Below are 56,188 nucleotides of genomic sequence, written 5' to 3'. Positions count from 1 at the left end.
CACCGGCGCGGCCCGGACCGCGACGTTCCGCCTCCATGAAAACCTCACCGACCGCGCCACCCTGGACGGGCTCACCCATGCGATGGGGGGCGGGGTCGACGTCTACGGCGTCCTCGCCTCCGCCGACCGCACGCTGCGCGACCGGTCCGCGTGCGACGCCGCCGAGACCGCCGCGCTGCCGGTGAAGCCGACCGCCACGCGGGCGTACTGCTGGGACCACGAGGACGCGACGACCGCCCAGTGGCTGCCGCGGTCCGTCACCACCTCCGGAGACGCCGAAGCAGACGGCCGCTGGGGCCCCGACCGGGTCATCCTGGCGGGCTGGACGCACAACGACCGTGCGCCGGGCGAGCCGGCCGCCGACCGGGGCCTGGCCCGGATCGCCTTCGTCGACGCCGACGACCGCGCCCGCCTCGCCTACCGCTGGGTCCTGCTGGTGGCCCCGCGCGCCGGCGGCAAGGACTTCACCGCCGTACGCACCGCTCTGTCCGGCATGGTCTGGTACCGGGACAAGCTCTTCGTCACCTCCCGCGACTCCCTGCTGGTCTTCGACCTGCACCGCATCCTGCGGGCGGACGTCGACAGCCCCGCCATCGGCCGGGTCGGCCGCGGTTATGCCGCGCACGGCTACCAGTACGTGCTCCCCACGGTCGGCTCCTACCGTCTGACCGGCGGCCCCTGTTCCACCGCCGACGACCGCTCGGTCCCCTGCTTCTCCGCGCTCTCGCTCGACCGCACCTCGACCCCGCACAGCCTGGTGGCCGCCGAGCGGTTCCGTGCCGGCAGCAGCGCCACGTCGACCCGCCTGTGGCGCTACCCGTTCAGCACCGTGCCCCGCCACGCCGGTCTGCTCGCCACCGACACGCACGGCGACGTCACGGCGAGCGAGTCCTACGAGACGGAGGCGACCGGGGTGCGGGGCGTGCTCTCGCACCGGCGCAACGGGGCGGACCGGAGCGACTGGTACATCGACCCCGCGCCCACCGTCCGCGGCCGGCACGGCACGCTCTGGCGGCAGAACGCCTCCGGAGCCAAGGCGGCCACCTGCTCCGCCGACGCGACCCAGGCCTGCTGGGGCCGCCACACCGCCTCCCTGTCGTACTGGCAGGAGACCGGCGAGCTGTGGACGCTGACGGTGGGAGCCGTGAGCGAGGACGCGGACGAGGGACTCACGGCGGCCGGGGGCCGGGTGCTGTACGCGGTGCCACTGGACTCGGTGGACGACGCGCTGGACTAGGAGCCCGGCCCCCTGCCGCGACCCCTTTGTCGTACCGCGGGCCTCCGTGATTCCCTGACCGCATGAGCACCCTCACCGTGACCACGTGGTCCCTGGAGCAGACGTCCCCGGCCGATGTGCTGCCCGCGAAGGCCCCCGAGGGCGACGTCCGCGTCGTCCGCGCCCAGGTGCCCTCGCCGGAGTTCAGCCGCTTTCTGTACGCATCGGTCGGCGGGGACATCCGCTGGACCGACCGGCTCGGCTGGACGTACGCCCGGTGGGAGGAACATCTGAACCGGCGGGGTGTGGAGACCTGGGTCGCTCACGAAGGGGGGACGCCCGCCGGGTACGTGGAGCTGGAACCCCAGGACGAGGGCGTGGTGGAGATCCTCTACTTCGGGCTGCTCCCGGCGTTCCGGGGCCGGCGCATCGGCGGGCACCTGCTGTCGTACGGAGCCGCCCGCGCCTGGGACCTCGCGGACCGTTGGCCCGGGCTGGCCCCGACGAAGCGGGTGTGGGTGCATACGTGCAGCAAGGACGGCGAACACGCGATGGACAACTACCTGCGCCGTGGCTTCAGGCTCTTCGACACCAAGGTCGAGGAGGAGCCCGACGCGCCGACCCCGGGGCCCTGGCCTGGGGCTTACCCAGCCTGACCTGCGTTGACACAACGCTTCACGGTCCTGTGACCGATGACACCCTTGTTCCACATCCCGGGACAAGGGTGTCCGCATGATGGATAAAGCTGGACTGCGTCCAGAGCACCGTGCCACGCTTCCATCATGTCTGGAACTGGAGTTGCCTTGGTGAGTCGGCGGCACGTCGACCTCGGCCGCATGTCCAGCGCCATCTGTCCGGCGAGCTGACAGCCTCCAGCCAGCCCGGTTTTCCCTTTATTTGCCTCGTCGCGCACTGCCGCGCACGCCTCTCGCGTGCCCGCGCGCGCAGGTCAGAGCCGCTCCCCCTGCCTGTCCGAAGGACGTATCCACCATGGCTGCCACCCCGGAGAATCCCGCCACGCCCCGCCGCAAGGTGAGCCGACACCGTGGCGAGGGCCAGTGGGCCGTGGGTCACTTCACCCCGCTCAACGGCAACGAACAGTTCAAGAAGGACGACGACGGTCTCAATGTGCGGACACGCATTGAGACGATCTACTCCAAGCGGGGCTTCGACTCCATCGACCCCAACGACCTGCGGGGCCGGATGCGCTGGTGGGGCCTGTACACCCAGCGCAAGCCCGGGATCGACGGCGGCAAGACCGCGATCCTGGAGCCGGAGGAGCTGGACGACAAGTACTTCATGATGCGCGTCCGGATCGACGGCGGCCGGCTGACCACACCTCAGCTGCGCGTCATCGGCGAGATCTCGCAGGAGTTCGCGCGCGGCACCGCCGACATCACCGACCGGCAGAACGTCCAGTACCACTGGATCCGGATCGAGGACGTGCCCGAGATCTGGAACCGCCTGGAGGCCGTCGGTCTCTCCACCACCGAGGCCTGCGGTGACACCCCCCGCGTGATCCTCGGCTCGCCCGTCGCCGGCATCGCCGAGGACGAGATCATCGACGGCACGCCGGCCGTCGAGGAGATCCACCGCAGGGTCATCGGCAACCCGGCGTTCTCGAACCTGCCGCGCAAGTTCAAGACCGCCATCTCGGGATCGCCGCTGCTCGACGTGGCGCACGAGATCAATGACGTCGCCTTCGTCGGCGTCGTCCACCCCGAGCACGGCCCGGGTTTCGACCTGTGGGTCGGCGGCGGTCTGTCCACCAACCCGAAGATCGGGCAGCGGCTCGGCGCGTGGGTCCCGCTGAACGAGGTGCCCGACGTCTACGAGGGCGTCATCTCGATCTTCCGTGACTACGGCTACCGGCGGCTGCGCACCCGCGCCCGGCTGAAGTTCCTCGTCGCCGACTGGGGCGTGGAGAAGTTCCGTCAGGTGCTGGAGGACGAGTACCTGCAGCGGAAGCTGATCGACGGCCCGGCGCCCGAGCAGCCCGTGGAGCGCTGGCGCGACCACGTCGGTGTGCACCGGCAGCAGGACGGCCGTTTCTACGTCGGATTCGCCCCCCGGGTCGGCCGGGTCGACGGCGCCACGCTGACGAAGATCGCCGAGCTCGCCGAGGCGCACGGCTCGGGCCGGGTCCGTACGACGGTCGAGCAGAAGATGATCGTGCTGGATGTGGTGGAGTCGCAGGTCGACTCGCTCGTGTCGGGCCTGGAGGCGCTCGACCTCACGGTGCACCCCTCCCCGTTCCGGCGCGGCACCATGGCCTGCACCGGTATCGAGTACTGCAAGCTCGCCATCGTCGAGACCAAGGCGCGCGGTTCCTCGCTGATCGACGAACTGGAGCGCCGCATCCCCGACTTCGACGAACCGATCACCATCAACATCAACGGCTGCCCGAACGCCTGCGCCCGTATCCAGGTCGCGGACATCGGCCTCAAGGGCCAGCTCGTCCTCGACGACCAGGGCCGACAGGTCGAGGGCTTCCAGGTGCACTTGGGCGGCGCGCTCGGCCTGGAGGCCGGCTTCGGCCGCAAGGTCCGCGGCCTGAAGGTCACCTCGGAGGAGCTGCCGGACTACGTCGAGCGCGTCCTCAAGCGGTTCCAGGCGGAACGCGAAGAGGGCGAGCGGTTCGCGACCTGGGCGGCCCGGGCTTCCGAGGAGGCGCTGTCGTGAGCGAGCGGGCCGCTCCCTTCTACTGCCCCTACTGCGGCGACGAGGACCTGCGTCCGAGCGAGCAGGGCCACGGCGCATGGGAGTGCGGAGCGTGCAATCGAGCCTTCCAGCTGAAGTTCCTGGGGCTGTTGGCCCGGGGGCTCGTGCAGACCGATCGGGGAGGGGACGGGACATGACGACGACTCGGGACGAGCGGAGCACCGGCGAACTCAGGGCACTGGCCGAGCAAGCGGGGCGCGACCTGGAGGACGCCCCCGCGCTGGAGATCCTCCGATGGGCGGCCGACACCTTCGGCACGCGCTTCTGCGTGACGTCCTCCATGGAGGACGCGGTGGTCGCCCACCTCGCCTCGCGCGCGAGGCCCGGCGTCGACGTCGTCTTCCTCGACACCGGGTACCACTTCCCGGAGACCATCGGCACCCGTGACGCGGTCGAGGCGGTGATGGACGTCAACGTCATCACGCTCACACCGCGTCAGACGGTCGCCGAGCAGGACGCCGAGTACGGCCCGAAGCTGCACGAGCGCGACCCCGACCTGTGCTGCAAGCTGCGCAAGGTGCAGCCTCTCGAGGAGGGGCTGACGGGCTACGACGCCTGGGCGACCGGACTGCGCCGGGACGAGTCCCCCACTCGGGCGAACACCCCGGTCGTCGGCTGGGACGAGAAGCGGCAGAAGGTCAAGATCTCGCCGATCGCCCGCTGGACCCAGGACGACGTGGACGCGTACGTGGCCGAACACGGCGTCCTGACCAACCCGCTTCTGATGGACGGCTACGCCTCCGTGGGCTGCGCGCCCTGCACCCGCCGGGTCCTCGCGGGCGAGGACGCGCGCGCCGGGCGCTGGGCGGGCCGGGCCAAGACCGAGTGCGGGCTGCACGACTGACCATGACGGACATTCAGGAGACATACGTGACGACCGGGGCCACCGTCTGGCTCACGGGTCTGCCGAGCGCCGGCAAGACCACCATCGCGTACGAGCTGGCGGGCCGCCTGCGCGAGGAGGGGCACCGTGTCGAGGTGCTCGACGGCGACGAGATCCGCGAGTTCATCTCGGCGGGCCTCGGCTTCGGCCGCGCGGACCGGCACACGAACGTGCAGCGCATCGGCTTCCTCGCCGACCTGCTCGCCCGCAACGGCGTCAAGGCGCTCGTCCCGGTGATCGCGCCGTACGCGGACAGCCGTGAGGCGGTGCGCAAGCGCCACCAGGAGAGCGGGGCGCCGTACCTCGAGGTGCATGTGGCGACCCCTGTCGAGGTCTGCTCCGTACGCGATGTGAAGGGCCTGTACGCCAAGCAGGCAGCGGGCGAGCTGAAGGGCCTGACGGGCGTCGACGACCCGTACGAGGAGCCCCTCTCGCCCGATCTGCGGATCGAGTCCCAGAACCAGACCGTGCAGGAGTCCGCGGCGGCCGTGTACGCGCTGCTCAGCGAAAGGGGACTGGCATGACGATCGTCGCCGAGGTCAAGGGGGGCGGCGAGGGCACGGACAACCCGTACGCCCTGAGCCATCTGGACGCGCTGGAGTCCGAGGCGGTCCACATCTTCCGCGAGGTGGCGGGCGAGTTCGAACGGCCGGTGATCCTCTTCTCCGGCGGCAAGGACTCCATCGTCATGCTGCACCTCGCGCTGAAGGCCTTCGCCCCCGCGCCGGTGCCGTTCTCGCTGCTGCACGTGGACACCGGGCACAACTTCCCCGAGGTGCTGGAGTACCGGGACCGCGTGGTGGCCGCCCATGGGCTGCACCTCCATGTGGCCTCCGTCCAGGACTACATCGACCGCGGTGTGCTCAAGGAACGGCCCGACGGCACCCGCAACCCGCTCCAGACCCTGCCCCTCACGGAGAGGATCCAGGGCGAGCGGTTCGACGCCGTCTTCGGCGGCGGCCGCCGCGACGAGGAGAAGGCCCGCGCCAAGGAACGCGTCTTCTCCCTGCGCGACGAGTTCTCCCAGTGGGATCCCCGCCGCCAGCGCCCCGAGTTGTGGCAGCTGTACAACGGGCGCCACGCCGCCGGCGAGCACGTCCGCGTCTTCCCGCTGTCCAACTGGACCGAACTGGACGTGTGGCAGTACATCGCCCGCGAGCACATCGAACTGCCCGAGATCTACTTCGCGCACGAGCGCGAGGTCTTCCAGCGGGGCGGCATGTGGCTGACCGGTGGTGAGTGGGGCGGTCCGAAGGACAGCGAGACGGTCGAAAAGCGGCTCGTCCGCTACCGGACCGTGGGCGACATGTCCTGCACGGGCGCTGTCGACTCGGACGCGGTGACCCTGGAGCAGGTCATCGCCGAGATCGCCGCCTCCCGGCTCACCGAGCGCGGCGCGACGCGCGCCGACGACAAGCTCTCCGAGGCCGCCATGGAGGACCGCAAGCGCGAGGGGTACTTCTAGCCATGACCACGACCACGGAACTCTCCGCCACCACCCTCCTGCGGTTCGCGACCGCGGGTTCGGTCGACGATGGCAAGTCCACCCTCGTCGGGCGGCTGCTGCACGACTCCAAGTCGGTCCTCGCCGACCAGCTGGAGGCCGTCGAGCGCGCCTCGGCGCGCCGCGGCCAGGACGGACCGGACCTCGCACTGCTCACCGACGGTCTGCGCGCCGAGCGCGAGCAGGGCATCACCATCGACGTCGCCTACCGCTACTTCGCCACCCCGCGCCGCCGGTTCATCCTCGCCGACACCCCGGGGCATGTGCAGTACACCCGCAACATGGTCACCGGCGCCTCGACGGCCGAGCTCACGGTGATCCTCGTCGACGCCCGCAACGGCGTCGTCGAGCAGACCCGCCGCCACGCCGCGATCGCCGCCCTGCTGCGGGTCCCGCACGTCGTGCTCGCCGTCAACAAGATGGACCTGGTCGACTACCAGGAGCCCGTCTTCGCGGCGATCTCCAAGGAGTTCACCGCCTACGCCACCGAGCTGGGCGTCCCCGAGGTCACCGCGATACCCATCTCCGCACTGGCCGGCGACAACGTCGTGGAGCCGTCCGCGCACATGGACTGGTACGGCGGCCCAACCGTGCTGGAGCACCTGGAGACCGTCCCGGTCAGCCACGACCTGGCGCACTGCCACGCGCGGCTCCCCGTGCAGTACGTGATCCGTCCGCAGACCGCCGAGCTCCCGGACTACCGCGGGTACGCGGGGCAGATCGCGGCCGGCACGTTCCGCGTCGGTGACCGGGTCACCGTCCTGCCCTCCGGCCGCACCTCGAAGGTGTCCGGTATCGATCTGCTGGGCAAGCCGGTCGATGTGGCGTGGACCCCACAGTCGGTGACCCTGCTGCTGGAGGACGACGTCGACATCTCGCGCGGCGACCTGCTCGTGCCGAGCAAGGACGCACCGGCGACCACCCAGGACATCGAGGCGACGGTCTGCCACGTCGCCGACCAGCCGCTGACCGTCGGTCACCGCGTGCTGCTCAAGCACGGCACCCGCACGGTCAAGGCGATCGTCAAGGACATCCCGTCCCGGCTCACGCTCGACGACCTGTCCCTGCACCCGCACCCGGGGCAGCTCGTCGCCAACGACATCGGCCGCGTGAAGATCCGTACCGCCGAGCCGCTGCCGGTGGACGCGTACGCAGACTCCCGGCGCACGGGCTCGTTCATCCTGATCGACCCGGCCGACGGCACCACCCTGACCGCGGGCATGGTCGGCGAGTCGTTCGCCGCGCCCGAGCCGGTGAAGGACAACGCCGACGACGACGGGTGGGACTTCTGATCATGACCACCACCTGCTTCTACTCCATGTTCGCGAAGGAGGGCGGCCGTGTCGGCAGCGGCGCCCTCGGCAGCGGGCAGGGCGGAGTCGCGCGATGTGCACGGTGACGTACGCGCACTGCCCGCGCGCCCTGCCGACCCCCCACCCTCCCGCGAGCTCTCGGCTTCTCCCCCGCACCCGGCTTCGGCCGAGCGGCGGGACCGCCGTGAGCAGGGAGGTACCCCCGTATCGGAAGAGACGACGAAAACCTGCCGACCTCCCGGCCACGACCTGAAAGACCGTGACCGCCGGGCCAACGAGAGGAACGCCTCCCGTGCCTGCCAACCTTCCCCTTTCTCGGCTTCGCTCCAATGGGGGCACCCCCATCCTGCGTCGCGGCATAGCCGTGCTCGCTGCTCTTCCCCTCCTCACCCTCGCCGCCTGCGGTTACGGCTCCCAGGCCAAGAGCGACTCGTCCGACCAGAAGGTCGCCGCCGGGGCCAAGAAGATCGACGGTCTTGACTCCGTGAAGATCGGGTACTTCGGCAACCTCACCCATGCGACCGCGCTTGTGGGCGTCCAGAAGGGCTTCTTCCAGCAGTCGCTCGGCGCCACGCAGGCCAAGTACCAGATCTTCAACGCGGGCCCCTCGGAGATCGAGGCCCTCAACTCCGGTGCCATCGACATCGGCTGGATCGGTCCCTCCCCGGCGATCAACGGCTACACCAAGTCGGACGGCAAGAGCCTGCGCATCATCGGCGGTTCGGCGTCCGGCGGCGTGAAGCTGGTGGTCAACCCGAAGAAGATCACGTCTCTGAAGGACGTCAAGGGCAAGAAGATCGCCACGCCTCAGCTCGGCAACACGCAGGACGTCGCGTTCCTCAACTGGATCGCGGAGCAGGGCTGGAAGGTCGACGCCGAGAGCGGCAAGGGCGACGTGTCCGTCGTGCGCACGGACAACAAGGTGACGCCGGACGCCTTCAAGGCCGGGTCCATCGACGGCGCCTGGGTGCCGGAGCCGACCGCCTCCAAGCTGGTCGCCGAGGGCGGCAAGGTGCTCCTGGACGAGTCGTCCCTGTGGCCCGACAAGAAGTTCGTGATCACGAACATCATCGTGTCGCAGAAGTTCCTCACGGAGCACCCGAAGGCAGTCGAGGCGGTGCTGAAGGCGTCGGTCGAGACCAACAAGTGGATCAACGCCAACCCGGACGAGGCGAAGGCCGCGGCCAACAAGCAGCTGGAGGCCGACTCCGGCAAGGCCCTGCCGGCCGACGTCCTCGACCCGGCGTGGAAGTCCATCCAGATCACCGACGACCCGCTGGCCTCCACCCTCGACACCGAGGCGGAGCACGCGGTCAAGGCGGGCCTGCTCAAGGCCCCGAAGCTGGACGGCATCTACGACCTGACCCTTCTGAACAAGGTCCTCAAGGCCGAGGGCGAGAACACGGTCGACGACGCCGGCCTCGGCGCCAAGTAAGCCCGTACCCCGATCCGTTCCCAGGAGGTGACGACCATGGCCACCACCCTCGCCAGGGCCGCCGACGGTGCCGCGTCGGTCGGACAGGCCGCCCGCATCGAGCACGTCTCGAAGTCCTTCGCCGGGCCCGCGGGGCAGCACCTCGCCCTCGACGACATCACGCTGGATGTCGCGCCGGGCGAGTTCGTCACCCTCCTGGGGGCCTCGGGCTGCGGCAAGTCGACCCTGCTGAACCTGGTGGCGGGGCTGGACCAGCCCTCCGCCGGCAGCATCACGACCGACGGGCGCCCGGCGCTGATGTTCCAGGAGCACGCCTTGTTCCCGTGGCTGACCGCGGGCAAGAACATCGAACTCGCCCTGAAGCTCAGGGGCGTTCCCAAGAGCGAGCGGCGCGGCAGGGCCGAGGAGCTGCTCGAACTCGTACGCCTGAAGGGCTCGTACGGGAAGCGGGTGCACGAGCTGTCCGGCGGTATGCGCCAGCGTGTGGCGATGGCCCGCGCCCTGGCGCAGGACAGCCGGCTGCTGCTGATGGACGAGCCGTTCGCGGCGCTCGACGCGATCACCCGTGACGTGCTGCACGACGAGCTGACCCGCATCTGGCAGGAGACCGGTCTGTCCGTGCTCTTCGTCACGCACAACGTGCGCGAGGCGGTGCGGCTGGCGCAGCGTGTCGTACTGCTCTCCTCCCGGCCCGGCCGGGTGGAGCGCGAATGGCGGGTGGACCTTCCGCAGCCACGCCGGATCGAGGACGCCCCGGTGGCGGAGCTGTCCGTCGAGATCACCGAAGTACTGCGTGGGGAGATCCGCCGTCATGGCCAGCACTGAGACGACGACCGGCACGACGGCGGACGCCCCCGTCAAGGACGGCAGCGGACTGGTCGGCCTGGAGGCGGGGCTCGACGCCCTGGAGTCCTCGGCCACGAGCCGTACGTCCTTCCGGCAGACCTTCGTCGGCAAGATCCTGCCGCCGGTCCTGGCGATCGCGGTCGTCCTGGTGATCTGGCAGGCGCTGATCACGCTGAAGGTCGTCGACGACCCCACCAAGCTGCCCTCGCCCGCCGATGTGTGGGGCGAGGTGAAGGACGCCTGGCTGCAGGGCAAGCTGCTCGGCTACATCTGGACCAGCGTCTCGCGCGGTCTGCTGGGCTTCCTCTTCGCGCTGGCGATCGGCACCCCGCTGGGTCTGCTGGTGGCCCGGGTGAAGTTCGTGCGCGCCGCCATCGGCCCGATCCTGTCCGGGCTCCAGTCGCTGCCGTCGGTGGCGTGGGTGCCGCCGGCCGTGATCTGGCTGGGTCTGAACAACTCGATGATGTACGCGGTGATCCTGCTCGGCGCCGTGCCCTCGATCGCCAACGGCCTGGTGTCCGGCATCGACCAGGTGCCTCCGCTGTTCCTGCGGGCGGGCCGCACGATGGGCGCCACGGGCCTCAAGGGCACCTGGCACATCGTCATGCCGGCGGCACTGCCCGGCTATCTGGCCGGTCTGAAGCAGGGCTGGGCCTTCTCCTGGCGCTCGCTGATGGCGGCGGAGATCATCGCCTCCTCGCCCGACCTCGGCATCGGCCTCGGCGCCCTGCTCGAGAACGGCCGCAACGCCAGCTCCATGTCCATGGTCTTCGAGGCCGTCATCCTGATCCTGTTCGTCGGCATCGCCATCGACCTGCTGATCTTCAGCCCGCTGGAGCGGCGGGTGCTGCGCAGCCGCGGCCTTCTCGTCAAGAGCTGATCTCCCATGCGCCCTATGCCCCTTCACCCGCCTCTCGTGGTCATCGCCCACGGCAGCCGCGACCCGCGCCATGCCGCGACCGTGCACGCCCTCGTGAAGAGGGTGCGGTCGCTGCGGCCCGGACTGCGGGTGGAGACCGGCTTCCTCGACTTCAACGTGCCGTCCGTGCACGGGCTGCTGGAGTCCCTGGCGGCGGAGGGAGTACGCGAAGCCGTGGCCCTGCCGCTGCTGCTGACCCGGGCCTTCCATGCGAAGGCGGACATCCCCGCGGTCCTGAGGCAGGCGCCCCGGCGGCTGCGGATCACGCAGGCGGAGGTGCTCGGCCCGTCGCCGCTGCTGTTGCGCGCCCTGGAGGAGCGTCTGTACGAGGCGGGCCTGGCCCCCGCCGACAAGTCCTCGACCGGGGTCGTGCTGGCCTCGGCGGGGTCCACCGACCCGGAGGCGATCGCAGTGATCGCTGACATCGCGCGGGAGTGGCGGCACACCGGATGGTGCGCCGTGCGGCCTGCGTTCGCCTCCGCCTCGTCTCCCGAGGGGTTCCCGCGCACCGAGGACGCGGTGCGCGAACTGCGGGCGGCGGGTTGCGCACGGGTGGCCGTGGCACCGTACGTCCTCGCCCCCGGCTTCCTCCCGGACCGCATCGCACGGGGCGCGGCCGAGGCCGATGTGCTGGCCGAGGTCCTGGGTCCCGCTCCGGAGGTGGCCAGGGTGGTCCTGGAACGCTACGACCAGGCACGCCTGCCGGTGCTGACGGCCCTCGGAGCCTGACGCGCCCGCCGCCCGCGCACACGCCGAGGGCGACGGCTCCGCCCCGCCCGCTTCGTTCAGTGGCCCACCGTGCCCACCGCGGTCTGCCGCGGGTCACGTCCGCTCGCCGCCAGCGCGCGCTCGAACACGGGGGCGTCGTCGGGGACGGGGACCGGGTCGGCGAAGCCGTCGTACTGGCGGTAGAGGTCGCCATGGGTCTCGACGACCTCCAGGACGAGCCGGCCCGCGCCGTCGGAGACCCGGAACTCCTGCCCGGTGGCCGTCGCGACGTCCCAGCCGTGGACGGCCATCTCCTTGACGATCATCGCCGCCAGTTCGGCCGCGGGCATCTTCGCCATTCCGAGGTCGACCTCGCCCTCCCACACGGCGGGGTCGTCCCAGGCGGCGACGGCGCGGTCGAGCTGCTCGGCGTACGACTGCGCCCAGCCCGGATCCGCGGTGAAGTCGCGGGCGGTCAGCTCCTCGGGGATCGGTGTGCGCAGGGCACGGTGCTCCAGGCCGTGCGAGGAGTACAGGACCCAGTGGTTCACCAGGGCGCGGACGTCCCAGGCCGGGCAGTGGGTGGGCTCGGTCAGGTGCTCCGCCCCGACCCCGCGGGCCACGCGGGCGGCCTCGGCGGCGCATTCGACCATGTACGGATGCACGTTCTTGTACGGATCGCTCATGCCTCCACGCTAGGGACGGCCGGCACGGTCCTCTTGAACAAACGCGACAGCTGCGGCGGCGGCCGCCGCCCCGTCCGAAACCGAGCCCGCCGCTGCGGACGTCAGCTACCTTCCCTGGTCAGCTCGGTCAGCTTGACGACGGTGTTCCAGTTCCGCGTGGTGGCGATCAGCCCCTTGTTCAGCCGGGATCGAGACAGCTGCTCGGCGAGCTTGGAGCGGCCCAGTCCGTCCGGCGCGTACAGGTACAAGACCCGGTCGCCGAGCCGGAACTCCTCGGGGAGGAAAGCCGCTTGGTCGATCTCCGCGAAACGGGCCTCGTCGACCGGCGCGGAGTAGTACGTGACGTGCAGTTGCCTGGCCTCCAGCTCGGCGGCCGGGAAGGGGCAGGCCTCGGCGACCGCCTTCAGGTAGGCGTGGTCGCGCACGATCACGTCCACGGAGAAACCGAAGCGCCTCTCGACGGCCTCCCTGAGCTCCACGGCCAGCGACTCCTCGTCCCCGCCGTCGGCGGCGAACACGGCCTGGCCGCTCTGCAGATGAGTGCGGACGCCGCTGTGCCCGAGCCCCTCGACGAGGGTGCGCAACTCGGCCATCGGCAGCTTTTTGTTGCCGCCCACGTTGATCCCGCGCAGCAGCGCCGCGTACTTCGTCGTCATCGCACCACCATAGGCCGGGCACCCGCGTCCGCGAGCGGCCTCCTCGACCCTGAGTCCGGCTCCCACCCGACCCCGACCGGGCGTAGGGGTCGGCTCCTCCCAGGTGGTGAGAGAAGGGGCATCCGTGGGGATGAGCCGGGCCCTTCACGGTTCACCGAAGAGCACGACGAGTCCTTCTTATCCGGCCCATACCTTCGAAACGAACGGTGACGGCAGGGGGCTGTCACCCGCGGACGAGGGGGCATGCCCGTCATGGGGAACGGAGAAACACGGGTGCGGGGCATCGCCGCGCGGGCCGGCGGCTGGAGCGCCCGGCACCGATGGGCTGCCGTGGGCATCTGGGTGCTGTTCGTCGTTCTGGCGATGGCCATCGGCTCGGCGGCCGGCCGGGTGGACGTCAAGGACAGCGACGAGCTCAAGGGCGAGACGCACACCGCAGCCAAGATCATCGAGGACGCCGGGATCAAGGAGCCGGCCGGTGAGACCGTGCTGATCCAGGGGAAGGACGGCGGCACCAAGGCCACCGACCCGCAGTTCCGCGCCGCCGTCACCGCGGTCGTGCGAGCGGTGGACGGCACCGGCCGGGTGACGGACGTGGCCTCGCCGTACGACACGAAGACGATCTCGAAGGACGGCCGCAGCGCGCTGGTGCGGTTCGACATGCGCGGTGACGCGGACACCGCGGGCGACCGCGTCGAGCCGGTTCTGAAGGCCGTCGCGGGGGTCCAGAAGGACCATCCGCAGCTGCGGATCGAGGAGATCGGCAGCGCCAGCATGCAGAAGACGTTCTCCGACGCGTTCGGCGACGACTTCAAGCAGGCCGAGTACTCCGCGGTGCCGGTGGCGCTCGGCATCCTGCTGATCGCGTTCGGCGCGCTGGTCGCCGCGCTGCTGCCGGTCGCGCTGGCGATCACCGCGATCATGGCGACGATGGGCCTGATGGGCATCGTCAGCCATCTGCAGCCGATGAACGACACCGCCAACTCCGTCATGCTCCTCGTCGGACTCGCCGTCGGCGTCGACTACTGCCTGTTCTACCTGCGACGCGAGCGGGAGGAGCGGGAGGCCGGCCGGGATGCGCGGACCGCACTGAGCATCGCGGCGGCCACCAGCGGACGCGCCGTCATCGTCTCCGGTGTCACGGTGTGCGTCGCCATGGCGGGCATGCTGTTCACCGGCCTCGCCACGTTCGAGGCGATGGGACTGGCCTCGCTGATGGTCGTGGCGGTCGCCATGGTCGGCTCGGTGACCGTGCTGCCCGCGCTGCTGTCGCTGCTGGGCGAGCGCGTCGAGAAGGGCCGTCTCCCCTTCCTGCACCCGGACAAGCGGCGGAGCCGCGGAACCGGGTCCGGTGAGGGCAGCCGGGTGTGGGGTGCCGTGCTCAAGGTCGTCCTCACCAGGCCCGCCGTGTCCCTGGTGATCGCGGCCGGAGCGCTGCTCGCGGTCGCGGCGCCCGCGCTCGGCATGAAGACCCAGAACCTCACCCTGGACCAGGAGTTCGGCGACAAGCTGCCGATCGTGGCCACGTACAACCGCGTCAACGACGCCTTCCCCGGCGGCTCCGAACCCGCTCAGGTCGTCGTCAAGGCCCAGGACATCAACGCACCCGCGGTGAAGACCGCGCTCGCCGACTTCCGTACGCGGGCCATCAGTTCGGGTGCCTCCCGCGGTCCGGTCGACATCGACCTGCACGACGCGCAGAACGTGGCCGTGATCTCCGTGCCGCTCGTCGGCGGCTCCGACCTGGACAAGGCGGGCAAGAGCCTGGAACTGCTGCGCGACGAGGTGCGGCCCGGCACGCTCGGGAAGGTGGAAGGCGTGCAGGCGCCGATCACCGGGCAGGTCGCCGGCTCGCACGACTTCAACGACCAGCTCCTCGGCTCGGTGGTGCCGGTCTTCGCCTTCGTCGTGGCCTTCGCCTTCCTGCTGATGCTGCTGTCGTTCCGCTCGCTGACTATCGCGATCACCTCCATCGTGCTCAACCTGCTGTCGGTGGGTGCGGCCTACGGCATCCTGGTCGCCGTCTTCCAGCACGGCTGGGGAGCGTCGCTGGTGGGCGCCGAGGGCGTGGGAGCCATCATCACCTGGCTGCCACTGTTCCTCTTCGTCATCCTGTTCGGGCTCTCGATGGACTACCACGTGTTCGTGGTCTCCCGGATTCGCGAGGCCCGTCTGCGGGGCCGTACGACCAAGGACGCGATCACTCACGGTGTGGTGACCACGGCCGGGGTCGTCACCAGTGCCGCGGTCATCATGGTCGCCGTCTTCGCGATCTTCGGCACGCTGTCGATGCAGTCCATGAAGCAGATGGGCGTGGGCCTGGCCGCCGCCGTGCTCATCGACGCGACCGTCATCCGGGGCGTCCTGCTCCCGGCGGTGATGGCCCTGCTCGGCGAGCGCAACTGGTACCTCCCCAAGTGGCTGCATCGTCTGCCGGATCTGACGCACGACGAGTCGCCCGAGGCGGTGGCGCCGACCACCTGGGACGAGAGCGAACCCGTCCGCGTCTGAACCCCTGCCAGGGAAGGGCCCGTCGGTCACCGGGTGACCGACGGGCCCTTCCCTGTACGCGCGTCCCATGGGTCCGGGAACCCGTGCGGAACCGTGGGTGACACCTCGCCACGAGGACACGCGGACCGGACCGTGCCGACCGGACCGCGCCGCTCGGCAGGCGGTCCTGGCCGGGCGGACGAGCGGTTTTCCGTGAATGCGACACTGACCTTCGGACGGCGCCGGGTCGCCGCCGTCCACCGGGTGGACGAGGTCGGAGAGGCGGACGATGGACGAGGCAGGGGCGCGCGAGGTACTGGCCGCGGCGGGGGTGCTGCCCACTCCGGCGCAGGACGCGGTGCTGCTCGCCCTCGGGGAGAACGCGGTGTTCGCCGCCGGGGACCTGGTCGTCAAAGTGGGACGCGACGCCGAGTTGCTGGAGCGGGCGCGCCGGGAGCTGGAGATCGCGGTGTGGCTGGCCGAGTCGGGCGTCCCGGCGGTGCGGGCCGCCGGGCCCGCACCGCTGCTCGTCGACGGGCATCCCGTGACGGTGTGGCACCGGCTCCCCCCTTCCGTGCGTCCCGCCGAGCCGCGGGATCTGGCCGAACTGCTGCGGATCGTCCACGCGCTGCCTGTGCCGCCCTTCGCGCTCCCGGCCCGGGACCTGCTGGGCGGCGTGGAGCGCTGGCTGCGCCTCGCGGGCGACGCGATCGACCCGGCGGACGCGGCGTATCTGCGCGAGCGCCGGGACGGATTCGCCGCCGCCGCGGCCGCGCTCACCCCCCGTCTGCGGCCCGGCCCGATCCACGGCGACGCACTGCCCCGCAATGTGCACGTCGGCCCCGACGGCCCCGTCCTGGTCGACCTGGAGACCTTCTCCGCCGATCTGCGCGAGCACGATCTCGTGGTCATGGCGCTCACCCGGGACCGCTACGGGCTCCCCGACCAGGCGTACGACTCCTTCACCGCGGCGTACGGCTGGGACGTGCGCGAGTGGGCCGGCTGCTCCGTGCTGCGCGGCGCCCGGGAGACGGCCAGCTGCGCCTGGGTCGCCCAGCACGCGCCCAGCAACCCCCAGGCCCTCGCGGAGTTCCGGCGGCGCGTGGCCTCGCTGCGGGACGGGGACGAGTCGGTGCGCTGGTATCCGTTCTGAGCCTTCGGTCTAGGCCGTACCCGGGGCGGGCTCGCCCGGGTCGCGGTCCCGGATCGTGCGTGCGGCGCGGCGCAGCTCGGCCAGGACCGTGCGGACCGCCGTGCGGGCCGTGCGTTCGGGGCGGTACAGCGCGTCGATGTCCCGCCTGGCCTGCACGCCGCCGATCGGCCTGAGGACCAGCGCCGGATGCGGCCGCATGGTCCAGCGCGGCATGAGAGCGATCCCACCGCCCGCGGCCACGGCCTCCGCGACCACCGCGAACTCGTTGATGCGGTGGGCCAGACGGAGCCGGCGCCCGGCCGAGGCGGCGATGGCCTCGATGGTGGCCATGACGGGGAAGCCGTCGTGCACGGTGATCCACGGCTCGTCCGCCACGTCCCGCGGCGTCAGGCGCCGTTTGGCGGCCAGCGGGTGGCCGGCCGGCAACGCCACATCGAGCGGTTCGTGCAGCAGCGTGGTCGCGGTCACCGTGCCCGGCCACGGCGGGGCGTGATCGAGCCGGTGGGCGAGCACCAGGTCGTACTCCCTGGTCAGCCGGGGGAAGTCGTCCTGGGCCACGTCCTCGTCGGCGAGCGCGAGCCCGGGTGTGCCGGGCTCGGCGAAGGCGCGCAGCAGCAGCGGGAACAAGGCCGCGGCCGCGCTGTGGAACGCCGCCACAGACACCTCACCGTCCGGTCGCCCGACGAACTCCTCGACGGCACCGCGGGCCCGCGCCAGTGCGGTCTCCACCTCGACGGCCGCGCCCGCGAGCGCCTGCCCGGCGTCGGTCAGCACCAGCCGCCGCCCCTGCCGCTCGGTGAGCGGCACCGGGATCGCGCGCTGCAGCAGCCGCAGTTGCTGGGAGATGGCCGACGGCGTCACCAGCAGCGCCTCGGCGACGGCGGTGACGCTGCCCAGCTCACCCAGTTCTCGCAGGATCCGCAGCTGCCGTTCGTCCATTCCCGCAGTGTAGGACCACTGTGCAGGATCGCTAAAAGATCGATGAAGAAACTGGTTCTGGGCTTCAGGGTCCCCGGCGGTGCACCGTAGGCGGGTGTTCGACGCCCGCCGTACCGATGCGGTACTCCTCGTGGTCGCGCTCGTCTGGGGTTCCAGCTATCTCTCGGCCCGGACGGCCGTGTCCGCGCTGCCCGTCCCGACGGTCCTGTTCGCCCGGTACGCACTCGCCGCCCTGGCCTGCCTCGCCCTCGTCGCCGTCCGCCGCGGACGGCGACGGTGGACGCGCGAGGAGGTACGGGCCGGGGTGCCGCTCGGGCTGACCCAGGCCGCGGTGCTGGTCATCGAGACGTACGGAGTCGCCCACACCAGCGCCGCCAACGCGGGGCTGATCATCAGCCTCACCATGGTGCTCACGCCGCTGCTCGACCGCTCCGGTCATCCCGGCGGGCTGCCGTGGACCTTCCACACCGCCGCCGGAGTCTGCGTCCTGGCCGTCGGGCTCCTGATGTCCGGCAACGGTTTCCACGCGCCCGGGCTCGGCGACCTGCTGATGCTCGGCGCCGCCTGCGTCCGCGCGGCGCACATGGCCCTCGTCGGGCGGCTGACCGCGGGCCGCGCGGTCCGCCCCCTGCACCTGACGGCGCTGCAGACCCTGGTCGGCACGGTGTTGTTCCTGCCGTCGGCCACCACCCGGCTGCCCGGCCTCGCCACCGCCGGCGCCGCGACCTGGACCCAGTTGCTCTATCTCGCCCTGTTCTGCAGTGTGTTCGCCTTCCTCGCGCAGACGTGGGCGGTCCAGCGCACGTCCGCCAGCCGTGCCGGACTGCTGCTCGGCACCGAGCCGGTCTGGGCCCTCGCGGTGGGTGTCGTCCTCGGCGGCGACCGTCTCACTCCGCTCACCGGGCTCGGCGCGGCCCTGATGGTCGCCGGAACGTACTGGGGCCAGTCCGTGGAACGCGCCCACCGCACGTCGGCACCGGGCCGGGCGCTCGGCCCCTCCCCCGCCGCACACGACCCTCGCCTCCGCACCGAAGCCCGCACCGAACCCCGCACCGAAGCCCGCACCGAACCCCGCACCGAAGAGGACGCCTCATGCCGGACCACGACACCTACCAGCGCCTGATCTCGCTGCTCGACTCCTCACACGTCGACTACTCCCTCGTCGACCACGCACCGGAGGGCGCCACCGAGGCCGTCAGCGCGCTACGCGGGCACCCGGCGTCCGAAGCGGCCAAGTGCCTGGTGCTGCGGGTGAAGGTCGACCGCCGTACCACCCGGCACGTCCTCGCTGTCGTGCCCGGGGACCGCCGGGTGGACCTGGACGCCGTACGGGAGCTGTTCGCGGCTCGTTACGCCAGCTTCAGCGACGCGGAGACCGCTGAACGCCTGGCCCGCGCCGTACCCGGCACGGTCCTTCCGTTCAGCTTCGATCCCGGCCTGGAACTCGTCGCCGACCCGGACGTCGTCGCCAGGCCGCGGCTGTACTTCAACGCCGCCCGGCTGGATCGGTCACTCGTCATCAGCGGCGCCGACTACGCACGGCTCGCCGAGCCGCGCGTGGAACCCATCGCGGGTCCGGCGCCGGCATGACCCGCGGGGCGCCGTGGAGCGCCGGCGCCCGGCTCAGACCCTGCCGTGCACGGCCTCCCGCAGCGGCCATGTGCCGTCCACCACGGCCGCCGCGTCGCCCTTGCTGCGCAGGAAGCTCTGGAAGTCCGCCGCCCAGTCCGCGTACCACTCGATCTGGCGGCGGTGCAGCTCCGCCGGGCCGAGGGCCGCGACCTTCGGATGGCGGCTCGCTATCGCACCGGCGAGCCGGGCCGCGGCCAGGGCGTCCGCCCCGGCGTCGTGCGCTGCGTCCAGCGCGACTCCGTACTCCGCGCAGACCGCTTCGAGGTTGCGCTTGCCGCTGCGGTAGCGGTCGGCCCATCGGTCGATGGTGTACGGATCGATGACCGGGCCCGGCTCCGCGCCGCCCAGGCGGTCGCGCAGGGAGGGCAGGCCGTGCCGCCGCAGCTCCGCGGAGAGCAGGGTCAGGTCGAAGGCCGCGTTGTAGGCGACGACCGGGACGCCCGTCTTCCAGTACGTCACCAGGACGTCGGCGATGGCGTCCGCGACCCGGTCGGCCGGTCTGCCCTCGGCCGCGGCGCGCTCGTTGCTGATGCCGTGCACGGCGACCGCGTCCGCCGGGATCTCCACACCCGGGTCCGCCAGCCATTCCCGGCGGCCCAGCGGCTGCCCGTCCCTGACCTCGATCACCGCACCCGTGACGATGCGCGCCTCATACGGGTCGGTGCCGGTCGTCTCCAGGTCGAAGCCGATCAGCAGCTGTCGGTGCCAGGCCATGGCGGCCCCCCTTCTCGGTGGTGCTCTCCCCCAGTGGTCTTCACCCTCCCATGCGCCACTGACAATCCGGGGTCCCCAGTCGTGCTCATGGCGCGGGACGCTTCAGGACACCGGGCGCGAATCGGCCCAAGCCAGCTCGAACTCCTCGCGGTAGGCCGGGAAGAGACCGCTCTCGTCGGACTGTTCCGGCTTGACGACCCGGTTGCCGTTGCGCAGCACCAGCACGGGCGCCTCCATGCCGCGGGTACGCCGCAGATAGGACTGCACCACCGCGATGCCGTCCGCGCCGTCCCCGTCCACCAGGTACGCGGTGAACCGTGGCGTCTCGTCGAAGACCTGGATCTCGAAGGCGCCCGGGTCGCGCAGCCTCGAGCGCACCCGGCGCATGTGCAGGATGTTCATCTCGACGGCGCGGCTGAGCTCGCCCTTCCTTATGCCGAGCTCCCGCTCGCGCCGCTTGACCGCACTGGACGCGGGGTTGAGGAACAGCAGGCGCACCCGGCAGCCCGACTCGGCCAGGCGTACCAGGCGGCGGCCGGAGAAGTTCTGCACGAGCAGGTTGAGGCCGATACCGATGGCGTCGAGTCGGCGGGCACCGCCGAAGATGTCCTCGGCCGGGAACCGCCGCAGCAGCCGCACGCGGTCCGAGTGGACGGCGACCACGTCCGCGTACCGGTCGCCCACCAGGTCCTCGACCGCGTCCACGGGCAGCCGCCGGGCGGAGGGCACGTCACCGCCCGCGCCCAGGACCTCCAGGAGCCTCGCCGACGCCCGCTCCGCCTGCGCGAGGACGGCCTCGGACAGGGCCCGGTTGCGGGAGACGACGTTTCGGGTCACTTCCAGCTCGTCCAAGGCGAGTTCGACGTCCCGGCGCTCATCTATGTAGGGCTCGAAGCACGGCCAGTGCTGCACCATCAGCTCACGCAGCTGAGGCAGGGTGAGGAAACTGAGCACGTTGTCGTCGGCCGGGTCGAGCAAGTACCCCTTGCGGCGGCTGACCTCGCGCACCGCGACCGCGCGCTGTACCCACTCCTGGCCGGCCGGCCCGGCGGCGGCGACCACCCAGTCGTCCCCGTGGACGGGTTCGTAGATGGGACGGAGAACGGCGGCCACGACCGCGCGCAGCCGCTGCTCGACCAGGTTCAGCCAGATGTAGGCGCGCCCCGCCCGCTGGGCGCGGGTGCGCACCTCGCGCCACGCGTCGGCGTCCCAGTCCAGTTCCGGCCCGATGGAGCCCATTTCCATCGGCCGTGCCAGGGACACCGCCCCGGGCGGGACATCCGTGGAGTTCCCCTCGTGACCCTCGTCACCAGGGGGAAGCTCCAGCCCTCCCGAGCCCACCCGCGCACCGCCTTCCGCTCCCCGAGCCTCCCCAGGGGCCAGGCCCCAGCCAACGATCAAGGAAGGGTACTCCGGGAGTCTGGCACGATGCAGCCGGATGGACAGGGTCGTTTCTCAACTACCGCATTCCGCAAGCCCGTTCCGGTCGGCGGGAGCGGGCCGCGTGAGCGGATTCATAGCCCTGACGTGGTACGGAGCGGCCGGAGGGCGCTGCCCGTGGAGGGCGACGCACTACCGGCACCCGGTCGGCACGATGGGGTGGCTGCCGGCGTCGGCCCACCCCACGGGGTGGCCGGGCGTTTGCCGGCTGACTCCCTTCCCATCGCTCGACCCGTGCTCCCGCAGCGTTCCGGGCTCCGCTCGCCCGGCGTGCCACGCGGGGCGCGTCCGGCAGGCCCGCACCTGCCGGAATGTAAAGAGGGACGAACGTCATAGGAGGTTGCGTCACTTTCGGGGAAGACTCCGCGGCAAGGCGCCCCGCGGGGCCAGGACAACTGGGAGAGTCGAATCCATGCAGGTCTGGCCTGGAGAGGCGTATCCGCTCGGCGCCACGTATGACGGCGCCGGAACCAACTTCGCGGTCTATTCGGAGGCCGCCGACCGGATCGAGCTGTGTCTGCTGCACGACGACGGCTCGGAGACGGCGGTGGAGCTGCGGGAGACCGACGCGTTCGTACGGCACGCGTATCTGCCCGGCGTGATGCCGGGGCAGCGGTACGGGTTCAGGGTGCACGGCCCGTACGCCCCCGAGCGCGGGCTGCGCTGCAACTCGGCGAAGCTGCTGCTCGACCCGTACGCACGCGCCATCAGCGGCAGCGTGAAATGGGGCGAGGAGGTGTACGGCTATCCCTTCGGCTCACCCGACAAGCGCAACGACCTGGACTCGGCACCCCACACCATGGCGTCCGTGGTCATCAACCCCTATTTCGACTGGGGCGACGACCGGCGCCCGCACACCGAGTACCACCGGACGGTGATCTACGAGGCCCATGTCAAGGGGCTGACGATGCGCCACCCGGCGCTGCCCGACGAACTGCGCGGCACCTACGCGGCACTGGCCCATCCGGCGATCATCGAGCACCTGACCGAGCTGGGCGTCACGGCGCTCGAGCTGATGCCCGTACACCAGTTCGTCAATGACCACCGTCTGTCGGACATGGGGCTGAGCAACTACTGGGGCTACAACACCATCGGCTTCTTCGCCCCGCACAACACGTACGCCTCGTGGGGCGACCGCGGCCAGCAGGTCCTGGAGTTCAAGTCGGCGGTCCGCGCGCTGCACGAGGCCGGCATCGAAGTCATCCTGGACGTCGTCTACAACCACACCGCCGAGGGCAACCACCTCGGACCGACGCTCTCGTTCAGGGGCATCGACAACCCCTCGTACTACCGGCTGACGGACGACCCGCGCTACTACATGGACACCACGGGGACCGGCAACTCCCTGCTGATGCGCTCCCCGCACGTGCTGCAGCTCATCATGGACTCGCTGCGCTACTGGGTCACCGAGATGCACGTGGACGGCTTCCGCTTCGACCTCGCGGCGACGCTGGCCCGACAGTTCCACGAGGTCGACCGGCTGTCGTCCTTCTTCGACCTGGTCCAGCAGGACCCGGTGGTCTCCCAGGTGAAACTGATCGCGGAACCGTGGGACGTGGGCGAGGGCGGCTACCAGGTGGGCAACTTCCCGCCGCTGTGGACCGAGTGGAACGGCAAGTACCGCGACACCGTACGGGACCTGTGGCGCGGCGAGCCCCGCACACTCGCCGAGTTCGCCTCCCGGCTGACCGGCTCCTCGGACCTCTACCAGGACGACGGCCGCCGGCCACTCGCCTCGATCAACTTCGTGACCTGCCACGACGGCTTCACGCTGCACGACCTCGTCGCCTACAACGACAAGCACAACGAGGCCAACGGCGAGGACAACCGCGACGGGGAGAGCTACAACCGGTCCTGGAACTGCGGGACCGAGGGCGACAGCGACGACCCGGCGGTGCTCGAGCTGCGGGACCGGCAGATGCGGAACTTCATCGCCACGCTGATGCTCTCCCAGGGCGTGCCGATGCTCAGCCACGGCGACGAGTACGCGCGCACCCAGCGGGGCAACAACAACGCCTACTGCCAGGACAACGAGCTCTCCTGGGTGGAGTGGCCCGAGGACGGCGGCGGCGAGCTGCTGGAGTTCACCCGCGCGATGGTATGGCTGCGCCGGGACCACCCGGTGTTCCGGCGACGCCGCTTCTTCCACGGCCGGCCGGTCCAGGGCACCCACGACGAGCTGTCCGACATCGCGTGGTTCACCCCGCAGGGCGAGGAGATGACCCAGCGCGACTGGACGTCGTCGCAGGCGGGCGCGCTGACCGTGTTCCTCAACGGCAACGCGATCTCCGAGCCGGGCTCGCGCGGGGAGCGGATCGCCGACGACTCGTTTCTGCTGATGTTCAACGCCTCGCCCAAGCCCCTGGAGTTCGTGGTGCCGGTCGACCACGGGCGCCAGTGGCAGCTGGTCGTCGACACGGCTGTCCCGGAAGGGGTGACGCCCGGCACCGGCATGAAGATCGAGGCGGGAGGCCGGCTGACCCTGCCGGACCGGAGCCTGACGGTGCTGCAACGCCCCGCATGACGACGAGCCGCGGCGCGTCCGCCGCACGAAAGCCGACGGGGCGGGTACGTAGGTTTCCATGACACCTGAGCGACCTGCCCCGGCGGTGCCCACGGCCACGTACCGGCTGCAGCTGCAGCCGGAGTTCCCGTTCGGCGCGGCGGAGGCGGCCGTCCCGTATCTGGCCGCACTCGGCGTCTCGCATCTGCATCTGTCCCCCGTCCTGGAGGCCGTCCCCGGATCGGCACACGGCTACGACGTCGTCGACCCCGCCCGCGTGCGGGACGAGCTGGGCGGCGAGGCGGGACTCCGGTCCCTGTCACGGACCGCCCGGGAACACGGGCTCGGCCTGGTCGTGGACATCGTGCCCAACCACATGGCCGCCTTCCCGCGCCACAACCGTGCCCTGTGGGAGGTGCTGCGCGAGGGCCCCGCATCACCGTACGCACGCTGGTTCGACATCGACTGGGACGCGCAGGGCGGCCGGCTGCTGGTGCCGGTGCTCGGCAGACGGCTCGGCGAGGAGCTCGGGCAGCTGAAGATGGACGGGGACGTCCTGCGCTACCACGACCAAGTCTTCCCACTGCGCGAGGGGACCGAGTCGCTGCCGCTGCCAGAGCTGCTGGACGCCCAGTGGTACCGGCCGGTGTGGTGGCGGCTGGCCCGTACCGAGCTGAACTACCGGCGGTTCTTCAGCATCTCCGAGCTCATCGGGGTGCGCGTCGAGGACCCGGAGGTCTTCGCGGCGACGCACGGCACGCTCCTGCGGCTGCTGGACGAGGGGGTGATCGACGGGCTGCGGGTGGACCACCCGGACGGACTGGCGGACCCGGACGCCTATCTGAGCCGCCTGCACGAGGCCACCGGCGGCCGCTGGACCGTCGTGGAGAAGATCCTCGCGGCCGGCGAGCACCTGCCGTCCGCCTGGCCGGTCGCGGGCACCACAGGCTACGACGCGCTACGGCAGGTGGACGGGCTCTTCACCGATCCCGCGGGCGGCGACGAGTTGCTCGGCCACTACCGGCGGTTCGCGGCCCCGCAGGCGGACCGCGGCGGGGACTGGGCCGCCACCGTTCGGCGCGCCGCCGATCGGGTGGTCACGCACGAGCTGGCCACCGAGCTGGACCGCCTGACCCGTCTGGCGAGCCGCCTGTGCGCCACGTCCCCCGACCCTGCTCTGCGCGACCACGCGCCCTGGGCGCTGCGCGGCGCGCTGCGGGAGCTCCTGGTCCGCATGGAGGTGTACCGGCCCTACACCTCCACGGACGCCGCCACGGTGGTCACCAAGGAGGCCGCCGCCGAGGCCCGCGCCACGTTCACGGTGCCCGAGGAGGCGCACGCGGTCGACGTGGTACGGGGGCTGGCGCTCGGACGCGGTGAGGACGGCGCCGAACAGGCGGAGTTCCGGGCCCGTTTCGCGCAGACGGCGTCGGCGCTGCGCGCCAAGTCCGTAGAGGACACGGCGTTCTACCGGTATGTGCCGCTGCTGTCGGCGAACGAGGTGGGCGGCGACCCCGGGGCCCCGGGGCTCTCCCCCGAGGACTTCCACGCGTACTGCGCACGGGTGCAGCGCGACTGGCCCACCACCGGCACCGTGCTGTCGACGCACGACACCAAGCGCAGCGCGGACGTGCGGGCGGCGATCGCGGTGCTCACCGAGTGCCCGCAGCGGTGGGCGGACGTGCTGGCCGAGGTGACCGGCGCAAGCGGCGGGGGGCCCGATCCCCACCTGGTGTGGGCGGCCTGGCAGACGTACTTCGGGCTGGGGCCGGCCGCCGGGGAGCGCCTCCAGGGGGCGCTGCTCAAGCACGTCCGGGAGGCGGGACTGCACACCACGTGGACCGAGCAGGACCCCGGCTACGAGGAGGCGGTCGCGGCGTTCGTCGCGGGCATGCCGTCGGGGCCGGCGGGACGGCTGGTGACCCACTTCCGGGAGGCCCTGGCACCGCATATCGAGGCGAACGTCCTGGGCGCCGCCCTGGTCCATCTGACGATGCCGGGCGTGCCGGACGTCTACCAGGGCACGGAGGGCGAGTACCGGGCCCTGGTCGACCCGGACAACAGGCGGCCGTTCGCACCACAGAAGGAGCCGTCGGACAAGGCGGAGCTCACCGGAGCCGCACTGCGGCTGCGCCGTCGTCGTCCGGAGGTGTTCGGCGCCTCGGCGGCCTACGCCCCGCTCGCCGCCGAAGGACCCGCCGCCGCGCACTGCGTGGCCTTCGTGCGCTCCGGGGAGGTGCTGACGGCGGTCACCCGGCTGTCACTGCGGCTCGACAAGGCGGGCGGCTGGCGCGACACCTCTCTCACGCTGCCGCCGGGCCGGTGGGCCGACGCGCTCGCTCCCGAGCGGGAGTTCGAGGGCGACACGCGCGTGGAGGCCCTTTTCGGGAGGCTGCCGGTGGCCTTGCTGGAGCGGATCGGCGGGGAATGAGCCGGGGGCGGAATCGCCGGGGGCGCCGCGCGTCTCCCCGCTCACCGGAGGTGGACCGCACCGGGCCCCGCGCGAGCGCCCCACAGGGTGCGCGCTCGGGGCCCGGATCCGGACGTCAGTGGGGCAGGCCCGGCACCGACGCCCCCTGGCCCTGGTCCCACAGGGCGAAGACCGCTCCGGTGCGCGCCTCGAGGTCGCATGCGTTCGCGAAGGTGTGGCTGTAGTCGACCGGGTGGCCGCTCCACTCGCCACGCGCGGACACCGTGACGGGGGCGTAGATCATCGGGCAGTACATGTGCGCGGGCGCGATACGGCCGATGTCCCCCTGCACCGCGGCGAGCTGGGCGCACGCCCGGACGGCCGCCGCGTGGCCCCGGGGCGGATCGCACATCAGAAGCGTGCCGCGGATGTCCCTGGAGCGGGTGTCGCCCTTGGCGACGGTCAGATAGAGCCAGTTGCCCGCGGTCGCCGGCCGGGGCGCGGCCGAGGCCGAGGGCGCGATGAGCAGGGCGGCCGCGGCGAGCAGGGCACCGCGCAGGGCATGGGTCGTCTTCCTCATTCCGTATGCATCGGCACCGCGGCTCCCGAACCCCACCCCGACTCACCCGAATGGGAACGCACGGGCGCATACCGAGCGGCGAGTTCGAACGCGGCGAGCACCACCCGCGCCTGGTACTCGGCCTGGCGTGCCACGGGGATCCAGCGCGCTTCGTAGCCGTCGCGGTAGTCGGCGCACCACTCGTCGATGAGCACGTCCAGCTCCGCCAGCACCTCGGCCGCCCCGGGCCCGGCGGCCCCGGCGAGCTGGTGCAGCAGTCCGGCGGTGCGCAGCGCGACCCGGCGGCCGGAGATGCCGAGGGCGGTCAGCCGGGCGGAGTCGAGCGGCGGCAGCGGCCGCTCCCCGGGTCCGTAGGTGTCAGGGTCCCAGGAGTCGGCGAGTCCGGGGCCGACCATTAAATAGTCGTCGACCGGGGCGAGCAGCCGGTCGGCGTCCACGACGCCCGGCAGATGGGGGCGGATGCGGGCCAGAAAGCCTTCCAGCAGGCGGGTGTCGTGCCGCAGCGTCCTGCTGACCGTCCGCAGCACCGCCTCGGGGTCGTGGTGCGGCGAGTCGTCCTCCACGGCTTCCACCCCCCACATGGGCGCTTCCACGACCGCTGTGACGGTGCCGTAGCGATGCGGATGGAACCAGGTCGACTCGACCGCGGCCTCCGTGATCGCCGCGGCGAGGTCGCCTCGGCGGGGCGGCGGAATGCGGTAGACGGCGGGCCCCAGAGTCGGCCAGTACAGCGTGTCGTATGGGCCGAGTTCGCGCGGGATGCCGAGCCGGGCCGCCGCCTGGGCGAGCCGCTGGGCCATTCCGGGCAGGTCGCGGGTCAGTTCCACGAAGCCGCCGCCGACGTCGACTCCGTGCAGGGAGCACTGGAAGAAGGGTCGCAGCTCGTCCTGGAGGTCGAGCAGGGCGCGGGTCTCGGGCAGGGCGGCGCGCTCCGCGCCGTCCGGCAGCCACTCGGGCTGCTCGAGGAAGCCGGGGCGGAAGAAGTGCCGGAAGTACCGGCCGAGGGTGTACGGGCCCGACAGCCAGCCCTCGTTGCGCCGTGCGCCGTCGGGGTCGAGGCACAGCAGCAGGTTCCAGGTGGTGTCGGCCCCGGCGCCGAGCCGGGGGTCGGCGAGCGCCCGTTCGGCCAGACGCAGGGCGGTGGCGCCGCCGACGGGTTCGTTGGCATGGGGTCCGGCGACCACGAGGGCGTGGCGGCTGCCGTGTCCCACGGAGAGCAGCCACAGCGGCGTGCCGCCCCGGGACGTGCCCACGCGACGCAGCCTGGCGTCACGCGGGCGGCGGGCGACGAGCGCGGCAGCACGAGCGCCGAGTTCGTCCACCGTCGGGTAGCGGAGGAGTGGCGGCAGGGCACACCTCCACTATGCGGTTACGTCGGCTCACCTGGTGTACATGGTGTACGCACAGTCAGTCACGGCTCGGCAGGTACGTCAACACCGCGGACGACGAGGGTGGTCGGCCGGGAACGGGAGGGTGTTCCGGCCCCGGGCCGAGCCCGGGCGGGGCACGCCGTACGCCGGGGGCCTCGCTCCGGCCCGGCACGTCCACGCGTTCGGCCCACATCAGGTACCCGGGCATCAGGTGCCCTGGATCCGCTGGTCCGTCAGGGCCGCCGGCCGGTTCCCGCCGGCCCTCCTCGGCCCTCTCGGCCCGGTGACCGGCTACTGCGCCGACAGCCGGAACGTCATCGTGCCGAAGCCGACCAGGTCGCCGCCGCGGACGATCGCCGCGCCGATCACGCGGCGTCCGTTGACGGTCGTGCCGTTGGTGGAGCCGAGGTCGCGCAGCACCCACAGCCCGCCCTGGTGCCGCAGTTCGGCGTGCACGCGGGAGACCGTGTCGTGGCTCAGCCTGAGGCCGCTCGCGGGATCGCGGCCTATCCGCAGCGGATAGGGGTTGCCCGGGCTGGGCAGCAGCAGTTTGGGCAGCCGCTCGGCCTGCCAGGCACGGCGCAGCCGCACGGTGAACCCGGAGATCGCCTCGACGGTCCCGAACACCATCCGCGACCAGCGGTTCTCGGTGGGCAGATCCGCGATGAGCGCGGCCAGCTCATGCGGCTGCCGGGCGACCAGCGCCAGCTCCATGCGCCGTATGAAGGTGTCGTGGGACAGGCGTCCCACGGCGACGCCGTCGCGCAGCATCTTCAGCGCCCTGTCGCGTTCGGCGTCCGAGAGCCGAGCGGGGTGCGTGTGGAACTCGAAGGACGACGTCACGCACGTGATTGTCGGTCAGCCGCGCGCGGGTGTCCAGAAAGCGTGGAACGACCTCGGCCGCCATCAGGCGGTTCCATGTGTCAAAAGGGTGGATCCGGCGAAGAATTGATCTCGCGTGGCGCACGATGGAGGCGCTGCGCCAGGAGGAACAGACGAGGGGGAACCGTCCGTGCAGTTCGAGGTGTGGGCTCCGCAAGCCGCCCGGGTGACGCTCCACTGCGGAGCGGCCGAGCAGGGATTGACACGTGATCCGGAGCGCGTGGGATGGTGGACGGGAGAGGCGGAGGCCGGCGACGGCACGCGGTACGGATTCGCCCTGGACGACGGTCCCGTGCTGCCCGACCCGCGATCGCGCCGCCAGCCGGACGGCCCGGACGGGCTGAGCGCGGTGGTCGACCACGGGGCGTACGCCTGGCACACCCCCGGGGAGGGGCACGGGCTGCCGGGCGCGGTGATGTACGAGCTGCACGTGGGGACGTTCACCCGCGAGGGCACGCTGGACGCGGCGGCCGAGCGGCTCGGCCACTTGGCGGACCTGGGCGTCACGCACGTCGAGTTGATGCCGCTGTGCCCGTTCCCGGGGCGCCACGGCTGGGGGTACGAGGGCGTCAGTTTGTGGGCGGTGCACGAGCCCTATGGCGGGCCGGAGGCGCTGAAACGGTTCGTCGACCGGGCCCACGAGCTTGGCCTCGGCGTCGTGCTGGACGTGGTCCACAACCATCTCGGCCCCTCCGGCAACCACCTTCCCGCCTTCGGCCCGTACTTCACCGAGACGCATCACACCCCCTGGGGCGCGGCCGTGAACCTGGACGCACCGGGCTCGGACGAGGTGCGGGCGTTCCTGACCGGCAGCGCGCTGGCCTGGCTGCGCGACTACCGTCTCGACGGGTTGCGCCTGGACGCGGTGCACGCGCTGTGCGACACCCGCGCGGTCCATTTCCTGGAGGAGCTGTCCTCGGCGGTGGACGCGCTGGCCGCCGAGACGGGACGCCCGCTGTTCCTGATCGCCGAGTCCGACCTCGCCGACCCCCGCGTCATCACCCCGCGCGGGGAGAACGGCCTCGGGGTGCACGCGCAGTGGAACGACGACTTCCACCACGCGCTGCACACCACCCTGACCGGCGAATCCCAGGGCTACTACGAGGACTTCGCCCGCGCCCCCTTCACGGCCCTCGGCAAGACGCTGACGGGCGGGTTCTTCCACGACGGCACGTACTCCACGTTCCGGGGCCGGCGACACGGCCGCCCGCTGGACCGCACCCGCGTCTCCGCGCACCGCCTCCTCGGCTACGCCCAGACCCACGACCAGGTCGGCAACCGCGCCCAGGGCGACCGGCTCTCGGCGTCCCTGTCCCCGGGGCTGCTGGCGTGCGGGGCGGCGCTGGTGCTCACCGCCCCGTTCACCCCCATGCTGTTCATGGGCGAGGAGTGGGCCGCCGGCACGCCGTGGCAGTTCTTCACCGACCACACCGATCCCGAACTGGCCGAAGCCGTACGCCGCGGCAGGCGCCGGGAGTTCGCCGCGCACGGCTGGGCGGAGGAGGACGTGCCCGATCCCCAGGACCCGGCGACCCGTGACCGCTCCTGTCTCGACTGGTCCGAGCCCGGACACGGCATCCACGCGCGCGTACTCGCCTGGTACCGGGAGCTGATCGCGCTGCGCCGTGCCGAGCCGGACCTCTCGGACCCCGACCTCGAGGACGTGAAGGTCACCCATGACGAGAGCGCCGGCTGGCTCGCCTTCCGCCGCGGCGACGTCCTGATCGCCGTCAACCTGGCCGCGGAAACGGCGAAGATTCCCCTCGGCATCACGCACGCCCGCGTGCTGGCGGCGTGGGAGCCCGTGGAACCGCCGGACCAGGACGGTGTGCTGAGCGTGCCGGGCGAGTCGTGCGTGGTGCTGACGCGGGAGTGACCGCGACACCGGGGCGCCCGCGGCAGACTTCGCCGCAGCGCACGCGCGCCGCGCGCTGCGCAAGCGGGGCCGTACGCGCGGCGCCCCGGGCCTCTTCTCAGCGGGAAGGGGCGTTCCAGGGCCCTTCCCAGTGGGAACGCTCGGGCCGGTGTCCGGCGCGGACGCCCTACGGTGTCTCCTCCCGCGGCAGTTCCGTGACCCGCTCCAGCATGATCGACTCCCAGGCGCGCCCTACCCGGGCGCGCAGAACCGGCAGCGGGGTGCCGTCGCGGCCCTCGAGCCCCTCGGCGAGGCGGACGAGCGTGTCGCAGCGGGCGAGCCACAGGCCGCGCAGACAGGAGCGGGCTCCGTAGCCGGCCAGCGTGGCGGCGCGCACCGCCGCGGGCGTGCCCACGGCGACGGCGAGCGAGGCGATGTCCTCGGCCGGGTCACCGATGACCGCGTCGCTCCAGCCGAGGACACCGCGCACCCGCCCGTCGCCGCTGACCACGAGGTGTTCGCCCCGGAGGTCGTGGTGCACCAGGACGGCGGCGCCCGCCGGGGCGGCCAACTGGCGTGCGGCGGGCGCACCGAGCTGGTCGAGCCCGGCGGGGTCGAACTCGTCGTCCGCGCCCAGGCGCCCGGTCACACGCGCGGCGGCCGCACGCAGCGACTCCAGTGACCGTGGCGCCATCCGCGGGACGCCGAGCGCCTCGGCCTCGCGCGCGGGCACCTCGCGCAGCCCCGTGAGGAGCGTCGCGAGGTCCGCTTCGCCGACCGCCGAGATGTCCGGTTCCTCTTCGGTGCTCCCGGGCAGCCGGGTGTCGAGGGTGTAGCCGAGGCCGGCGGCCCACTCTCCGTGCGCCACGCTCGTCGGGACCGCGATCCCCACGTGCGGCCGCACCAGGACACGCAGGCGCAGTTCGCGGCGCTGGCGCGCGGAGGCGTCCCGGTCGGTGGCGAGCCGCAGCACATGGCGCGTACCGACGCGCCACGTGGCGTGCCCCGCGCCCTGCGCGACAGGCGTCACCTCCGGTCCGTCGTCGTCAGGGAGCAGGGAACGGACCAGTCGGTGTACGGTCTCCGCCGTCGGTGTCGGTGGCTGGGTCATGATCGCGCCGTTGTCGTCTCGGATGCGTGCTCGGGGCTGCCGGTGAACGGGTCGGCCGACCGTCGCCCGCCCGCTGTCGCGTCCCGGTCCGCCACCGCCTCTCAGCCGACTACGGCCATCTCGCGCGACGTGTTGTTCAACCGCCGCCCGCCGTCTTTGGTCACCGTCACGATGTCCTCGATGCGCACCCCGAAGCGGCCCGGCAGATAGATGCCGGGCTCCACGGAGAAGCACATGCCGGGGACGAGCGGCTGCTCCTCGCCCTCGATCATGTACGGCGGTTCGTGGGTGGTGACGCCGATGCCGTGCCCGGTGCGGTGGATGAAGTACTCGCCGTACCCCGCGTCGGCGATGACCGCGCGGGCCGCCCGGTCCACCTCCTGGCAGGCCACGCCCGGCCCGACGGCCCGGAAGCCCGCCTCCTGGGCGGAGCGCACCAGGTCGTGCACCCGGCGCTCCTCGTCGGTCGGTTCGCCGACGTGGACGGTGCGGGAGGTGTCGGAGCCGTAGCCGTACTTGAGACCGCCGAAGTCGAGGACCACCATGTCCCCGTGCTCGATGACGCGCTTACCGGCCTCGTGGTGCGGGTTGGCGCCGTTGGGCCCGGAGGCGACGATGGTGAAGTCGACCTGCACGTGGCCGAACCGGCGCAGCAGATCGGCGAGATCCGCCGAGACCTCGCTCTCCCTGCGCCCCGCGAAGGGCACCTTCAGGATCTCCTCGTACGCCGCGTCCGCCGCGGCGCCGGCGGCCGCGAGCCGATCCAGTTCCGCGGCGTCCTTGACGGCCCGCAGCATCGGAAGGGCACGCGTGAGCGCCACCTGGCCGACGTCCGGGAGCCGTTCGCGCAACCCGAGCAGGTGCATAGCCCAGGCGTTGTCGCTGATGCCGTAGCGGCCGTCGCCCCGAAGCAGGGAGGCCGCCGCCTCGTAGGGGTCCTTGCCGTCGGTCCAGTCGCGCAGCGTCAGGGCGGGCGCGCCGGCCGCCTCCGCCGCGTCGGGCGCCTCCAGGGTGGGGACGACGAGGACAGGGTCGTGCCCGGCGCGCAGTACCAGCAAGGTGAGGCGCTCGGTCTCCCCCGGCCGGTACCCGGTCAGCCACACCAGGTCGGGCCCGGGCGCGATGAGGAGCCCTGCCAGCCCGGCCGCGTCGGCGGCCTCCGCGGCGCGCCGCATGCGGGCCGCGTAGTCCTCGGCGGTGAAGGGCGCGGTTCCGCCCGTTTCGGGCGGCGTGGGCGTGCCGGTCATCCATACCTCCGCGGTCCGGATTCTCCCAGGGTCTACGGGCAGCATCCTGCCTCTCCACCGGGACGGATGCGAGCCCATTGCGACCACGGCGGCCGGAGGACCGGCGAGGCACACCGTACCGGGCGACCTGGCGAGCTCCAGCGCGGCTCAGGTGGCGATGCCCGGCGCCGCGATCGGATGCCGACGGCTGCCGTCCGCGCGACACACGGCCAGGGTGACGGGGGTGCCGGGTGTCCCGGTCAGGAGTCACGTGCCCGAGAACGCCGGGGCCGCCCCCCGGCGGGCGGGGGAGGAGACGCATGTCGGGCCGCCGCGGCGGTCCACTTCGGCCGGCTCGGAGGACGAACGGCGGTAGCCGTTCTCGACAGGCCCCTCGCCTCAGCCCGTGGCCTTGTGCGCCAGTGCGTTCCGGCCGGCGTCGAAGCTGTGCAGCGCCGCGCCGACCGCAGCCGCGACGGTGACTTCGAAGATCTGGTCTTCGGAGCAGCCGGCGGCGGTGAGCCGGTCCACGTCGGTGTCGGTGATCCGGTACGAAGCGTCGCGGACTGCCATGGCATAGGACTGCCACGGTGCGGGAAGCGGGTCACCGGCCGCGGCGGCGGCGCGCAGCGCCGGGGCGGTGGTGGCGGGTGTGTCCAGCACCGCGTGGCGCAGGTCGGCCATGACGTCACCGTGATCGGTCGCAGGGCCGTCGGCGAGCAGGAAGGACGGGAAGCGGTAGCCGAACCGGTGCAGCGCACGGGTACCGCTGTGCAACTGGCCCTCGCGGAGGGTGAAGCCGAATGCGTTGGCCAGGCGGTTGACGATGTTCCACACCAGGTTGACGTGCAGTGCCTCCTGCAACGCGTGCTCGGGCAGGTCGGCGATCCCGGCGGGGATCTCGGTGGCGTTCATGCGGTCCGGCGTCCGGCTGGCCAGGTCGAGGAACTGCCGGACGGCGCGCAGTTGCGGCCGGGCCGACGCGGGATCGTCCGGGTCGATCTCGCCCTGGCCCGCGATGCGGGTGAGCTCGGCGTGCGTGTCGATACAGAACGGGCACTGGTGCAGCCGCGCGGTGCACATCGCGAGGTATTCGCGCTCCCCCGCGGTCCAGTACGACGGTCCGCGCATCGCGTCGGCGGTGAGCTCCAGCAGCGGACGGGTGAGGAAGCCGGGCCGGTACAGCAGCATCTTCACGATGTCCGGGCTTTCCACCCGCGACATCGCGGAGGTGAATGCCAGGAACAGCTTGGCGCGGCGGCGGTGGCCATGGTCGAGAACGGACAGTCTCATCAGGACTCCGGGACATCGAGGTCGTGTAGCCGGCCGGCGAGGAACCGCCGGTCGGCGGGATTGGTGGCCAGTTCGTGGGCACGCCGGTACGCCGATGCCGCCTCCGGGGTGCGGCCGAGGCGGCGCAGCAGATCCGCGCGCGCGGCATGCAGCAGGTGGTAGCGGTCGAGCCCGTCGATCCGGTCGATCAGTCCTTCGTCCGGGGTGGTGGCCATGGCCACGGCGACGGCGTGGTTGAGCGCTACCACCGGAGAAGGGGTCAGCGCGAGCAGCCGGGTGTAGAGGGCGGCGATGCCCGGCCAGTCCGTCCGATCGGCGGAGACGGCCTGGGCGTGCAGCGCGGCGATCCCGGCCTGCAGCTGGTACGGGCCCGGTCTGCCCAGGCGCAGCGCCCGGCCCAGCAGCCTGATGGCTTCGGCGATCTCGGTGGCATCCCAGCGGGACCGGTCCTGGTCGGCCAGGAGCACCACATCACCCGAGGCGCTGTGGCGGGCGGTGCTGCGCGAGTCCTGCAGCAGCAACAAGGCGACCAGGCCGAGCGCTTCGGGCTCGTCGGGCATGAGGGTGGCAACGAGCTTGCCGAGCCTGATCGCCTCCTGGGGCAGGGTGCGGTGTTCGGGCCGGTCGGGCGCGGCGGTGTAGCCCTGGGTGAAGATCAGATAGATCACCGCCAGAACGCCGGAAAGCCGCTCGGGCAGCAGCGGGTCGGCGGGCACTTCCAGGCTGATGCCGGCATCCCGGATCTTCCGTTTCGCGCGCACCAGGCGCTGGGCCAGAGTCGATTCGCCGACCAGGAACATCCGGGCGATCTGACCGGCGGTCAGCCCGGCCACTGCCTGCAGGGTCAGGGCCACCCGCACGTCCTTGGCCAGGGCGGGACGACAGCAGGTGAAGATCAGGCTGAGCCGCTCGTCCCCCATGCTGAGCAGGCTGTCCTCGCCGACGTTCGTCATCGTCGTCACCGCCTCGGGCGCCGCGCCAAGTTGGGCGAGCCTCTCCCAACTGCGGCGGGCCCGCCGCAGCCGGTCGATCGCGCTGTTGCGTGCCGCGGTCAGCAGCCACGCCACCGGGTCGTCCGGCGCCGATCCGCTCCATGCGCCCAGCGCGAGCGCGCACGCGTCCTGCAGCGCGTCCTCGGCGAGTTCGAAGTCGCCGAGGACGCGGATCAGAGCGGCGAGCATCCGCGCCCGGTGCTCCTGGTAGACCTGCCGCAGGACCGCAGCGGCGTTCATTCGCCGGTGGCCGCCAGATTCGCAGGACGGTGGTCCAGGCCCGGCACACCGACGATCGGCCGTACCTCGATCCCGCCCTGTTCGGCCATCGGGCACAGCGCGGCCAGCTCCAGGGCCTCGTCGAGGTTGCGGCAGTCGAGGACGTAGACGCCACCGAGGTGCTCGTGGGTCTCGGCGTACGGACCGTCGGTGATCAGCGTCTGACCGTCCCGCACGCTGACGGTGGTGGCCGTGTGCTCGGCCTGCAGGGGATGCCCGGAGACGAACGCCCCGCGCCGGCGGCACTCGTCGGCGAACGCGTTCACCCTGGCCAGGGCCTCGGCGAAACCCGGATCGTCCGGCTCGGGCCGCTCGCAATCGTAGATCAACAGCATGTACTGCACTTGTCCTCCGCTCACCCGGATCACGGTCGGTCGAAGAGGATGACGAACAGACCGACCGTATCTCGACACCCTGAGCCCGACGTTCTCAACGGATCGGCCGGGCAGGGTGGACCGCGGCGTGCCGGGCACAGCCGAGCGGACCGTCTGCACCGCGCGCGACGGTCCGCCCGACGCGCCACGGGCCCCGGCTGTACCTTCCCGGGACCCGTTCCGCCGGCCGGACCGTCGCCCGGTCTGGGGTCAGCGGGCCACCGGGGCGGGTCGCCAGGTGACGGACGGTGCCAGGTCCGGTACGAAACCGTGGGTGCGCCGGGCCAGGTCGGCCGCGCCGTACCGGTGGCAGCCCCGGTGCCAGTTCAGGATGCCGGACATGTAGTTCTGCAGCTCCGCGACATAGCCGTCCATGACCGCTCGGGCCTCTTCCGGGAGTTCGAAGTCCGCGCAGAGAACAGGCAGTTCACGGGCGGCCACATGCTGGAACTGCTCCATGCGCTGGGTCATGAGGTCGCCCACGATCCGCAGGGCCGTCGGGTAGTCGCAGCCGAAGAAGTTCTGCACGACGAAGAGGGCGTTGTGGAACTCCCCCTCGTACTGGATCTCCTTCTGGTAGGAGAAGACGTCGTTGATCAGCATCGCGTAGTCGATGGCCGCGTTCTCCAGGGCGCGGACCGTGCCGCTGCGATAGACCTCCCGCGGGACCTCGGGGCCGTGGCCCATGCGGCACAGGTCCTTGGTGAGGTCGGCGCCGAAGGTGGCGCGGCGCATCTCCAGATAGTCGACGGGATCCGGGATGCGGTGCTGGAGGTGGTTGGACAGCTCCCACAGCCAGCTCTCGGTCATGGTGTCGACGGCCGTGCGCAGGGCGCGCTGCTGCTCCGGGTCCATCCCCGCTGTGGTCCGCGTCCACAGGTCGAGCAGTCCGCGCTCCATGCCGTTGACCGGGGCGGGCGGTACCTCGCCGTCCAGGGGCATGCACGACGACAGCCGCTCGGTGCACAGCCTGGCCCCGGCGAGATCGCGCCGGTGGCCGAAGACGAGCGGGTAGTAGTCGTCGCCGTACGTACCCCAGGCCAGCCACTGGGAACTGAGGTCCAGCGCCTCGGGGGTGGCGTCCGGGTCCAGGCCCGCGGCGCACAGCGGCAGGTCGTAGGCCGTCAGCTTGTCCTCGTCCCAGACGCCCTCCTGGAGCATGCCCGTCCGGTGCATCCAGGGAGTGAGGTGGCTGCGGGCGCGGTCCAGATGGGGGCTGAGCCCCACCTCGTAGGGCATGGGGAAGTCGGGGATCAGCGAAGGTCCCACCTGCTGGAAGGGGACGTGCGCGTACGCGCGCAGCCTTCCTCGCCGCCCGAAGGGCGTGGGAGGTGTCCCCGTGGCCCGCCCGTCGGCGAGCAGCCCGCGCACATCGGCGGCGGAGATGCCGGGCCCGGACGGCCCGAAGGGCCGCTCCTCGGCGCGGGCGCCCCTGTTCATGTAGCGGCTGGACCTGATGTGCCACTCATGGCCGCCGGACTGCCAGTCCTGAAGGCCTCGCGTATAGGCGCCGACCGCGGCGACCTCGTCCGGTGTCAGGCCCTTCTCCAAGGCGAGGGCGGGCACTTCGGTGAGCGCGGTGTGCTCGAACTGGCGCAGCCGCGAGGTGAGGATGTCGTTGACGGTGTCGGCCGCTTCCTGCGTACTGCAGCCGAAGAAGGTCTCCAGGACCAGTACGCCGTTGCTGAGTTCGCCCTCCTCCTCCACCTCGCGCTGGTAGGAGAACAGGTCGTTGCGCAGGTGGACGCCGTCCGAGAACGTCTCCATGAGCACCCGCAGCGGCCGTGACCCGGCCACGGACGCGGGCACTTCGGCGGTCGCGTATTCGACGAGCCCCGCGGACCATGGCGCACCGCCGACCTTGCGGCGCATCTCGATGTACTCGACGGGGTTGGCGATCCGGCCTTCGTCGATGTTGGACAGCTCCCACAGCGACTCGCGCAGCAGATGTTCGGTGGCGACCGCGAAGCGCCTGCGCCAGTCCAGGGACATGGACGGCACCGTGCGTGCCCACAGATCGGCGAGTCCCGCCTCGACAGGGTTCTCCGGCTCGGGTACGGGGGTTTGCAGGTCCATCGGCATGAACTGGGGCAGCCGGTCCAGGTGGGCCTTGCCGCCCTCACGGTCCTGGGTGCGTTTGAAGGCCTCCAGGAAGTGGTCGTCGAAGAAGAAGACCCACACGTACCAGTCGGTGACGAGTGAGAGGGCCGGGCCGTCGCAGTCGGGGTGGGTGTACGCGCACAGCAGCCCGTAGTCGTGCGCGTCGAGGTCGGACTGTTCCCAGATGCCGGAGCCCTCCAGCATGCCCATGGCGCGCGCCCAGTGCGTGGAGTGGGCCCGCGCCTCGTCGAGATGCGGGTTCAGCCGCGGGATACGGCATGTAGAAGTGGGGGAGTTCGAACGGCTGCGTCATGGCCGGGCCCTACCCGTGGCCCTGCCGCGACATCCGCCGGGCGGATCACGGCCACACCATCGCGTGAATCGGGGGCGCGGAGGCGGAACGGGCCCGATCCCGGCGCGCTCTGCCCGTCCACGTCCGCGGCCTGGCGCCGGTCCGGAGGCGTCCGCGCCGGAATCCGGACGCCCCGCACGCCCCCTTGCCGACACTCACGCCCCGGGCCACCGTGGTCGCATGACCTCTTTCGTGCTGCCTCACGAAGTGCACGGCGACGGCGCCCACAAGGTGTTCGCGGTACACGGCTGGTTCGCCGACCGGGCCGCGTACGCACCGGTGCTCCCCGATCTGGACCGCGAGACCTTCACCTACGCGCTGGTGGACCTGCGCGGGTACGGGGCCGCGAAAGACGCCGCCGGCACGTACGGCACGGCCGAGGCCGCCACCGACCTCGTCGGCCTGGCCGACCGGCTGGGCTGGGAGCGGTTCTCGGTGATCGGGCACTCGATGGGCGGCGCGGTCGCCCAACGGCTGCTGGCGCTCGGCCCGGAGCGGCTGCGCCGCATCGTCGGGGTCTCCCCCGTACCCGCCTCCGGCATGCCGATGCCCGCCGAGCAGTGGGAACTGTTCGCGGACGCCGCGCACAAGCCCGGCAACCGGCGCGTCATCATCGACGTCACCACCGGCGGCCGGGCGCCCGCCGCCTGGCTCGACCGCATGGTCGCCCGCTCGCTCGCGCACAGCGACGCGAACGCGTTCCGGACCTGGCTCGACTCATGGGCCGGGGAGGACTTCCACACCTCGGTCGCGGGTTCGACGGTTCCGGCGCTGGCCGTCGCGGGCGCCCTCGACCCCGCGCTGACGGCCGGCTTGCTGCGAGAGACCTGGCTGCGCTGGTATCCCAACGCCTCGCTCCTGGAACTGCCCTCGGCCGGCCACTACGCGATGGACGAGGCGCCGCTCGCCCTGCTCCGTGCCGTGGAGGACTTCCTGCGGGCGGAGACGAGTACCGCGGCCCCCGCCCAGAAGCCGGACGCCGAAGAGAGCCTCCGCCCGTGAACGTCGGCGAGAGTGCGCCGCCCGTTCCCGACGTCTTCGACCCGCGCCAGTACGCCGACGGCGTCCCCCATGCCGCGTACCGCCTTCTGCGCGACCACCACCCGGTCGCCTGGCAGGACGAGCCCGAGGTGCTCGGCTGGCCGGCCGGGCCCGGATTCTGGGCGGTGACCCGGCACGCGGACGTCGTACGCGTGCTCAGGGACTCCGGGACGTTCTCCTCCTACGCCGGGGCCACCCAGATCCGCGACCCCCACCCCGACGACCTGCCGTTCATCCGGCGGATGATGCTCAATCAGGATCCCCCCGCGCACGGCCGGCTGAGGCGGCTGATCAGCCGCGCCTTCACCCCGCGCCGCATCGACCGCTTCACGGCCACGACCCGCATACAGGCCCGCACCCTGCTCGCGGCCGCCCTGGACCGGGCGCACGGCGGCGACGGCACCTGCGATCTCGTCGCGGCCGTCACCGACGACTACGCCGTGGTCAATCTCGCCGACCTGCTCGGTGTCCCGGAGTCCGACCGCGGCCTGCTGCTGCACTGGACCCAGCGTGTGATCGGCTACCAGGACCCGGACGAGGCGGGCGAGCCGCTCCTGGCCGCCGAGGGCAAGCCGGTCGATCCCCGGTCGCCCGCGGCCCTGAGCGACATGTTCGCCTATGCCCAGCAGCTCGCCGCGTACAAACGGGGCCACCCGGCGGACGACATCATGACCACGCTGGCCACCGATCCCGAACTGACCGGTCCCGAGCTGGAGATGTTCTTCTTCCTGCTGACGATCGCGGGCAACGACACGGTGCGCTCCGCGGCACCCGGCGGCCTGCTCGCGCTGGCCGAGCATCCCGCGGAATACGAGGAGTTGCGCGCCGGTTTCCACCGGCTTCCGGTCGCCGTCGACGAGTTGCTGCGCTGGCATCCGCCCGTGCTCACCTTCCGGCGGACCGCCGCCCGCGACACCGAACTGGCCGGACGGCGCATCCGCGCGGGCGACAAGGTCGTCGTCTTCCACGCGTCCGCCAACCGGGACGAGCGCGTCTTCACCGCACCCGACCGGCTCGACCTGTCCCGGACGCCGAACCCGCACGTCTCCTTCGGCGACGGCCCGCACGTCTGTCTCGGCTCCCACTTCGCCCGGCTGCAGCTGGGCGTGCTCTACGAGGAGGCGCTGCGGGTCCTGCCCGCCCCTCGCCTGGCCGCGCCGCCCCGAAGGCTGGTCTCCAACTTCATCAACGGCATCAAGTCGCTTCCGTTGGCGCTCACTTGACGCGTGATGGCTCGACCTGGATCAGTGCGTGGGCCCCGCTGGTCCGCCAGTGCTGCTCCTCGGCGGCGACCAGGGCGGCCTCCATGGCGGCGTCCAGCCCGACGATCACGTCGGACTTCAGGATGCGCAGCGCGGCGACCGGGCCGGGGAAGTAGGCCGTCACCTCGGCGAACGACGTCGTCGGGGGGTACAGCCGGTCCCCCACCAGACGCCGGTAGTTGAGGTCCCCCTTGAAGATCGTCAGGTCCGCGGCGGCGAAGTCCGTGCGCAGGTCCTCCGGCATCTGCGCGTACGGCAGCGGGGCACACGAGAAGGGATGTGCCCGGACCTCGAGGCGGCCCTCGGCCATCGCCGTCCACAGGCGCTCCCCCGCGTCGGCCGCCGCACCCTTCGCGCCGGTCAGCCGGCGTACCGCATCCACGACGTCGGCCGTCGTGGCGTCGGAGATGTAGTAGGGATGGGGCTTCACATGCAACAGGGCCCGGCGCACCCGCTCGTGGTGGAGCAGATGGTCGAGGAGCAGCAGGTCCGGGATCAGCTCGCGGCCCGCGTTGTCGGCCACCAGGCAGACCGTGCCGGCGGGGAGGAGGGACCACAGCGCCTCGCTGTCGTCCGCGACGAGCCTGCTGTCCATGGCCGGGGCACCGGGAGCGGAGAGGCGGAAGCCGAGGTCCGCGCGGTTGCCCCAGAGCGAGCCGTGCAGCAGCGCCCGTGCCTGCTCGTCGGGCGACTGCTCCATGAGCCGGTCGAGCGCCGCCAGTTCCTCGTCCGTCTCCGGCGAGTCGAGTTCGGCGAGCTTGAACGGGCGGAACGGATCGATGCGCTGCCAGGCTCCGGGGCCGAAGTAGCCGACGGCCTGGAGGAGTTGGTGGTAGAAGTAGCTCTCGGACCACAGGAAGGGGACCTCGAACCAGGACCGGCCGAGGTACTCGCGGGCTCCCCAGGCCGCCCAGCGCTCGTCGTCCTCCGTGCCGAGCGGTTCGATGACGCCCTCGGTGGCGCTGCTCAGCAGCCCGTCGAGCGCCCGCCGCTGCCCGGGACCGTACGGGAAGGCCTCCCGCACCGCGCGGATGAGCGCGGGGTGCCGGGCGGCGAGCACACCGTGCGGGAAGGAGCCCGGCTCGTCGGCGAGGATCACGGGGGCGTCAGGCATGGTCTCGGTCTCCTCCAGGGCCGGTCAGGATCCCGGGGGGCACGTCCACGTCCGTGAACCGCTCCTCCAGCTGCTTCCCGTAGCCGGCCTCGGTCCACACGAACTTCTTGAACTGCTCCGGCGTCAGCAGACCCTGCCACGGAGCGCCGTCGGGGCAGAACACCGACGCGCACCCGGGGCAGTAGTACGCCGATCGCCACAGTGCGTCGGCACGGGGCTCCCCCGCGGCCACGACGGCCCGTTCACGGCCTTCGCCGCGAACCACGACGATCGTGCCGGCGAACAGCAGCACGGCGAGCAGCGAGCCGCCGATCGTGAAGAGCGGTTTGCCGCTGCCGATGCCGTCGTAGGCGAGGACGACGCCGACGCCGGCCATCAGCAAGCCCTCCGCGAAGTGCAGGAACCGGTCGAACCGCGAGGGCACGCCCGGCGTCCGGGCCAGCCGGTCGGCCAGCCCCTCACGCATGGCCGCGTGGTCGGCGCAGATCTCCGGTACCGTCCGCACCCCGGCCGCTGCGCAGCCCGGACATATCGCCTCGACTGCCCCGGGGGCTCTCTCCGTTGCCATGGGCCTACGCTAACGGCCGCCCGGCCGCCGCCCCCGGCCGGCCGTCCGCTCCCCTGGGGCTGTCCGGCCGGGAAACGGCCCTCGGCACGGGCCGGTTGCCCGCTGTGTCCCGCTCTGCGCGAGGAACGCGCGGGAAGCGGTCGCGGCCCTGAACGTGCGCCTCCCCGTGCCCGTACTCCCCTGTACGCACCCGCCGCACCCGATGTGCCTGGAGACACCGGATGACCGCACACCGCACAGCCGCCGTGGCCGCCGTCGCCGTGGCGGCGACCCTGCTGCCGGCGACCCCGGCCCTCGCCCATGGGGCGCCCACGCATCCGGTCAGCCGGGTCTTCGCGTGCTCACCCGTGGGAGGCTTCCGCACGACCGCGGCATGCCTGGCGGCGATCAGGGCGAACGGCTCGCCGTTCACGGCCTGGGACAACCTCCGGGTGGCGGGCGTGAAGGGCAGGGACCGGCAGATCGTCCCCGACGGCCGACTGTGCAGCGGAGGGCTGCCCGCCTACCGGGGTCTGGACCTGGCACGCTCCGACTGGCCGTCGACCCGGCTCGCGCCCGGGGCCGTACTGACCATGGCGTACAGCTCGACGATCGCGCACACGGGCACGTTCAAGCTGTTCCTGACGAAGCAGGGGTACGACCCCACCAAGCCGCTGACCTGGTCCGACCTCCCGACGGCACCGTTCGCCCAGGTGACCGACCCGCCGCTGACGAACGGCGCGTACCGGATCAGGGCGAAGCTCCCGGCCAACCGGTCCGGGCACCATGTGCTCTTCACGATCTGGCAGAATTCGAGCACGACGGACACGTACTACTCGTGCTCGGACGTGGTGTTCCCGGCGGCGTCCGGTGCCTCCCGCGGGTCCGGGGCCACCCGGGATTCGGGCAGCGTGAAGACCTCGGGCACCCGGGCCGGTGCCAAAGCCTCGCCCACACCCACGCCCACCCCCGCGCCGTCGCCGAGCCGGCCTGCGGTGAGCACCTCGTCCCGGCCCGGCGGACTGGCGACCTCCGTACCCGGCACACCGGCGGCGGCCACCGCGCCCCGCTCCGACGGCGGTCCGTCGCTGCCGCTGCTGGCGGGCGGCGCCGGGGCGATCGCGGTGCTCGCCGGGGGCGCCGCCCTGGCACTGCGCCGCAGGCGCGGCTGACACGGCCGCCGCCGGACCCACCGGCAGCGGCCGTCGGCGCCGGTCCGTCAGTTGACGGACACCACCGGGCTGCCCGCCTGGCTGGTGTCGGTGACCGGGGCGTACTTCGCCGTGAAGTAGCCGTTGGCGAAGCACAGCGACGAGCCGGAAACCTTGGTGAACTGCTGGCTGGTGAAGGCGATGCCGTTGTCGGTGTTGCTCGCCGTGCCGGTCAGGCTCGGGGCCTGGTAGACGCAGGTGATGGTGCCGAGCAGGGTGCGCAGCTTGACCGTGGTCTGGATGGTAGAGCCGGCGGCCGGGGTGACGGTGACCGTGCCGTCGGAGCCGACCGTGGTGGTGTAGGGCAGGTGGTCGACGGTGATGCCGGTGACGCCCAGGACACCGATGACGTTGCTGGTGCAGCTGCTGCTGTCGAAACTGTGGCCGGTGAGCGACTCGGTGGCGGCGCCCGGGGCGGCCGGGTTGTCGGTGACGGTGGCGGTGAACGTGGAGGAGGTGCAGGAGACCCCGCTGGTGCCGGTGGCGCTGGAGTAGAGCGTGGCCGTGGTGCCGGCGGCGAGCGACGCGTTGAGGACGTCGCCGACGGCGACGGCGGTGCCGCCTGCGGTGAGCACGGCGCCGTCCGCGGAGGCGGGGGAAGCCGCGGCCAGGGCGAGGGCAGCGGCGGTGCCGGCGACGGCGAGCAGGGATCGGGGCGTACGCATGAGGGTGCCTCTTCTCCGAAGTGGGGGGTTGCGGGGGGTGTGCCGCTGCCGGCCCGTGACGCCTTCTCCGTACGTGACGGGCGGGCAGCGGCAGCCGGGTCACCGGGAACGGTGCACGGACAGGGGAGGCGACCGTGCCGGTGTCGCGGAGAGTGCTGGATCGCGGCCGGATGTGAAGGTTCCGTGCTTCGCACCGCGCGTGCGGAGGTGTCACCAACGCCCCGGGAGGACGGGGGCCGGGAGAGTGACGTGTGCGGTGCGACGGATCCGGCGCCACGGATCCATGCGAGATCAGGGGAAGTTGTAGACCTGATGAATCGTCAACGTCAATACGTGACAGCGAAGTTGATGGGAATAGATGCGGCGGGGCAGGTCGGCGGCCACCCTGCCCGGAAGGCCGCCGGTACATCGGCGGCACAGGTGCAACACAACCAACACCCTTTTTCCACAGCTCTCTTGACCTCTCGGTGTAACCGCCGGTAACTTCCCCAGTGGTAACTGCCGCGCCGCGAGCAAGCCCTTGCACACGCCGGGATGCCAGAGGAGGCGCGCACGGCAGCCGCTGTCCGCGCCAGGACAACACGCCAGCGAAGCCCCACTCGCATTGCCTATGCACAGGAGCAGACATGGCCTCGTCCTCGGACGCCACGGCGTCCCCCGGTCCCGCACCCGAGCACCAGGAAAGCGGTGCCACCACCGCAGCGTCGCCCGAAAGGCGCGGGCGGGTCCGCCTGCGCCGCGCCGCGGTGATGGCGGTGCCTGCCACCGCGATCGCCGCCGGTCTCGCGATCATGACCGCCCAGGGAGCACTGGGGGTGCAGTTCGCGATCTCCGGTCTGCCCTTCACGGTCGCCGCCACGGACCTGAACGGCACCGGTTTCGAGCAGTTCGGCGCCCTGGACAACATGGCGGACGACAGTCCGAACGCCGGCGACACCGGCGGCCAGGTGCTGGTCGTCACCTCCGCGATCAAGAACGCCACACTGGTCAAGCTGTGCCAGAGCGTCGACCTCGGCGGCACGAACCTGAAGATCACCGCGGGCGGCGGCAAGGACAAGGTGACCGCCACCGATCTGACCACCGACTCGACCCTGCTGACCGGCGACGCCGACTTCAACCACATCGAGATCGGGAACGACGCGAGCACCCTGACCAAGGCCGGGGTGCAGGGCAACAAGGGCGTCTTCGGGCAGCAGGCGGACACGGTGCACATCGTCAACCTGCGGCAGACCAACTACGCCACCACCGCCGCGGTATTCAGGCTGCCCGGCCTGAACCTCAGCTTCAGCGACACGGGCTGCTGATGGCGAGCCGGGCGAGGACCGCCTTCCGGCGCCGGCGGGCGGACCGCCCCTTCTGGGGCGGGCTGCTGCTGACGCTGGGCGGAGCGGAGATCCTCCTCACGGAGAAGGCGTCGCTGAAGGTGATCACGCACATCGGCATGCAGGGCCTGGCCGGGTATCTACTGCCGACGGTGATGCTGCTGTGCGGACTGCTGCTGCTCTTCAGCCCGGCCCAGCGCGTGTTCTACTCGATCCTCGGAGTCCTGGTGTCCCTGGGCAGCTGGATCACGTCCAACCTGGGCGGCTTCCTGATCGGCCTGCTGCTGGGCGTGACGGGAAGCTGCCTGGCCTTCGGCTGGCTGCCCGACCAGGAGCCGCGCCGGGGCGTCCTGCGCCGCCGTCGCGATCGGTCCCCCACGGCCGACACCGCCGCCTCCTGAGCCCCTCGACCCCTCGGCGGGCGGGCCGGTCGCCCCGACCCCCACATCTGCACGGGGCCCCTGCCGGGTCCCGTCCGCCGAGGCCGTACAACGGGGAACCGAGCGGTCTCATCCCGTGAGCGTGCCCAACCCTGTGAGCGCGCTCATATACGACCTGTGCGGCATGTCGTTGAATGGCGGTTCGCCCGGATGCCGGCCGACCGGAGGAGACGCACCGTGGGTGAGCACGTTCACGTCCGCATCAGGCACGGCCTCGGGGTCAGCGAGGACGGCCATTTGATCGAGAAGTCCCGCTGCCGTTGCGGGGCCACCTGGACCAGGACGTACCGGGTCGGCGAAGGCGCCCCCGACCAGGACTCCTGAGACCCCCGGGTGCCGTCACAGAGGGCCCGCGGCCTTCAGGGCTGGCGCTTGGCGGTCACGGTGAAGCGCGCGCCGTCCGGGTCGGCGAGCACCGCGTCCTCGGCGCCCTCCTCCCACTGCAGGACGCAGCCGCCCTGGGCCCGCGCGGCCCGCGCACAGGCCTCGACGTCGCCCACCACGAAGTGGACCTGCCAGTGCGGGCGGATCGTGGGGTCGGGCGCGGCCTCCACCGCTCCCGAGTGGATCCGTGCCACCACCGTTCCACCGCTGCGCAGGACCACCTCGTCGCCGTCGTACTGCACCTCGCAACAGCCCTGGCGTGCGGAGGCCCAGTCGAGGACCTCCCCGTAGAAGATCGCGGAGTCGAAGGCGTTCCGCGTGTGCAGCCGTATGAACGTGGGGGCGGCCTCGCGCCACTCCTCCCAGCCCGTGACGAGCGGGCCCTCCCAGACACCGAAGACCGCTCCGTCGCGATCCGCCAGCAGGGCGGCCCGGCCGGGCGGAAAGGAGAGCGGGCCGACGGCCGTCGTACCGCCGCGCTCACGGCAGCGGCTCGCCGCCTCGTCGGCGCTGGGGACGGCGAAGTACGGGGTCCAGGCGACGGCCATCTGCCACATCGAGGCCACGGCGGCGATCCCGGCGACGGGCACCCCGTCCGCCAACGCCACCCGGATTCGCTCGTCCATGCTGTTCGGCCGCCATTCCCAGCCGAACACGGCCCGGTAGAAGTTCTCCGCGACGTCGAGGTCGCGCGTGGTCAGACTGACCCAGCACGGTGCACCGAACACCGAGTCACTGGGGACTCCTCCTTTGCCCCGTGCCTCGTTCTTGACCATGACCACTCCGACCGGTTCCCTGGGGGAGATGCCGGGCACCTCCCCCATCGTTCGCTCAGGGTCTCCGGGTACCCCGATAGCGCCCTAGCAAGGATGCGTCACCGAGCGGCGGGCGTCATCCGGAGAGGGACCGGCCGGGGTGCCTGAGGGCCGGAAGCGCCTCGGGCACCGGCCCCGAGGACCAGTGCGGAGTGCTGCCGGCCAGGCGGCAGGCGAGGAAGTACAGCGGGATCGACGGCGTGTACGGAGAGTCACCGTCGGGTCGGTGGATCAGCAGTGGCCGGTCGGCACGAGGGCCGCTCCAGGAGGGGTCGGCCCGGTGTGGCTGCGGCTCCGGGGCCCCGCGGCCCAGGCGGGCGTCGACCGCACAGCTCGTCGACGGCGGCCAGGTGACGCCGATGTCGCAGCCCGCGGGGACGATCCACCACCACTGGAGGTCGTCGGCGAACACACAGCCGACACGGGACAGGCACTTCATGATCCGTTCGCCGTGTTCCCTCGGAGTGCCCACGACGTCGTATCCGAGAGCGGCGGTCAGCGCCGGGGACAGGGCCAGGCGGGCGGCGGGTGGGTGGGGCAGCGGTTCGGCAGAGGCGTGCGGCCGTTCCATGGTGGGGGTCCTTGTTACTCCTCCGCCTCCGGGGCGCGGTCGGCCGGATGGGGGGCGGGCCTGAGGTGCGGGACGGCGGGTGGGACGGTCACGAGGGCTTCACCGGGCTGGGGGCTCAGCTCGGCCCAGACGACGCGACCGGAGCCGAGCGGGGCGTCCCTTGCCCACCAGTCGCTGCTCAGCGCGTCGACCAGGACGAGGCCGCGGCCACTCTGGTCGTCGGGGTGCGGGCTGCGGAGCGCGGGCAGGGTCCCGCCGCGGTTCTCGTCCTGGACCTCGATGTGCAGCCGGTGGCCGTCGGTGCGCAGCCGGCACACGATGCGCTCGCCGGCGCCGTGCATGACGGCGTTGGTGACGAGCTCCGAGGTCACCAAGACAGCGTTGTCAACGGTTCGGTGGCCGGTGCCCCACCGGGCAAGCAGGGCTCGGACGTTGCTCCGGGCCACCCCCACCGCCGCCGGGAGGGCCAGGACGGCGAAGACATCGGACCGACGGGGTGAGGCGCCCCCGGAGAGGCGGTCCAAGGACTGGGGGAGGGAGGGCGGAGCCATCACCGTTCGCCTTTCGTCTGCCGGGGCACCTTGCCGGCGCCCACCGCCGGACGCCGTGCCGCGCCCCGTGCATCTCACTCCATCGCACAGGGACCGCAGCCCCGTCTCCCCCAACCGGGCTGCTCAACATCTTGGTTCACCGGCCGCCGACGCTATGAACACTGTGGCACCCGCCAACAACAGCTCGCAACTGGCGAGTTGAGAATTGCGAGGCGCCCGCGCTGCCGGACATCGTGTATCTGAACGGCCTCGTGGGCGCCGTCTCTCTCGACAAGACCGACGACGTCGCCCGAATTCCGCGAGACCCTCCACCTCGACCGGCCGGTCGCCCTCACGGTGATCGCGATCGTCCACTTCATGCTGGACGCGGACGACGCGGTCGGCAATGTGCGCCGCCTTCTCGAACCGCTGCCGTCCGGCAGCTGGCTGGCCATGTCCATCGGCACCGCCGAGTTCGCTCCGGACGAGGTGGGACGAGTGGCCCGGGAGTACGCGGCGCGCAACATGCCGATGCGGCTGCGGACGATCGACGAGGCCCACGAGTTCTTCGACGGGCTGGAGTTGGCCGCGCCCGGCGTGGTCCAGGTGCACAAGTGGCACCCGGACGGGACCGGGGAGCAGGGCATCCGGGACGAGGACATCGCGATGTACGGGCGGTTGCCCGCAAGCCCTGACCGGAACGTCGCCGCGGGGGCACCGCCGGCTGCCGAGTGCGGGTCGCACGGCTGATCGCGCCCCCTGCGGCGGAGCCCGCACGATGCCACGGGCTGCGTCCGTGCCGGGGGCGCGGCCCGTCGCCGTCTACAACGCCGCCAGCGTCGGTAGCAGTTCCGCCGCCGCGGTCACGTCCCCTGTCAGCGGGCGGTCCTCCGTCTTCTCCGGGAGCGCCGCGGCCGCCACGGTGAAGGCCGGGACGGCCGGCGGGGCGGGATGCAGCCGCAACGCCCGTACGGCCACGACCAGTTCGCAGGCGAGGACGGTGCGGTACGCGTCCACCGCGCGCAGCGACTGGCGGGCGGCCTGGGAGGCGAAGCTGGCCGCCTCCTCCAGTCCCTGGGACAGGACCGTGTGCCCGGCCGACGCCGGGGCGGCACAGGAACGCAGCTCGGCGAGCGCGGAGTTGGCGGTGTACTCCAGGATCATCGTGCCCGAGCTGCCCGTGGGTCCCGAGGCGAGGTACGCGGGCAGCCCCGTCAGGTCCGCCCTGCCGAGCGCGGTCAGGCGCGCCGCGGACAGCTGGGCGGTCCCCAGCAGGGCCAGGCACGCCCCGTCCAGGGCGAGGCCGAGTGGTGCCGCGAAGAATCCGCCGTGGTGGTGGGCCGTGCCGTCCTCACCGATCAGCGGGTTCTCCGAAGGGCAGTTGACCTCCACCTCGACGATCCGCCGCAGCGCGTCGGCGGCCTCCAGCGCAGGCCCGTGCACCTGCGGGAAGGCCCGGAAGCCGTACGGGTCCTGGATCCGCCCCACAGCCAGCGGCGGACGGTCTGGGGCGCCCAGCAGGCGCCGTACCTCCATCGCGGCTCGGGCCGCTCCGGGGTACGGGCGTACGGCGTGCACGGGGGCCGCGTAGGCCTCCAGCAACCCGGACACGGCGGCCAGCGACAGGGCCGCCACCGCGTGTGTGGCGTCCAGCAGCACCGTCAGGTCGTGGCAGGCCAGCGCGGACTGACCGAGCGCGAGGGCGTTGCTGCTGAGCAGGGCGAGGGCATCGCCGGGACGCAGGGCCACGGGCGCGGGCAGACCGGACTGCGGGTCGCCGAGCCAGGGGCGCTCGCCGATCAGGGTGAGACCGGTCTGGGCCAGCGCGGTCAGATCGCCGGTGCCGACGCCGCCGTACTCGTTGACGGCGGGGCGGACGCCGAGCCGCAAGGCGTCGGTGAGCGCGGTGACGAAGGCGGGCTGGATGCCGGAGCCACCCGCCAGCAGCTGGTTGGCGCGCACGGCGAGCATCGCCCGGATCTCGCGGGCCGGCAGCAGGGCGCCCGCTCCTCCCGCGTGGCTGCGCAGCAGCCGCAGCCCGTGCCCCGACTCCTCCTCGGCATCGACCCGCACCGAGCGGTGGGCACCGACGCCGGTGCCGCGGCCGTACAACTGGCCTGCGGCAGCGAGCCGCTGGGCCGTGTGCCATGAGCGCCGGGCGCGCTCCATGGCCGGTGCGGGCACGACGGGCACGGCCGCGCCCCCGGCCAGGCGGACCACCCCGCCGACGTCGAGGGCGGTGCCGTCGAGGACGACGCGGGCGCCCGTGTCCGTCGTGGGCTCGGGCACCCGCGCCGCTCCGTCCGCGGTGTCCACGGGCGGGTGCGTCAGCCCAGGCCGGCCGACTTCAGCCAGGCCTTGGCGACGTCCAGCGGGTCCTTGTTGCCGAGCTGCACCTGGGTGTCCAGGTCCAGCAGCGCCGCCGTGTCCAGCTTGGCCGACACCGCGTTGAGCGCGTCGACGCCCTGCTGGGACAGCCCCGACTTGTAGACGAGCGGCTGCACGTTCTCGAACCCGAAGAGGTTCTTCGGGTCCTGGAGGACCACGAACTTCTCCTTGGAGATGGTCGGGTCCGTGGTGAAGATGTCCGCAGCCTGCACGGTGTTCTTCTTCAGCGCCGCCTGGGTCAGCGGGCCGCCCGCGTCCAGGGCCTTGAAGGACTTGAACTCCAGGCCATAGACCGACTTCAGGCCGACCAGTCCCTGCTGCCGGGTCTGGAACTCCGGGGACGCGCCGATGACCAGGTCCTTGGCCGCGTTCTTGAGGTCCGCGATGCCGGACTGCTCGGTGAGGCCGTACTTCTTGGCGGTGTCCGCGTTGAGGGTGACGGAGTCCTTGTCCTGCGCGGGCGCCGGCTCCAGCAGCGTCAGCTTGGAGTCCAGCTTGGCGTTGATCGCGGCCGTGGTGGCGGCGATCGTCTTCGGGGCGGCGTCCTTGTCGAGGTAGGCCAGCAGCGCGCCGTTGTACTCCGGCAGGACCGTGATGGAGCCGTTCTTCAGCAGGCCGTAAGTGGTCTCGCGGCTACCGATGTTGGGCTTGTAGGTCACCTTCAGGCCCTTGGCCTTCAGAGCCTCGCCGTAGATGTCGGCGATCAGGATGCTCTCGGCGAAGTTGTTGGAACCCACGACGACGGTGTTGCCGTCGGACTTACCGCCCGAGAGCGGGTCGGACTTGTTGTCGGAGGACGAGGAACACCCCGCGAGCAGTACTGCCGTGGCGGCGAGGGCGACGGCGGCCGTGCCGGGGAGTCTCCTGCTGGACGTGCTGGTGTTCGCTGTAAAGGTCACGATTCCCGTTCCGGGCCGAAGGGGTGGGGGCAAGGCGTGGCGCTGCTGTGCGGGGGTGCGGGCGCCGCACTCCACTGATCCAATCCAGCTCGTTCTCGGTCAGTCAAGAGCATTCTGGTCACCGATTGGCCTCGATGCCCGGACGATCGTGAACGTCCGATTGTGAAGGAGCAACGACCGAACCGGGGCGGAACCACGCGCTCTTCGTAATGGATTCTTGACGTAGGGCGACCGGAACCGGGGCCTCAAGAGACGGTAGTCTCCCGGAAGTTCGCGCGGGGCTGCAGTGTGCGCTGACAACGGTGTCCGGGCCGCCTTGTACCGTTCTGTGCCGACCCGGTCGGTTCCGTTGGCGACCCCGGTCGATCCATTGCGGTCACATTGAATCTACACGCGCCCCAAGACGCCTTCAAAGGAGGCTTGGTGTCCACGAACGAGGTGGACGCGCCGGCCCGGCCGGCGCCGTCCCCGCCGGGTGGTGGCCTACGCGGCTTCGCCGTCCGATGGCCGTTCAGGCGCAAGCTCAACATCCTCTTCGGTGTACCGCTCGCCGTGGTGGCCGTGCTGCTCGTCTACCTCATCAGCGGCCTGATACAGCAGTCGGTCAGCGCCGGGTCCGCGGCTCGGCTGGTACGCGACAGCACCCAGGTCGCCCGGCTCGTCGACCGGTTGGAGGCCGAGCACCAGCAGGCCATCCTGCTCTCGGTGCGCTACGAGGCGGCCGCCGGCGGCACCAAGCCCTCACTGTCGGCCTATCGCGCCGCCCAGCAGGCCGTGGACGCCCAAGTGGACAAGGTGCGGGCCGCCTTCGGAGACCGACTGCCGGAGACGGAGGACCAGGTCCTCAAAGAGATCGACGGACTGTCCAGCCTGCGCGAGACCGTCGAGCAGGGGTACCTGCCCGCCGACAACATCGACCCGGCCTACACCAACACCTCCGAAGGACTGATCGACGGTCTCGGGCTGGACCGGAACGAGGATCTCGCGGCCACCTTCACCGGCAACCTGCTCGACTCGCTGCTGCGCGCCGACGCCGCGCACGGTGCCTTCGAGACCGGTGTCTTCTCGGCGACGACCGGTGACACCAACGCACTCATCGAGTACGCGGGGGCGGTCGGCTCCTACGAGCTGTACACCTACCAGGCGGACCGCTTCGGCCGGTTCGCCACCGATGAGCAGGCGAACCTGCTCTCCGGGATGGAGCACAGCACCGCCCAGCGGGACATCGCCGAGGCGTACGCCGAGCTCCAGATCGACCCCAGCGCCCTGCAGGCGGCCACCCTGGCGGAGGTCCGCGCGAAGTCCACGGCGGCCCTGAGCGGTTACTCCGCCTACCCCCGGCAGGCCGCGAGCCGGCTGGAGATCACCGCCGCGCTGATCGACCAGGTCGCCGACCGGGCCGACGCCGCGTCCAGCACCGCCCAGTGGCGGGCCGGACTGCTGCTGAGCCTCGCGCTCGTGGGCTTCGCCGTCTGGATCGCCTTCTCCGGGGCGGTGCGCCGCTCCGTGGTCCGCCCCGTCCAGGCCCTCACCGGCGCCGCCCAGCAGGTCGCCGAGGTCGCCGGCCGCGAACTGGCCCGGGTGGCCGACGAGGACGCCGAGGACGACGGCCCGCCACGGCTGCGTGAGATGCCCGTCACCGCACGCGACGAGATCGGCGAGCTGGCCGAGGCCTTCAACCGTGTGCAGACCACCGCGGCCGCGCTGCTGGAGCGCCAGGTGCTCAGCCGGCGCAACGTCGCCGAGATGTTCGGCAACGTGGGGCGCAGAGTGAGCAACCTGACCACGCGTCAGCTGGTGCTGATCGACGCGGTGGAGCGGGGCGAGACGGACCCCGCGCTCCTCGAACGCCTCTACTCCATCGACCACATCGCCGTGCGGCTGCGGCGCAACGCGGACAGCCTGATGCTGCTCGCCGGCATCCGCGAGACGGTCCTGGACTCCGGTCCCACCGCACTCACCAACGTCGTACGGGCCGCGCTCGGCCAGATCGAGGGCTTCCAGCGGGTGCGGCTGCACGCCGAGACCGATGTCATGGTGGAACCCGACATCATCGGCGACCTGACGCTGATGGTCGCCGAACTCCTGGAGAACGCCGTCTCGTTCTCACCCGCCGGCAGCCCCGTCGAGGTGACGGTGCGCACCCGTGCCGAAGGCGCGGTGATCGAGGTCGCCGACCACGGCCTCGGGATGAGCGCCGAGCGGCTCGCCGAGGAGAACGCCCGGCTGGTCCGCCGTGAGCGCCTGGACGTCGTACCGACGAAGGTGCTCGGCCTGTTCGTGGTGGGCACGCTGGCGCGCCGCTGGGAGGTCCGGGTCGTACTGTCCCGCACACCCGGCGGTGGGGTCACGGCCACTGTGGAGATCCCCTCGATGTTGCTGCTGACGATGAGCCCGGTGGACGCGCCGGAGCCCGAGCCCACGGCGTCGGCCACGGCCGGGCCGGAGTCCGCGGCTGCCGTGTCCGGCCCGGTGCCGTCGGCCGTCGTCGCCCCGGCGGACGTGCCCGCCGAGCAGGCTCCCGCCGGCGCCGAGGACCGGCCCGATGCCCTGCCCCGGCGGCTCCCCCGACACCAGCAGCACGAGGTGGGCGAGGAGGCGGCCGGGGACGGCCACGAGCGTGCGGACCGTACGGAGTCCCGCCTGCCCGACGGCACCGGCGCCCTGGACCATTCGGTTCCTCATGACCCTGCCGAGGAGCTCCCGCTCGTCCCCCGCCCCCGCACGGAGGGCACCGCACCGGCTCCCGGGGCCCGTACCCCCGAATCGGCGCACGCCGTGGCCGAGGCCGCACCCGGCACCCCGAGGCCGCTGCGCCGCCGCGTCCGGGGCGCGACGCTGCCGACCACCACCTCCGACACCGGTCGGCAGGCGGCGTCACGGGCTCCCCGGCCCGCCGACGCCGACGAAGTCCGCTCCGCGCTCGACGAGTTCGAGGCCGCGGTGGAGCGCGCCAACCGCGACACCGCCACCCGCACCACCCCCCACCGCACGCACGACCAGAACCACCTCCAGGAAGGAGCGGAGCAGTGAGCACGTCGACAGGTGACACTCCGGCAGGAGGCACCACGCCGGCCGACCTGCAAGCCGCAGCAGCCGACTTCACCTGGCTGCTCAACCGGTTCGCGACCGAGACCGCGGGCGTCGTCGACGCCATCGCCGTCTCCTCCGACGGTCTGCTCATCGCCGTCTCCGAACTGCGCGAGCACGCCGACTCGGAGCGGCTCGCCGCGATCGTCTCCGGCATCACCAGCCTGGCCGCAGGCGCCTCCGGCAACTACGGCCTCGGCGGCCTCAACAAGGTCATCATCGACCTGGAGGGCGGTCACGTCCTGGTCTCCGCGATCGGCAGCGGCGCCGTGCTCGGCGTGGTCACCGACAAGGAGGCCAAGCTGGGCAACATCGCCTACGAGATGACCCTGTTCGCCAACCGGGCGGGTGCCGCGCTCAGCCCCCAGCTGGTGCTGGAGCTGAAGAACAGCGTCGGCGCCGCCTCGACGGGGTGACCGGTCCCGACCCGGCCGAGGAAGGAAGTCGCACCCATGGCGGACGGCCGCACTCCGCGCGACACCGACGAGGGGGGCCGCACGCCGGTGGAACCGTTCGGTCGCGTTGCCGCCGTACGGCCGTTCCTGGTCACCGCCGGCCGGGTGGCGCCCACCGCGTCCGGCCGGCCGGTCCCCGTCGAGACCCAGGTGGTGGCCACCACGGAGGGTCTCGAAGCGCTCGACCGGCTCTCGTTCGAGCAGCACGACATCGTCGCCGCCTGCAGGCAGCCGCAGTCCATCGCGGAGATCGCGGCCCGGCTGCGGCTGCATCTGAACGTGGTCCGGGTCCTCGCCGAGGACCTGCGCGCCGCCGGGCAGCTGACGGTGTATGTGCCGCACACCGACGTCACGCACGACGCGTCCGTCCTGCGAAGGGTTATCGATGGCCTCCGGGCCATCCCCGACTCCCGGGGGGTACTCCGTGACACCGACTGAACCGGTCACCGGCGGCGCGGCAGCGCAGACGGCCGTACGTCCCCCGCTGCCGGTCAAGATGGTGATCGCGGGCGGCTTCGGGGTGGGCAAGACCACCGCCGTCGGTTCGATCTCCGAGATCGAACCGCTGACCACCGAGGCGGCCATCACCGAGGTGGCCGCGGGCGTGGACGACCTCACGCACACCCCGCGCAAGACCACGACCACGGTCGCCATGGACTTCGGCTGCATCACCATCGACCCGACCCTGAAGCTGTACCTCTTCGGCACGCCCGGGCAGGACCGGTTCGGCTTCATGTGGGACGACATCGTGGAGGGCGCGGTCGGCGGGCTCGTCATCGTCGACACACGGCGCCTCGACGACTGCTACGCGGCCGTGGACTACTTCGAGCACAAGGACATCCCGTTCGCGGTCGCCCTCAACGCCTTCGACG

The 56,188-nt window shown here is 71.9% G+C and carries 51 protein-coding genes and 2 pseudogenes (2 of these 53 only partly in view); 31 read left to right on the top strand and 22 right to left on the bottom strand.

Going from position 1 to position 56,188, the window contains the following annotated elements:
* The 13 genes from ACWDA7_RS01855 to ACWDA7_RS01795 all read left to right on the top strand — a co-directional run.
* Window positions 1-1,237, top strand: partial view of a hypothetical protein gene (locus ACWDA7_RS01855; protein ID WP_450602257.1) — the 3' portion only. 152 nt of this gene lie to the left of the window's left edge; only the last 1,237 of its 1,389 coding nucleotides appear in the window; its start codon lies off the left edge, out of view; its stop codon occupies window positions 1,235-1,237.
* 62 nt (window positions 1,238-1,299) lie between these two features.
* Entirely contained in the window at window positions 1,300-1,872 is a 573-nt protein-coding gene (locus tag ACWDA7_RS01850; protein WP_359401828.1) for a GNAT family N-acetyltransferase, read from the top strand.
* A gap of 126 nt (window positions 1,873-1,998) precedes the next feature.
* A complete protein-coding gene (locus tag ACWDA7_RS01845; protein ID WP_345942706.1) occupies window positions 1,999-2,082 on the top strand; it encodes a putative leader peptide in 84 nt (27 codons plus the stop codon).
* 124 nt (window positions 2,083-2,206) lie between these two features.
* Window positions 2,207-3,898, top strand: a complete 1,692-nt coding sequence (locus ACWDA7_RS01840) for a nitrite/sulfite reductase (RefSeq protein WP_450602256.1) — start codon at window positions 2,207-2,209, stop codon at window positions 3,896-3,898.
* Window positions 3,895-4,074, top strand: a complete 180-nt coding sequence (locus tag ACWDA7_RS01835) for a hypothetical protein (protein WP_059129589.1) — start codon at window positions 3,895-3,897, stop codon at window positions 4,072-4,074. The genes ACWDA7_RS01840 and ACWDA7_RS01835 overlap by 4 nt, the downstream gene beginning before the upstream one ends.
* Window positions 4,071-4,781, top strand: a complete 711-nt coding sequence (locus ACWDA7_RS01830; protein ID WP_450602255.1) for a phosphoadenylyl-sulfate reductase — start codon at window positions 4,071-4,073, stop codon at window positions 4,779-4,781. Before ACWDA7_RS01835 ends, ACWDA7_RS01830 begins: the two co-directional genes overlap by 4 nt.
* 26 nt (window positions 4,782-4,807) lie before the next feature.
* Window positions 4,808-5,344, top strand: coding sequence for an adenylyl-sulfate kinase (gene cysC / locus ACWDA7_RS01825; RefSeq protein WP_359401818.1), 537 nt, complete (start codon window positions 4,808-4,810; stop codon window positions 5,342-5,344).
* A complete protein-coding gene (gene cysD, locus ACWDA7_RS01820) occupies window positions 5,341-6,285 on the top strand; it encodes a sulfate adenylyltransferase subunit CysD (protein WP_450602253.1) in 945 nt (314 codons plus the stop codon). Before cysC ends, cysD begins: the two co-directional genes overlap by 4 nt.
* A gap of 2 nt (window positions 6,286-6,287) precedes the next feature.
* The gene (locus tag ACWDA7_RS01815) at window positions 6,288-7,616 is read left to right on the top strand and encodes a sulfate adenylyltransferase subunit 1 (RefSeq protein WP_450602252.1); all 1,329 of its coding nucleotides are present in this window, start codon (window positions 6,288-6,290) and stop codon (window positions 7,614-7,616) included.
* Between the two features lie 313 nt (window positions 7,617-7,929).
* The gene (locus tag ACWDA7_RS01810; RefSeq protein ID WP_450602251.1) at window positions 7,930-9,072 is read left to right on the top strand and encodes an aliphatic sulfonate ABC transporter substrate-binding protein; all 1,143 of its coding nucleotides are present in this window, start codon (window positions 7,930-7,932) and stop codon (window positions 9,070-9,072) included.
* Window positions 9,073-9,108: 36 nt separating this feature from the next.
* Window positions 9,109-9,897 (top strand): ABC transporter ATP-binding protein, encoded by a 789-nt coding sequence (locus ACWDA7_RS01805; RefSeq protein WP_450602250.1) that lies wholly within the window; start codon window positions 9,109-9,111, stop codon window positions 9,895-9,897.
* On the top strand, window positions 9,884-10,798 hold the full coding sequence (locus ACWDA7_RS01800; RefSeq protein WP_432934077.1) for an ABC transporter permease subunit: 915 nt from the start codon (window positions 9,884-9,886) through the stop codon (window positions 10,796-10,798). The genes ACWDA7_RS01805 and ACWDA7_RS01800 overlap by 14 nt, the downstream gene beginning before the upstream one ends.
* A gap of 6 nt (window positions 10,799-10,804) precedes the next feature.
* Entirely contained in the window at window positions 10,805-11,566 is a 762-nt protein-coding gene (locus tag ACWDA7_RS01795) for a sirohydrochlorin chelatase (RefSeq protein ID WP_450602248.1), read from the top strand.
* Window positions 11,567-11,622: 56 nt separating this feature from the next.
* Here ACWDA7_RS01795 and ACWDA7_RS01790 read toward each other — a convergent pair whose 3' ends face one another.
* Window positions 11,623-12,231 (bottom strand): TIGR03086 family metal-binding protein, encoded by a 609-nt coding sequence (locus ACWDA7_RS01790; protein ID WP_450602247.1) that lies wholly within the window; start codon window positions 12,229-12,231, stop codon window positions 11,623-11,625.
* Between the two features lie 101 nt (window positions 12,232-12,332).
* The gene (locus ACWDA7_RS01785) at window positions 12,333-12,887 is read right to left on the bottom strand and encodes a DUF1697 domain-containing protein (protein ID WP_450602246.1); all 555 of its coding nucleotides are present in this window, start codon (window positions 12,885-12,887) and stop codon (window positions 12,333-12,335) included.
* 252 nt (window positions 12,888-13,139) lie between these two features.
* On the opposite strand from ACWDA7_RS01785, the gene ACWDA7_RS01780 reads away from it, so the two are divergent.
* Together ACWDA7_RS01780 and ACWDA7_RS01775 are read left to right on the top strand one after the other, a co-directional pair.
* Window positions 13,140-15,398, top strand: a complete 2,259-nt coding sequence (locus ACWDA7_RS01780) for an MMPL family transporter (protein WP_450602245.1) — start codon at window positions 13,140-13,142, stop codon at window positions 15,396-15,398.
* A 268-nt stretch (window positions 15,399-15,666) separates the two neighbouring features.
* Complete coding sequence (locus tag ACWDA7_RS01775; RefSeq protein ID WP_450602244.1) at window positions 15,667-16,530, top strand: phosphotransferase enzyme family protein; 864 nt, start codon at window positions 15,667-15,669, stop codon at window positions 16,528-16,530.
* A 9-nt stretch (window positions 16,531-16,539) separates the two neighbouring features.
* Here ACWDA7_RS01775 and ACWDA7_RS01770 read toward each other — a convergent pair whose 3' ends face one another.
* The gene (locus ACWDA7_RS01770) at window positions 16,540-17,469 is read right to left on the bottom strand and encodes a LysR family transcriptional regulator (RefSeq protein WP_450602242.1); all 930 of its coding nucleotides are present in this window, start codon (window positions 17,467-17,469) and stop codon (window positions 16,540-16,542) included.
* A gap of 94 nt (window positions 17,470-17,563) precedes the next feature.
* Between ACWDA7_RS01770 and ACWDA7_RS01765 the strand changes: the two genes are divergently transcribed.
* Both ACWDA7_RS01765 and ACWDA7_RS01760 read left to right on the top strand, forming a co-directional pair.
* Window positions 17,564-18,592 (top strand): DMT family transporter, encoded by a 1,029-nt coding sequence (locus tag ACWDA7_RS01765; RefSeq protein WP_450602241.1) that lies wholly within the window; start codon window positions 17,564-17,566, stop codon window positions 18,590-18,592.
* Entirely contained in the window at window positions 18,562-19,059 is a 498-nt protein-coding gene (locus ACWDA7_RS01760) for a YbaK/EbsC family protein (RefSeq protein WP_450602239.1), read from the top strand. The genes ACWDA7_RS01765 and ACWDA7_RS01760 overlap by 31 nt, the downstream gene beginning before the upstream one ends.
* 33 nt (window positions 19,060-19,092) lie before the next feature.
* Here the strand turns inward: ACWDA7_RS01760 and ACWDA7_RS01755 are convergent, their stop codons facing one another.
* Together ACWDA7_RS01755 and ACWDA7_RS01750 are read right to left on the bottom strand one after the other, a co-directional pair.
* Complete coding sequence (locus tag ACWDA7_RS01755; protein ID WP_450602238.1) at window positions 19,093-19,815, bottom strand: exonuclease domain-containing protein; 723 nt, start codon at window positions 19,813-19,815, stop codon at window positions 19,093-19,095.
* Between the two features lie 102 nt (window positions 19,816-19,917).
* A complete protein-coding gene (locus ACWDA7_RS01750) occupies window positions 19,918-21,156 on the bottom strand; it encodes an SAV2148 family HEPN domain-containing protein (protein WP_450602237.1) in 1,239 nt (412 codons plus the stop codon).
* Window positions 21,157-21,667: 511 nt separating this feature from the next.
* On the opposite strand from ACWDA7_RS01750, the gene glgX reads away from it, so the two are divergent.
* On the top strand, window positions 21,668-23,779 hold the full coding sequence (gene glgX, locus ACWDA7_RS01745; RefSeq protein WP_450602236.1) for a glycogen debranching protein GlgX: 2,112 nt from the start codon (window positions 21,668-21,670) through the stop codon (window positions 23,777-23,779).
* 58 nt (window positions 23,780-23,837) lie between these two features.
* Window positions 23,838-26,189, top strand: a complete 2,352-nt coding sequence (treY, locus tag ACWDA7_RS01740) for a malto-oligosyltrehalose synthase (RefSeq protein ID WP_450602235.1) — start codon at window positions 23,838-23,840, stop codon at window positions 26,187-26,189.
* A 115-nt stretch (window positions 26,190-26,304) separates the two neighbouring features.
* Here treY and ACWDA7_RS01735 read toward each other — a convergent pair whose 3' ends face one another.
* The 3 genes from ACWDA7_RS01735 to ACWDA7_RS01725 all read right to left on the bottom strand — a co-directional run bounded on the left by ACWDA7_RS01735 (window position 26,305) and on the right by ACWDA7_RS01725 (window position 28,961).
* The gene (locus ACWDA7_RS01735; protein ID WP_450602234.1) at window positions 26,305-26,748 is read right to left on the bottom strand and encodes an SSI family serine proteinase inhibitor; all 444 of its coding nucleotides are present in this window, start codon (window positions 26,746-26,748) and stop codon (window positions 26,305-26,307) included.
* Window positions 26,745-28,070, bottom strand: a complete 1,326-nt coding sequence (locus tag ACWDA7_RS01730; RefSeq protein WP_450602233.1) for a M14 family zinc carboxypeptidase — start codon at window positions 28,068-28,070, stop codon at window positions 26,745-26,747. Before ACWDA7_RS01730 ends, ACWDA7_RS01735 begins: the two co-directional genes overlap by 4 nt.
* A 339-nt stretch (window positions 28,071-28,409) precedes the next feature.
* The gene (locus ACWDA7_RS01725) at window positions 28,410-28,961 is read right to left on the bottom strand and encodes an FHA domain-containing protein (RefSeq protein WP_450602232.1); all 552 of its coding nucleotides are present in this window, start codon (window positions 28,959-28,961) and stop codon (window positions 28,410-28,412) included.
* Between the two features lie 169 nt (window positions 28,962-29,130).
* Between ACWDA7_RS01725 and treZ the strand changes: the two genes are divergently transcribed.
* Window positions 29,131-30,876 carry a malto-oligosyltrehalose trehalohydrolase gene (treZ, locus tag ACWDA7_RS01720; protein WP_450602231.1) on the top strand — a complete coding sequence of 582 codons (1,746 nt, stop codon included), beginning with the start codon at window positions 29,131-29,133 and terminating at the stop codon, window positions 30,874-30,876.
* Between the two features lie 166 nt (window positions 30,877-31,042).
* Here treZ and ACWDA7_RS01715 read toward each other — a convergent pair whose 3' ends face one another.
* The 6 genes and pseudogenes from ACWDA7_RS01715 to cyc2 form a co-directional block, all read right to left on the bottom strand.
* Window positions 31,043-31,966, bottom strand: coding sequence for an aminoglycoside phosphotransferase family protein (locus ACWDA7_RS01715; protein WP_450602230.1), 924 nt, complete (start codon window positions 31,964-31,966; stop codon window positions 31,043-31,045).
* A 101-nt stretch (window positions 31,967-32,067) separates the two neighbouring features.
* Window positions 32,068-33,213, bottom strand: a complete 1,146-nt coding sequence (locus tag ACWDA7_RS01710) for a M24 family metallopeptidase (RefSeq protein WP_450602229.1) — start codon at window positions 33,211-33,213, stop codon at window positions 32,068-32,070.
* A gap of 378 nt (window positions 33,214-33,591) precedes the next feature.
* Window positions 33,592-34,485 carry a hypothetical protein gene (locus tag ACWDA7_RS01705; protein ID WP_450602227.1) on the bottom strand — a complete coding sequence of 298 codons (894 nt, stop codon included), beginning with the start codon at window positions 34,483-34,485 and terminating at the stop codon, window positions 33,592-33,594.
* A complete protein-coding gene (locus ACWDA7_RS01700) occupies window positions 34,485-35,717 on the bottom strand; it encodes an RNA polymerase sigma factor (protein WP_450602226.1) in 1,233 nt (410 codons plus the stop codon). Before ACWDA7_RS01700 ends, ACWDA7_RS01705 begins: the two co-directional genes overlap by 1 nt.
* Window positions 35,714-36,115 carry a YciI family protein gene (locus tag ACWDA7_RS01695; protein ID WP_432934040.1) on the bottom strand — a complete coding sequence of 134 codons (402 nt, stop codon included), beginning with the start codon at window positions 36,113-36,115 and terminating at the stop codon, window positions 35,714-35,716. Before ACWDA7_RS01695 ends, ACWDA7_RS01700 begins: the two co-directional genes overlap by 4 nt.
* Window positions 36,116-36,340: 225 nt before the next feature.
* Window positions 36,341-38,543 (bottom strand): annotated as a pseudogene (cyc2, locus tag ACWDA7_RS01690) (germacradienol/geosmin synthase Cyc2).
* Between the two features lie 219 nt (window positions 38,544-38,762).
* On the opposite strand from cyc2, the gene ACWDA7_RS01685 reads away from it, so the two are divergent.
* Both ACWDA7_RS01685 and ACWDA7_RS01680 read left to right on the top strand, forming a co-directional pair.
* Window positions 38,763-39,584 (top strand): alpha/beta fold hydrolase, encoded by an 822-nt coding sequence (locus ACWDA7_RS01685; RefSeq protein WP_450602224.1) that lies wholly within the window; start codon window positions 38,763-38,765, stop codon window positions 39,582-39,584.
* Window positions 39,581-40,846, top strand: a complete 1,266-nt coding sequence (locus ACWDA7_RS01680; protein WP_450602223.1) for a cytochrome P450 — start codon at window positions 39,581-39,583, stop codon at window positions 40,844-40,846. Before ACWDA7_RS01685 ends, ACWDA7_RS01680 begins: the two co-directional genes overlap by 4 nt.
* On the opposite strand, the gene ACWDA7_RS01675 is transcribed toward ACWDA7_RS01680, so the two are convergent.
* Window positions 40,839-41,999, bottom strand: a complete 1,161-nt coding sequence (locus tag ACWDA7_RS01675; protein ID WP_450602222.1) for a damage-control phosphatase ARMT1 family protein — start codon at window positions 41,997-41,999, stop codon at window positions 40,839-40,841. The two genes, ACWDA7_RS01680 and ACWDA7_RS01675, sit on opposite strands and share 8 nt — an antisense overlap.
* Window positions 41,992-42,567: a hypothetical protein gene (locus ACWDA7_RS01670; RefSeq protein ID WP_450602221.1), complete on the bottom strand. Its 576-nt coding sequence runs from the start codon at window positions 42,565-42,567 to the stop codon at window positions 41,992-41,994. Before ACWDA7_RS01670 ends, ACWDA7_RS01675 begins: the two co-directional genes overlap by 8 nt.
* A gap of 221 nt (window positions 42,568-42,788) precedes the next feature.
* On the opposite strand from ACWDA7_RS01670, the gene ACWDA7_RS01665 reads away from it, so the two are divergent.
* Entirely contained in the window at window positions 42,789-43,718 is a 930-nt protein-coding gene (locus tag ACWDA7_RS01665) for a lytic polysaccharide monooxygenase (RefSeq protein WP_450602220.1), read from the top strand.
* Between the two features lie 47 nt (window positions 43,719-43,765).
* On the opposite strand, the gene ACWDA7_RS01660 is transcribed toward ACWDA7_RS01665, so the two are convergent.
* Window positions 43,766-44,422 carry a Tat pathway signal sequence domain protein gene (locus ACWDA7_RS01660; RefSeq protein ID WP_450602219.1) on the bottom strand — a complete coding sequence of 219 codons (657 nt, stop codon included), beginning with the start codon at window positions 44,420-44,422 and terminating at the stop codon, window positions 43,766-43,768.
* Between the two features lie 626 nt (window positions 44,423-45,048).
* Here ACWDA7_RS01660 and ACWDA7_RS01655 point away from each other — a divergent pair.
* The 3 genes from ACWDA7_RS01655 (at window position 45,049) to ACWDA7_RS01645 (ending at window position 46,508) form a co-directional block, all read left to right on the top strand.
* Window positions 45,049-45,726, top strand: coding sequence for a DUF6230 family protein (locus tag ACWDA7_RS01655; RefSeq protein WP_450602218.1), 678 nt, complete (start codon window positions 45,049-45,051; stop codon window positions 45,724-45,726).
* Complete coding sequence (locus tag ACWDA7_RS01650; RefSeq protein WP_450602216.1) at window positions 45,726-46,145, top strand: DUF6114 domain-containing protein; 420 nt, start codon at window positions 45,726-45,728, stop codon at window positions 46,143-46,145. Before ACWDA7_RS01655 ends, ACWDA7_RS01650 begins: the two co-directional genes overlap by 1 nt.
* A gap of 216 nt (window positions 46,146-46,361) precedes the next feature.
* Window positions 46,362-46,508 carry a hypothetical protein gene (locus ACWDA7_RS01645; protein ID WP_450602215.1) on the top strand — a complete coding sequence of 49 codons (147 nt, stop codon included), beginning with the start codon at window positions 46,362-46,364 and terminating at the stop codon, window positions 46,506-46,508.
* A gap of 35 nt (window positions 46,509-46,543) precedes the next feature.
* Here ACWDA7_RS01645 and ACWDA7_RS01640 read toward each other — a convergent pair whose 3' ends face one another.
* The 3 genes from ACWDA7_RS01640 to ACWDA7_RS01630 all read right to left on the bottom strand — a co-directional run bounded on the left by ACWDA7_RS01640 (window position 46,544) and on the right by ACWDA7_RS01630 (window position 48,505).
* A complete protein-coding gene (locus ACWDA7_RS01640) occupies window positions 46,544-47,344 on the bottom strand; it encodes a VOC family protein (RefSeq protein WP_359394429.1) in 801 nt (266 codons plus the stop codon).
* Between the two features lie 115 nt (window positions 47,345-47,459).
* Window positions 47,460-47,954 carry a hypothetical protein gene (locus tag ACWDA7_RS01635; protein ID WP_450602214.1) on the bottom strand — a complete coding sequence of 165 codons (495 nt, stop codon included), beginning with the start codon at window positions 47,952-47,954 and terminating at the stop codon, window positions 47,460-47,462.
* A gap of 14 nt (window positions 47,955-47,968) precedes the next feature.
* Window positions 47,969-48,505: an ATP-binding protein gene (locus ACWDA7_RS01630; RefSeq protein ID WP_450602212.1), complete on the bottom strand. Its 537-nt coding sequence runs from the start codon at window positions 48,503-48,505 to the stop codon at window positions 47,969-47,971.
* Between the two features lie 285 nt (window positions 48,506-48,790).
* Between ACWDA7_RS01630 and ACWDA7_RS01625 the strand changes: the two are divergent.
* A pseudogene (locus ACWDA7_RS01625) lies at window positions 48,791-49,234 on the top strand (SAM-dependent methyltransferase); the annotation flags it as partial.
* A gap of 72 nt (window positions 49,235-49,306) precedes the next feature.
* On the opposite strand, the gene ACWDA7_RS01620 reads toward ACWDA7_RS01625, so the two are convergent.
* Together ACWDA7_RS01620 and ACWDA7_RS01615 are read right to left on the bottom strand one after the other, a co-directional pair.
* Entirely contained in the window at window positions 49,307-50,800 is a 1,494-nt protein-coding gene (locus ACWDA7_RS01620) for an aromatic amino acid ammonia-lyase (RefSeq protein WP_450602211.1), read from the bottom strand.
* Window positions 50,801-50,811: 11 nt separating this feature from the next.
* A complete protein-coding gene (locus ACWDA7_RS01615) occupies window positions 50,812-51,771 on the bottom strand; it encodes an ABC transporter substrate-binding protein (RefSeq protein WP_450602210.1) in 960 nt (319 codons plus the stop codon).
* A gap of 423 nt (window positions 51,772-52,194) precedes the next feature.
* Here ACWDA7_RS01615 and ACWDA7_RS01610 point away from each other — a divergent pair, with 423 nt between their 5' ends.
* The 4 genes in view from ACWDA7_RS01610 to ACWDA7_RS01595 are tightly spaced (at most 36 nt apart) and all read left to right on the top strand, a layout consistent with a single transcriptional unit that may run on beyond the window.
* Window positions 52,195-54,804, top strand: coding sequence for an ATP-binding protein (locus ACWDA7_RS01610; protein ID WP_450602208.1), 2,610 nt, complete (start codon window positions 52,195-52,197; stop codon window positions 54,802-54,804).
* The gene (locus ACWDA7_RS01605) at window positions 54,801-55,277 is read left to right on the top strand and encodes a roadblock/LC7 domain-containing protein (protein WP_359394351.1); all 477 of its coding nucleotides are present in this window, start codon (window positions 54,801-54,803) and stop codon (window positions 55,275-55,277) included. The genes ACWDA7_RS01610 and ACWDA7_RS01605 overlap by 4 nt, the downstream gene beginning before the upstream one ends.
* Before the next feature lie 36 nt (window positions 55,278-55,313).
* Window positions 55,314-55,754 (top strand): DUF742 domain-containing protein, encoded by a 441-nt coding sequence (locus ACWDA7_RS01600; protein WP_450602207.1) that lies wholly within the window; start codon window positions 55,314-55,316, stop codon window positions 55,752-55,754.
* Window positions 55,741-56,188, top strand: the 5' portion of a protein-coding gene (locus ACWDA7_RS01595) for a GTP-binding protein (protein ID WP_450602206.1). It continues 152 nt past the right edge of the window; the window shows 448 of its 600 coding nt (coding positions 1-448); the start codon lies at window positions 55,741-55,743; its stop codon lies beyond the right edge, outside the window. Before ACWDA7_RS01600 ends, ACWDA7_RS01595 begins: the two co-directional genes overlap by 14 nt.

It is taken from the genome of Streptomyces sp. NPDC001156, assembly GCF_053598275.1.
The sequence above is the reverse complement of the archived record's forward strand: the minus strand, read 5'-3'. Positions and strand labels throughout refer to the sequence as shown.

What these genes read in the sequence shown, in the direction of transcription:
- ACWDA7_RS01850 (WP_359401828.1), top strand. Translation starts at nt 1,300, where the DNA reads ATGAGCACCCTCACCGTGACCACGTGGTCCCTGGAGCAGACGTCCCCG.
- ACWDA7_RS01845 (WP_345942706.1), top strand. Translation starts at nt 1,999, where the DNA reads ATGTCTGGAACTGGAGTTGCCTTGGTGAGTCGGCGGCACGTCGACCTC.
- ACWDA7_RS01840 (WP_450602256.1), top strand. Translation starts at nt 2,207, where the DNA reads ATGGCTGCCACCCCGGAGAATCCCGCCACGCCCCGCCGCAAGGTGAGC.
- ACWDA7_RS01830 (WP_450602255.1), top strand. Translation starts at nt 4,071, where the DNA reads ATGACGACGACTCGGGACGAGCGGAGCACCGGCGAACTCAGGGCACTG.
- cysD (WP_450602253.1), top strand. Translation starts at nt 5,341, where the DNA reads ATGACGATCGTCGCCGAGGTCAAGGGGGGCGGCGAGGGCACGGACAAC.
- ACWDA7_RS01815 (WP_450602252.1), top strand. Translation starts at nt 6,288, where the DNA reads ATGACCACGACCACGGAACTCTCCGCCACCACCCTCCTGCGGTTCGCG.
- ACWDA7_RS01805 (WP_450602250.1), top strand. Translation starts at nt 9,109, where the DNA reads ATGGCCACCACCCTCGCCAGGGCCGCCGACGGTGCCGCGTCGGTCGGA.
- ACWDA7_RS01800 (WP_432934077.1), top strand. Translation starts at nt 9,884, where the DNA reads ATGGCCAGCACTGAGACGACGACCGGCACGACGGCGGACGCCCCCGTC.
- ACWDA7_RS01795 (WP_450602248.1), top strand. Translation starts at nt 10,805, where the DNA reads ATGCGCCCTATGCCCCTTCACCCGCCTCTCGTGGTCATCGCCCACGGC.
- ACWDA7_RS01790 (WP_450602247.1), bottom strand. Translation starts at nt 12,231, where the DNA reads ATGAGCGATCCGTACAAGAACGTGCATCCGTACATGGTCGAATGCGCC.
- ACWDA7_RS01785 (WP_450602246.1), bottom strand. Translation starts at nt 12,887, where the DNA reads ATGACGACGAAGTACGCGGCGCTGCTGCGCGGGATCAACGTGGGCGGC.
- ACWDA7_RS01780 (WP_450602245.1), top strand. Translation starts at nt 13,140, where the DNA reads ATGGGGAACGGAGAAACACGGGTGCGGGGCATCGCCGCGCGGGCCGGC.
- ACWDA7_RS01775 (WP_450602244.1), top strand. Translation starts at nt 15,667, where the DNA reads ATGGACGAGGCAGGGGCGCGCGAGGTACTGGCCGCGGCGGGGGTGCTG.
- ACWDA7_RS01770 (WP_450602242.1), bottom strand. Translation starts at nt 17,469, where the DNA reads ATGGACGAACGGCAGCTGCGGATCCTGCGAGAACTGGGTGAGCTGGGC.
- ACWDA7_RS01760 (WP_450602239.1), top strand. Translation starts at nt 18,562, where the DNA reads ATGCCGGACCACGACACCTACCAGCGCCTGATCTCGCTGCTCGACTCC.
- ACWDA7_RS01755 (WP_450602238.1), bottom strand. Translation starts at nt 19,815, where the DNA reads ATGGCCTGGCACCGACAGCTGCTGATCGGCTTCGACCTGGAGACGACC.
- glgX (WP_450602236.1), top strand. Translation starts at nt 21,668, where the DNA reads ATGCAGGTCTGGCCTGGAGAGGCGTATCCGCTCGGCGCCACGTATGAC.
- treY (WP_450602235.1), top strand. Translation starts at nt 23,838, where the DNA reads ATGACACCTGAGCGACCTGCCCCGGCGGTGCCCACGGCCACGTACCGG.
- ACWDA7_RS01735 (WP_450602234.1), bottom strand. Translation starts at nt 26,748, where the DNA reads ATGAGGAAGACGACCCATGCCCTGCGCGGTGCCCTGCTCGCCGCGGCC.
- ACWDA7_RS01715 (WP_450602230.1), bottom strand. Translation starts at nt 31,966, where the DNA reads ATGACCCAGCCACCGACACCGACGGCGGAGACCGTACACCGACTGGTC.
- ACWDA7_RS01710 (WP_450602229.1), bottom strand. Translation starts at nt 33,213, where the DNA reads ATGACCGGCACGCCCACGCCGCCCGAAACGGGCGGAACCGCGCCCTTC.
- ACWDA7_RS01705 (WP_450602227.1), bottom strand. Translation starts at nt 34,485, where the DNA reads ATGAGACTGTCCGTTCTCGACCATGGCCACCGCCGCCGCGCCAAGCTG.
- ACWDA7_RS01700 (WP_450602226.1), bottom strand. Translation starts at nt 35,717, where the DNA reads ATGAACGCCGCTGCGGTCCTGCGGCAGGTCTACCAGGAGCACCGGGCG.
- ACWDA7_RS01685 (WP_450602224.1), top strand. Translation starts at nt 38,763, where the DNA reads ATGACCTCTTTCGTGCTGCCTCACGAAGTGCACGGCGACGGCGCCCAC.
- ACWDA7_RS01675 (WP_450602222.1), bottom strand. Translation starts at nt 41,999, where the DNA reads ATGCCTGACGCCCCCGTGATCCTCGCCGACGAGCCGGGCTCCTTCCCG.
- ACWDA7_RS01670 (WP_450602221.1), bottom strand. Translation starts at nt 42,567, where the DNA reads ATGGCAACGGAGAGAGCCCCCGGGGCAGTCGAGGCGATATGTCCGGGC.
- ACWDA7_RS01665 (WP_450602220.1), top strand. Translation starts at nt 42,789, where the DNA reads ATGACCGCACACCGCACAGCCGCCGTGGCCGCCGTCGCCGTGGCGGCG.
- ACWDA7_RS01660 (WP_450602219.1), bottom strand. Translation starts at nt 44,422, where the DNA reads ATGCGTACGCCCCGATCCCTGCTCGCCGTCGCCGGCACCGCCGCTGCC.
- ACWDA7_RS01655 (WP_450602218.1), top strand. Translation starts at nt 45,049, where the DNA reads ATGGCCTCGTCCTCGGACGCCACGGCGTCCCCCGGTCCCGCACCCGAG.
- ACWDA7_RS01650 (WP_450602216.1), top strand. Translation starts at nt 45,726, where the DNA reads ATGGCGAGCCGGGCGAGGACCGCCTTCCGGCGCCGGCGGGCGGACCGC.
- ACWDA7_RS01640 (WP_359394429.1), bottom strand. Translation starts at nt 47,344, where the DNA reads ATGGTCAAGAACGAGGCACGGGGCAAAGGAGGAGTCCCCAGTGACTCG.
- ACWDA7_RS01635 (WP_450602214.1), bottom strand. Translation starts at nt 47,954, where the DNA reads ATGGAACGGCCGCACGCCTCTGCCGAACCGCTGCCCCACCCACCCGCC.
- ACWDA7_RS01630 (WP_450602212.1), bottom strand. Translation starts at nt 48,505, where the DNA reads ATGGCTCCGCCCTCCCTCCCCCAGTCCTTGGACCGCCTCTCCGGGGGC.
- ACWDA7_RS01600 (WP_450602207.1), top strand. Translation starts at nt 55,314, where the DNA reads ATGGCGGACGGCCGCACTCCGCGCGACACCGACGAGGGGGGCCGCACG.